The sequence below is a fragment of the Aeromonas sp. R7-1 genome, assembly GCF_040908115.1.
In the GTDB taxonomy this organism is placed as follows: Bacteria; Pseudomonadota; Gammaproteobacteria; order Enterobacterales; family Aeromonadaceae; genus Aeromonas; species Aeromonas caviae.
In genome coordinates this window covers 1-55,656 of sequence record NZ_JBFODD010000018.1, presented here as the reverse complement: position 1 = coordinate 55,656, position 55,656 = coordinate 1, and the positions used below count along the sequence as shown (strand labels likewise).

General features: G+C 60.4%; 54 protein-coding genes and 1 tRNA gene (1 of these 55 only partly in view). 31 read left to right on the top strand and 24 right to left on the bottom strand.

Annotated elements, in window-relative coordinates; genetic code table 11:
* The 12 genes from mazG to rpoS form a co-directional block, all read left to right on the top strand.
* Nucleotides 1-594: the 3' portion of a nucleoside triphosphate pyrophosphohydrolase gene (mazG, locus tag AB5Y51_RS02475; RefSeq protein WP_214005135.1), read on the top strand. It extends 204 nt beyond the left edge of the window; only the last 594 of its 798 coding nucleotides appear in the window; its start codon lies off the left edge, out of view; it ends in the stop codon at nt 592-594.
* 141 nt (nt 595-735) lie between these two features.
* Nucleotides 736-2,373, top strand: a complete 1,638-nt coding sequence (gene pyrG, locus AB5Y51_RS02470) for a glutamine hydrolyzing CTP synthase (protein ID WP_039041042.1) — start codon at nt 736-738, stop codon at nt 2,371-2,373.
* A gap of 89 nt (nt 2,374-2,462) precedes the next feature.
* Complete coding sequence (eno, locus tag AB5Y51_RS02465) at nt 2,463-3,764, top strand: phosphopyruvate hydratase (RefSeq protein ID WP_005335583.1); 1,302 nt, start codon at nt 2,463-2,465, stop codon at nt 3,762-3,764.
* Nucleotides 3,765-3,941: 177 nt separating this feature from the next.
* A complete protein-coding gene (gene ftsB, locus AB5Y51_RS02460; RefSeq protein ID WP_010675628.1) occupies nt 3,942-4,259 on the top strand; it encodes a cell division protein FtsB in 318 nt (105 codons plus the stop codon).
* The gene (gene ispD / locus AB5Y51_RS02455) at nt 4,252-4,983 is read left to right on the top strand and encodes a 2-C-methyl-D-erythritol 4-phosphate cytidylyltransferase (RefSeq protein ID WP_213320122.1); all 732 of its coding nucleotides are present in this window, start codon (nt 4,252-4,254) and stop codon (nt 4,981-4,983) included. The genes ftsB and ispD overlap by 8 nt, the downstream gene beginning before the upstream one ends.
* A gap of 58 nt (nt 4,984-5,041) precedes the next feature.
* Nucleotides 5,042-5,518 carry a 2-C-methyl-D-erythritol 2,4-cyclodiphosphate synthase gene (ispF, locus tag AB5Y51_RS02450; RefSeq protein WP_368178009.1) on the top strand — a complete coding sequence of 159 codons (477 nt, stop codon included), beginning with the start codon at nt 5,042-5,044 and terminating at the stop codon, nt 5,516-5,518.
* The gene (gene truD, locus AB5Y51_RS02445; RefSeq protein ID WP_368178008.1) at nt 5,518-6,576 is read left to right on the top strand and encodes a tRNA pseudouridine(13) synthase TruD; all 1,059 of its coding nucleotides are present in this window, start codon (nt 5,518-5,520) and stop codon (nt 6,574-6,576) included. Before ispF ends, truD begins: the two co-directional genes overlap by 1 nt.
* Nucleotides 6,557-7,318, top strand: coding sequence for a 5'/3'-nucleotidase SurE (surE, locus tag AB5Y51_RS02440; RefSeq protein WP_041211067.1), 762 nt, complete (start codon nt 6,557-6,559; stop codon nt 7,316-7,318). Before truD ends, surE begins: the two co-directional genes overlap by 20 nt.
* Nucleotides 7,319-7,322: 4 nt before the next feature.
* Entirely contained in the window at nt 7,323-7,940 is a 618-nt protein-coding gene (locus AB5Y51_RS02435; protein WP_010675623.1) for a protein-L-isoaspartate(D-aspartate) O-methyltransferase, read from the top strand.
* Nucleotides 7,937-8,518 (top strand): YqaA family protein, encoded by a 582-nt coding sequence (locus AB5Y51_RS02430; protein WP_010675622.1) that lies wholly within the window; start codon nt 7,937-7,939, stop codon nt 8,516-8,518. The genes AB5Y51_RS02435 and AB5Y51_RS02430 overlap by 4 nt, the downstream gene beginning before the upstream one ends.
* A gap of 9 nt (nt 8,519-8,527) precedes the next feature.
* Nucleotides 8,528-9,598, top strand: a complete 1,071-nt coding sequence (locus tag AB5Y51_RS02425; RefSeq protein ID WP_368178007.1) for a LysM peptidoglycan-binding domain-containing protein — start codon at nt 8,528-8,530, stop codon at nt 9,596-9,598.
* 46 nt (nt 9,599-9,644) lie between these two features.
* Nucleotides 9,645-10,628 carry an RNA polymerase sigma factor RpoS gene (rpoS, locus tag AB5Y51_RS02420; protein ID WP_010675620.1) on the top strand — a complete coding sequence of 328 codons (984 nt, stop codon included), beginning with the start codon at nt 9,645-9,647 and terminating at the stop codon, nt 10,626-10,628.
* 73 nt (nt 10,629-10,701) lie between these two features.
* Here the strand turns inward: rpoS and tsaD are convergent, their stop codons facing one another.
* Nucleotides 10,702-11,715 (bottom strand): tRNA (adenosine(37)-N6)-threonylcarbamoyltransferase complex transferase subunit TsaD, encoded by a 1,014-nt coding sequence (tsaD, locus tag AB5Y51_RS02415; protein ID WP_010675619.1) that lies wholly within the window; start codon nt 11,713-11,715, stop codon nt 10,702-10,704.
* Between the two features lie 179 nt (nt 11,716-11,894).
* On the opposite strand from tsaD, the gene rpsU reads away from it, so the two are divergent.
* The 5 genes from rpsU to AB5Y51_RS02390 all read left to right on the top strand — a co-directional run bounded on the left by rpsU (nt 11,895) and on the right by AB5Y51_RS02390 (nt 16,796).
* On the top strand, nt 11,895-12,110 hold the full coding sequence (rpsU, locus tag AB5Y51_RS02410; protein WP_005309452.1) for a 30S ribosomal protein S21: 216 nt from the start codon (nt 11,895-11,897) through the stop codon (nt 12,108-12,110).
* 15 nt (nt 12,111-12,125) lie between these two features.
* Nucleotides 12,126-12,569, top strand: coding sequence for a GatB/YqeY domain-containing protein (locus AB5Y51_RS02405; protein ID WP_221436546.1), 444 nt, complete (start codon nt 12,126-12,128; stop codon nt 12,567-12,569).
* Nucleotides 12,570-12,658: 89 nt separating this feature from the next.
* Entirely contained in the window at nt 12,659-14,446 is a 1,788-nt protein-coding gene (dnaG, locus tag AB5Y51_RS02400) for a DNA primase (protein WP_113068962.1), read from the top strand.
* Between the two features lie 183 nt (nt 14,447-14,629).
* Nucleotides 14,630-16,525 (top strand): RNA polymerase sigma factor RpoD, encoded by a 1,896-nt coding sequence (gene rpoD / locus AB5Y51_RS02395; protein WP_263639565.1) that lies wholly within the window; start codon nt 14,630-14,632, stop codon nt 16,523-16,525.
* 194 nt (nt 16,526-16,719) lie between these two features.
* A tRNA-Ile gene (locus tag AB5Y51_RS02390) sits at nt 16,720-16,796 on the top strand.
* A 47-nt stretch (nt 16,797-16,843) separates the two neighbouring features.
* Here AB5Y51_RS02390 and AB5Y51_RS02385 read toward each other — a convergent pair.
* From AB5Y51_RS02385 to purH, 6 genes are all read right to left on the bottom strand, one after another.
* Complete coding sequence (locus AB5Y51_RS02385; RefSeq protein WP_368178006.1) at nt 16,844-17,314, bottom strand: tetratricopeptide repeat protein; 471 nt, start codon at nt 17,312-17,314, stop codon at nt 16,844-16,846.
* A 147-nt stretch (nt 17,315-17,461) separates the two neighbouring features.
* Complete coding sequence (locus AB5Y51_RS02380; RefSeq protein WP_368178005.1) at nt 17,462-20,038, bottom strand: alpha amylase C-terminal domain-containing protein; 2,577 nt, start codon at nt 20,036-20,038, stop codon at nt 17,462-17,464.
* Nucleotides 20,039-20,303: 265 nt separating this feature from the next.
* The gene (locus AB5Y51_RS02375) at nt 20,304-20,858 is read right to left on the bottom strand and encodes a cytochrome b/b6 domain-containing protein (protein ID WP_368178004.1); all 555 of its coding nucleotides are present in this window, start codon (nt 20,856-20,858) and stop codon (nt 20,304-20,306) included.
* Nucleotides 20,839-21,213 carry a cytochrome b562 gene (locus AB5Y51_RS02370; RefSeq protein ID WP_368178003.1) on the bottom strand — a complete coding sequence of 125 codons (375 nt, stop codon included), beginning with the start codon at nt 21,211-21,213 and terminating at the stop codon, nt 20,839-20,841. Before AB5Y51_RS02370 ends, AB5Y51_RS02375 begins: the two co-directional genes overlap by 20 nt.
* 406 nt (nt 21,214-21,619) lie before the next feature.
* Nucleotides 21,620-22,909: a phosphoribosylamine--glycine ligase gene (purD, locus tag AB5Y51_RS02365; RefSeq protein WP_201901927.1), complete on the bottom strand. Its 1,290-nt coding sequence runs from the start codon at nt 22,907-22,909 to the stop codon at nt 21,620-21,622.
* A gap of 104 nt (nt 22,910-23,013) precedes the next feature.
* Nucleotides 23,014-24,606, bottom strand: coding sequence for a bifunctional phosphoribosylaminoimidazolecarboxamide formyltransferase/IMP cyclohydrolase (gene purH, locus AB5Y51_RS02360; protein ID WP_368178002.1), 1,593 nt, complete (start codon nt 24,604-24,606; stop codon nt 23,014-23,016).
* 432 nt (nt 24,607-25,038) lie between these two features.
* Between purH and zntR the strand changes: the two genes are divergently transcribed.
* From zntR to AB5Y51_RS02345, 3 genes are all read left to right on the top strand, one after another.
* Nucleotides 25,039-25,476: a Zn(2+)-responsive transcriptional regulator gene (gene zntR / locus AB5Y51_RS02355; protein WP_041213891.1), complete on the top strand. Its 438-nt coding sequence runs from the start codon at nt 25,039-25,041 to the stop codon at nt 25,474-25,476.
* A complete protein-coding gene (locus AB5Y51_RS02350) occupies nt 25,466-26,002 on the top strand; it encodes a dihydrofolate reductase family protein (protein WP_368178001.1) in 537 nt (178 codons plus the stop codon). The genes zntR and AB5Y51_RS02350 overlap by 11 nt, the downstream gene beginning before the upstream one ends.
* A gap of 107 nt (nt 26,003-26,109) precedes the next feature.
* Nucleotides 26,110-26,328, top strand: a complete 219-nt coding sequence (locus AB5Y51_RS02345) for an alternative ribosome-rescue factor A (RefSeq protein WP_039040829.1) — start codon at nt 26,110-26,112, stop codon at nt 26,326-26,328.
* Nucleotides 26,329-26,444: 116 nt separating this feature from the next.
* On the opposite strand, the gene hemW is transcribed toward AB5Y51_RS02345, so the two are convergent.
* Together hemW and rdgB are read right to left on the bottom strand one after the other, a co-directional pair.
* Nucleotides 26,445-27,590: a radical SAM family heme chaperone HemW gene (gene hemW, locus AB5Y51_RS02340; RefSeq protein WP_368178000.1), complete on the bottom strand. Its 1,146-nt coding sequence runs from the start codon at nt 27,588-27,590 to the stop codon at nt 26,445-26,447.
* A gap of 132 nt (nt 27,591-27,722) precedes the next feature.
* Nucleotides 27,723-28,319, bottom strand: coding sequence for an RdgB/HAM1 family non-canonical purine NTP pyrophosphatase (gene rdgB / locus AB5Y51_RS02335; protein ID WP_010675605.1), 597 nt, complete (start codon nt 28,317-28,319; stop codon nt 27,723-27,725).
* Nucleotides 28,320-28,553: 234 nt separating this feature from the next.
* Here rdgB and AB5Y51_RS02330 point away from each other — a divergent pair, with 234 nt between their 5' ends.
* From AB5Y51_RS02330 to AB5Y51_RS02320, 3 genes are all read left to right on the top strand, one after another.
* The gene (locus AB5Y51_RS02330; protein WP_042016327.1) at nt 28,554-29,717 is read left to right on the top strand and encodes a multidrug effflux MFS transporter; all 1,164 of its coding nucleotides are present in this window, start codon (nt 28,554-28,556) and stop codon (nt 29,715-29,717) included.
* A gap of 102 nt (nt 29,718-29,819) precedes the next feature.
* Entirely contained in the window at nt 29,820-30,869 is a 1,050-nt protein-coding gene (locus AB5Y51_RS02325; RefSeq protein ID WP_042864964.1) for an oxidoreductase, read from the top strand.
* Between the two features lie 306 nt (nt 30,870-31,175).
* On the top strand, nt 31,176-31,421 hold the full coding sequence (locus AB5Y51_RS02320) for a hypothetical protein (protein ID WP_010675602.1): 246 nt from the start codon (nt 31,176-31,178) through the stop codon (nt 31,419-31,421).
* Between the two features lie 80 nt (nt 31,422-31,501).
* On the opposite strand, the gene AB5Y51_RS02315 is transcribed toward AB5Y51_RS02320, so the two are convergent.
* Both AB5Y51_RS02315 and AB5Y51_RS02310 read right to left on the bottom strand, forming a co-directional pair.
* Nucleotides 31,502-31,957 (bottom strand): NfeD family protein, encoded by a 456-nt coding sequence (locus AB5Y51_RS02315; RefSeq protein ID WP_368177999.1) that lies wholly within the window; start codon nt 31,955-31,957, stop codon nt 31,502-31,504.
* Entirely contained in the window at nt 31,954-32,877 is a 924-nt protein-coding gene (locus AB5Y51_RS02310) for an SPFH domain-containing protein (protein WP_029314806.1), read from the bottom strand. Before AB5Y51_RS02310 ends, AB5Y51_RS02315 begins: the two co-directional genes overlap by 4 nt.
* A gap of 197 nt (nt 32,878-33,074) precedes the next feature.
* On the opposite strand from AB5Y51_RS02310, the gene cysG reads away from it, so the two are divergent.
* The 5 genes from cysG (at nt 33,075) to cysC (ending at nt 39,688) form a co-directional block, all read left to right on the top strand.
* The gene (cysG, locus tag AB5Y51_RS02305; protein WP_368177998.1) at nt 33,075-34,499 is read left to right on the top strand and encodes a siroheme synthase CysG; all 1,425 of its coding nucleotides are present in this window, start codon (nt 33,075-33,077) and stop codon (nt 34,497-34,499) included.
* A gap of 104 nt (nt 34,500-34,603) precedes the next feature.
* Nucleotides 34,604-35,572: a sulfate adenylyltransferase subunit CysD gene (gene cysD / locus AB5Y51_RS02300; protein ID WP_104454738.1), complete on the top strand. Its 969-nt coding sequence runs from the start codon at nt 34,604-34,606 to the stop codon at nt 35,570-35,572.
* A 24-nt stretch (nt 35,573-35,596) separates the two neighbouring features.
* Nucleotides 35,597-37,024 (top strand): sulfate adenylyltransferase subunit CysN, encoded by a 1,428-nt coding sequence (cysN, locus tag AB5Y51_RS02295; RefSeq protein WP_368177997.1) that lies wholly within the window; start codon nt 35,597-35,599, stop codon nt 37,022-37,024.
* Nucleotides 37,025-37,028: 4 nt separating this feature from the next.
* Entirely contained in the window at nt 37,029-38,753 is a 1,725-nt protein-coding gene (locus AB5Y51_RS02290) for an SLC13 family permease (protein WP_201922881.1), read from the top strand.
* Between the two features lie 344 nt (nt 38,754-39,097).
* On the top strand, nt 39,098-39,688 hold the full coding sequence (cysC, locus tag AB5Y51_RS02285; protein ID WP_368177996.1) for an adenylyl-sulfate kinase: 591 nt from the start codon (nt 39,098-39,100) through the stop codon (nt 39,686-39,688).
* A 513-nt stretch (nt 39,689-40,201) separates the two neighbouring features.
* Here cysC and AB5Y51_RS02280 read toward each other — a convergent pair.
* The 12 genes from AB5Y51_RS02280 to AB5Y51_RS02225 all read right to left on the bottom strand — a co-directional run bounded on the left by AB5Y51_RS02280 (nt 40,202) and on the right by AB5Y51_RS02225 (nt 52,387).
* Nucleotides 40,202-41,719 (bottom strand): ATP-binding protein, encoded by a 1,518-nt coding sequence (locus tag AB5Y51_RS02280; protein WP_080988552.1) that lies wholly within the window; start codon nt 41,717-41,719, stop codon nt 40,202-40,204.
* A gap of 311 nt (nt 41,720-42,030) precedes the next feature.
* Entirely contained in the window at nt 42,031-42,957 is a 927-nt protein-coding gene (locus AB5Y51_RS02275) for an alpha/beta hydrolase family protein (protein WP_368177995.1), read from the bottom strand.
* Nucleotides 42,958-43,102: 145 nt separating this feature from the next.
* The gene (locus AB5Y51_RS02270; protein ID WP_042864969.1) at nt 43,103-43,450 is read right to left on the bottom strand and encodes a hypothetical protein; all 348 of its coding nucleotides are present in this window, start codon (nt 43,448-43,450) and stop codon (nt 43,103-43,105) included.
* 1,002 nt (nt 43,451-44,452) lie between these two features.
* A complete protein-coding gene (locus AB5Y51_RS02265; protein WP_326511220.1) occupies nt 44,453-46,081 on the bottom strand; it encodes a PAS domain-containing methyl-accepting chemotaxis protein in 1,629 nt (542 codons plus the stop codon).
* 237 nt (nt 46,082-46,318) lie between these two features.
* Complete coding sequence (locus AB5Y51_RS02260) at nt 46,319-47,167, bottom strand: TIGR03899 family protein (protein ID WP_010675590.1); 849 nt, start codon at nt 47,165-47,167, stop codon at nt 46,319-46,321.
* 121 nt (nt 47,168-47,288) lie between these two features.
* The gene (locus tag AB5Y51_RS02255; RefSeq protein WP_010675589.1) at nt 47,289-47,765 is read right to left on the bottom strand and encodes a DUF3299 domain-containing protein; all 477 of its coding nucleotides are present in this window, start codon (nt 47,763-47,765) and stop codon (nt 47,289-47,291) included.
* A 31-nt stretch (nt 47,766-47,796) separates the two neighbouring features.
* Nucleotides 47,797-49,044 (bottom strand): ABC transporter permease, encoded by a 1,248-nt coding sequence (locus AB5Y51_RS02250; RefSeq protein ID WP_039040840.1) that lies wholly within the window; start codon nt 49,042-49,044, stop codon nt 47,797-47,799.
* 58 nt (nt 49,045-49,102) lie between these two features.
* Complete coding sequence (locus AB5Y51_RS02245) at nt 49,103-49,789, bottom strand: ABC transporter ATP-binding protein (RefSeq protein WP_139737276.1); 687 nt, start codon at nt 49,787-49,789, stop codon at nt 49,103-49,105.
* A gap of 4 nt (nt 49,790-49,793) precedes the next feature.
* Nucleotides 49,794-50,390, bottom strand: coding sequence for a DUF2796 domain-containing protein (locus AB5Y51_RS02240; RefSeq protein ID WP_139700236.1), 597 nt, complete (start codon nt 50,388-50,390; stop codon nt 49,794-49,796).
* Between the two features lie 36 nt (nt 50,391-50,426).
* Nucleotides 50,427-50,717: a hypothetical protein gene (locus tag AB5Y51_RS02235; protein WP_080988551.1), complete on the bottom strand. Its 291-nt coding sequence runs from the start codon at nt 50,715-50,717 to the stop codon at nt 50,427-50,429.
* A gap of 43 nt (nt 50,718-50,760) precedes the next feature.
* A complete protein-coding gene (locus AB5Y51_RS02230) occupies nt 50,761-51,303 on the bottom strand; it encodes a YtfJ family protein (RefSeq protein ID WP_010675585.1) in 543 nt (180 codons plus the stop codon).
* Between the two features lie 205 nt (nt 51,304-51,508).
* Nucleotides 51,509-52,387 (bottom strand): hypothetical protein, encoded by an 879-nt coding sequence (locus AB5Y51_RS02225; RefSeq protein WP_010675584.1) that lies wholly within the window; start codon nt 52,385-52,387, stop codon nt 51,509-51,511.
* Nucleotides 52,388-52,510: 123 nt separating this feature from the next.
* Between AB5Y51_RS02225 and AB5Y51_RS02220 the strand changes: the two genes are divergently transcribed.
* Entirely contained in the window at nt 52,511-52,861 is a 351-nt protein-coding gene (locus tag AB5Y51_RS02220) for a hypothetical protein (protein ID WP_010675583.1), read from the top strand.
* 25 nt (nt 52,862-52,886) lie between these two features.
* Here AB5Y51_RS02220 and ppa read toward each other — a convergent pair whose 3' ends face one another.
* Nucleotides 52,887-53,417: an inorganic diphosphatase gene (gene ppa, locus AB5Y51_RS02215; protein WP_005335667.1), complete on the bottom strand. Its 531-nt coding sequence runs from the start codon at nt 53,415-53,417 to the stop codon at nt 52,887-52,889.
* Nucleotides 53,418-53,650: 233 nt separating this feature from the next.
* Between ppa and mpl the strand changes: the two genes are divergently transcribed.
* Complete coding sequence (gene mpl, locus AB5Y51_RS02210; RefSeq protein WP_368177994.1) at nt 53,651-55,021, top strand: UDP-N-acetylmuramate:L-alanyl-gamma-D-glutamyl-meso-diaminopimelate ligase; 1,371 nt, start codon at nt 53,651-53,653, stop codon at nt 55,019-55,021.
* Complete coding sequence (locus AB5Y51_RS02205) at nt 55,018-55,629, top strand: flavin prenyltransferase UbiX (protein WP_103259575.1); 612 nt, start codon at nt 55,018-55,020, stop codon at nt 55,627-55,629. The genes mpl and AB5Y51_RS02205 overlap by 4 nt, the downstream gene beginning before the upstream one ends.
* The last annotated feature ends 27 nt before the right edge of the window (nt 55,630-55,656 follow it).

Genomic DNA, 55,656 nt, shown 5'->3' with positions numbered 1-55,656 from the left:
GTCGTGTTCTATGCCCAGCTCGGCAAGGAGCAGGGGTTGTTCGACTTTGCCGACATCGTCGATACCGTGAGCGAGAAGCTCATTCGCCGCCACCCCCATGTCTTCTCCGATGCCGACCTGGGTGACGAGCAGGCGGTCAAAGCGAACTGGGAGGCGGAAAAGGCGAAAGAGCGTGCGGCGCTCGACAAGGAGAGCGTGCTGGACGATATCCCCCTCTCCCTGCCTGCCCTGACCCGGGCAGCCAAGATCCAGAAGCGCTGCGCCACCGTCGGTTTCGACTGGAAGACCCTGGGGCCCGTGGTGGACAAGATCCACGAGGAGATCGAGGAGGTGATGGAAGAGGCGCTGATGGTCGACGTGGACGAGACTCGGGTGAGCGACGAGCTCGGCGATCTCTTGTTCGCCACCGTCAATCTGGTGCGTCATCTGGGCAAGGATCCCGAGCAGGTGCTGCGGGCTGCCAACACCAAGTTTGAGCGTCGTTTTCGTCAGGTTGAACACTTTATTGCCGCAGAAGGTCTGAAAATGACGGATTGCTCCCTGGAGAAGCTGGACGAGGCCTGGAACAGGGCCAAGGAAACCGAGCAAAGTTGATTTGGCGCAAGACGGGGCGGCGGGGAGCCTGATAGATTTTTGTTCATTGTTTGGGAGTGGGGGTTTTGGTATACTGTTTCCCCGTCCTGCTTCATCCCCGAAGCACCCCTTAAAATTCCCTAAACTTCTTTCAGGTTCAGCATGACGACCAAATATATTTTTGTGACTGGTGGCGTTGTTTCATCCCTCGGCAAAGGCATTGCCGCAGCTTCTCTGGCAGCCATTCTGGAAGCCCGTGGTCTGGATGTGACCATCATGAAACTGGACCCGTACATCAACGTGGATCCGGGCACCATGAGCCCGACCCAGCATGGTGAAGTGTTCGTAACCGAGGACGGGGCCGAAACCGATCTGGATTTGGGCCACTACGAGCGTTTCATCCGCACCAAGATGACCCGCCGCAACAACTTCACCACCGGCCGCATCTATGCAGACGTGCTGCGCAAAGAGCGTCGTGGTGACTATCTGGGCGCCACCATCCAGGTGATCCCGCACATCACCAACGCCATCAAGGAGCGGGTGATTGCCGGTGCCGAAGGCCATCAGGTTGCCATCGTCGAAGTGGGCGGTACCGTGGGCGACATCGAGTCCCTGCCGTTCCTTGAAGCCATTCGTCAGCTGGCGGCTATCGTGGGTCGCAACAATGCCATGTTCATGCACCTGACCCTGGTTCCTTACCTGGCCGCCGCCGGCGAGGTGAAGACCAAGCCGACCCAGCACTCCGTGAAGGAGCTGCTCTCCATCGGTATCCAGCCGGATGTGCTGATCTGCCGCTCCGACCGCGCCATTCCGGCCAACGAGCGTGCCAAGATCGCCCTGTTCTGCAACGTGCCCGAGCGCGCCGTCATCTCCATGAAAGATGTCGACTCCATCTACAAGATCCCGGCGCTGCTGAAATCCCAGGGGCTGGACGGCTACATCACCGAGCGCTTCGGCATCGAGTGCAAAGAAGCCGACCTGGCCGAGTGGGAACAGGTCATCTATGAAGAGGCCAACCCGACTGCCGAAGTCACCATCGGCATGGTGGGCAAGTATGTCTCCCTGCCGGATGCCTACAAGTCCGTCAACGAAGCGCTCAAGCACGGTGGCCTGAAGACCCGTCTCTCCGTCAACATCAAGTACATCGACTCCCAGGACATCGAGACCCGTGGCGCCGAGCTGCTGGAAGGTCTGGATGCGATCCTGGTACCGGGCGGCTTCGGCGAACGCGGCGTGGAAGGCAAGATCCTGGCCGCCAAATATGCCCGCGAGAACAAGATCCCGTACCTCGGTATCTGCCTGGGCATGCAGGTCGCCTTGATCGAATACGCCCGCAACGTGGCGGGCATGGAAGGGGCTCACTCCTCCGAGTTCAAGAAAGACAGCCCGTACCCCGTGGTCGGTCTCATCACCGAGTGGGTGGATGACGAAGGCAACGTCGAGACCCGGACCGAGAAGTCCGATCTGGGCGGTACCATGCGTCTGGGCTCCCAGCTCTGCCACCTGGTGGAAGATTCCAAGGTCCGTCAGATGTACGGCAGCCCGACCATTTACGAGCGCCACCGTCACCGTTATGAAGTGAATAACAAGCTGCTGCCGCAGATTGAAGCGGCAGGTCTGAAGGTGACCGGTCTCTCCGCCGACAAGAAGCTGGTGGAAATCATCGAGATCCCGGATCACCCCTGGTTCGTGGCCGCGCAGTTCCACCCGGAGTTCACCTCGACTCCCCGTGATGGCCACGCCCTGTTCGCCGGTTTTGTGAAGGCGGCGGGCGAGTATCAGAAGCGTAATTTGAAGTAATTGAAAATAAATGCGGTTGGGGCTCTGTGCCACAGCCGCTTTTTTTGGCATATTTTTGTTGTTTTTTTACGAAACCTGAGGAAATACACATGTCCAAGATCGTTAAAGTGATCGGTCGTGAAATCATCGACTCCCGTGGTAACCCGACCGTTGAGGCCGAAGTTCACCTGGAAGGTGGTTTTGTTGGTATGGCAGCCGCTCCGTCTGGCGCGTCCACCGGTTCCCGCGAAGCGCTGGAACTGCGTGACGGCGACAAGAGCCGTTTCCTGGGTAAAGGCGTGCTGAAAGCCATCGAAGCCGTCAACGGCCCGATCGCTCAGGCTCTGCTGGGTAAAGATGCCAAGGACCAGGCCACTGTCGACCAGATCATGATCGACCTCGACGGTACCGAGAACAAATCCAAGTTCGGCGCCAACGCCATCCTGGCTGTTTCCCTGGCCAACGCCAAAGCTGCCGCTGCTGCCAAAGGCATGCCGCTGTACGCCCACATCGCCGAGCTGAATGGCACCCCGGGTGTCTACTCCATGCCGCTGCCCATGATGAACATCATCAACGGTGGTGAGCACGCCGACAACAACGTCGACATCCAGGAGTTCATGATCCAGCCGGTTGGCGCCAAGACCCTGAAAGAAGCTGTTCGCATGGGCGCAGAAGTGTTCCACAACCTGGCCAAAGTGCTGAAGTCCAAAGGCTACAACACTGCCGTCGGTGACGAAGGTGGTTTCGCTCCGAACCTGAAATCCAACGCCGAAGCGCTGGAAGTGATCGCTGAAGCCGTTGCCGCTGCCGGTTACAAACTGGGCACCGACATCACCCTGGCCATGGACTGCGCTGCGTCCGAGTTCTACGACGCAGAGAAGAAAGAGTACAACCTGAAGGGCGAAGGTCGTGTCTTCACCTCCAACGGTTTCTCCGACTTCCTGGCTGACCTGACCACCAAGTTCCCGATCGTCTCCATCGAAGATGGCCTGGACGAATCCGACTGGGAAGGCTTCGCCTACCAGACCGCCGAACTGGGCAAGAAAATCCAGATCGTGGGTGACGACCTGTTCGTAACCAACACCAAGATCCTGAAGCGCGGTATCGACAACGGCATCGCCAACTCCATCCTGATCAAGTTCAACCAGATCGGTTCCCTGACCGAAACTCTGGCTGCCATCAAGATGGCCAAAGACGCTGGCTACACTGCCGTCATCTCCCACCGCTCCGGTGAGACCGAAGACGCGACCATCGCCGACCTGGCTGTGGGTACCGCTGCTGGCCAGATCAAGACCGGTTCCATGAGCCGTTCTGACCGTGTTGCCAAGTACAACCAGCTGATCCGTATCGAAGAAGCCCTGGGCGCCAAGGCTCCGTTCCGTGGTCTGAAAGAAGTGAAGAACCAGGCTTAATTTTCGCCTGCGTTCATGCTTCACAAAGCCCCGCCATCTGGCGGGGCTTTTTCGTTCTGCGCTTATGGGCGTGTGTGACCTGCATTTTTTATTCCGACCAACCCATCCGGCACACAGGCTTTCTTTTGTCTTGCCTGCGAATATGGGAAACTAGGCCGCTTGAAGGAGACTCAGTGCATGCGGCTACTCACTCTTATCCTGCTCCTCCTGTTGGGAGGGCTGCAATATGACCTCTGGCTGGGGAAAAACGGCCTCTCCGACTATCGGGAACTCTCCACCGCCATCGAGCGGCAGCAACAGGACAACCTGGTACTCAAGGACCGCAACAGCCTGATTTACCGGGAAATCGACGATCTGACCTCTGGCCTTGAGGCCATCGAGGAGTTGTCGCGCAACGATCTTGGCTACATCAAGCAGGGCGAGACCTTCTACCGAATCATTCCCAAAGAAAAGGATCAGGTGACGGAGCCTGATGGTGCCCCCTACGATGACTGATAGCCTGAGCGGCCTGACCGCCATCGTCCCGGCTGCCGGTATTGGCAGTCGCATGGGGGCCAATTGCCCCAAGCAGTACCTTTCCCTGGCAGGGAAATGCATTCTGGAGCACACCCTGGAGCGTCTGCTCTCCCATCCCGCCATCGCCCGTGTGATCGTGGCGCTGGCGCCCCACGACCGCTGGTTTGAGACCTTGACCGTGGCAGCCGATCCGCGGGTGCTGCGAGTGGAAGGGGGAAGCGAGCGCGCCTTCTCCGTGCTCAATGCGTTGCACATGGCAGAAGGGGAGTGGGCACTGGTGCATGACGCCGCCCGGCCCTGTCTGACCCACGAGGATCTCGATGCGCTCATTGCTGCCGCCATGGCCTCTGGCGGTGCCATCCTCGGCAGCCGGGTGCGCGATACCATGAAGCGCACCGATGCGGCCGGCAATATCCTCGCCACCGTGGATCGCGAGCAGCTCTGGCATGCCCTGACGCCCCAGATGTTTTTGGTCCGCCCCCTCAAGCGGGCGCTGGAGGAGGGGCTGGCGCTCGGCGCCGCCATCACGGATGAAGCCTCCGCCATGGAACGCGCCGGTTTCCCCGTGCGCATGGTGGAAGGGCGGGCCGACAACATCAAGGTGACCCGGCCGGAAGATCTCTCCCTGGCCGGGCTCTATTTACAGCAACAACGTGCGTGCCGGTCGGCACGACCCGATTCATCCCCAGAGGAGCAGGCATGATCCGCACCGGACATGGTTTTGATGAGACAGATTTCCGTGTATTGAGGAGGGCGCAGGCATGATGCGGGTCGGACATGGTTTTGATGTTCACAAGTTTGGCGGGGTTGGTCCCTGCATGCTGGGCGGGGTGGCAGTGCCCTATGAACAGGGCCTGCTGGCCCACTCCGATGGTGACGTGGTGCTGCATGCGGTGAGCGATGCCCTGCTGGGGGCCATCGGCGCCGGCGACATCGGCCGCCACTTCCCCGATACCGCCGCCGAATTCAAAGGCATCGACAGCCGCATCCTGCTGCGGGATGTCTTTGCCCGCGTGCAGCTCGCAGGTTATGCCATCGGCAACCTGGATGTGACCATCATCGCCCAGGCCCCCAAGATGGCCCCCCATATCGACGCCATGTGCGCCGTGCTGGCCGCGGATCTGCAATGTGATTTGAACCGGGTGAACGTCAAGGCGACCACCACCGAACAACTCGGATTCACGGGGCGCAAGGAAGGGATCGCCACCGAAGCCGTCGTCTTGCTGGTGAAACAATGATGCTTGAACAACTTGCCTATCTGCACGGGACGCCCACTGCTCGCGGCATCCTCAAGGCCGAGGCCGCCGACTTCGTGGTCAATGAAGATCTCGGGTTTGCACCTTGCGGCGAGGGGGAACACATCTTCGTCCGGGTACGCAAAACCGGCGAGAATACCGCCTGGGTGGCTGGCCTGCTGGCCGATGCGGCCGGGGTTGCCCGCAATGCGGTGACCTGGGCTGGTCTGAAAGATCGCCATGCGGTGACCGAACAGTGGTTCGGCATCCATCTGCCGGGCAAGGGCGAGCCGGATCTCTCGGTCATCGAGAACGACAACATCCGGATCCTTGAGGCGAAGCGCCACAACAAGAAGCTGCGGGTCGGCTATCTCAAGGGCAACCACTTCACCCTGCGTCTCACCGGGCTGGAGCAGGCCGACGGGCTGGAATCCCGTCTGCAGGCGATTGCAACCCAGGGGGTGCCCAACTACTACGGCGAGCAGCGTTTCGGCCGCGGTGGCAACAACCTGGAGGCCGCCAAGGCGATGTTCGCCGGCAAACGGATCAAGGATCGCAACAAGCGCTCCCTCTATCTGTCCGCCGCCCGCAGCATGCTGTTCAATGCCATCGTCAGCGCCCGCATCGAGCAGGGACTGGCCCATCAGCTGCTGGCAGGCGACTGCGTGATGCTCAAGGGCAGCCACTCCATCTTCAGCGAAGAGAGCGTGACCCCCGAGCTGGAAGCACGCCTTGCCTCCGGGGACGTGCAGCTGACCGCTCCCCAGTGGGGCCGTGGCCGTCTGGCGAGCCAGGGCGCGGCTGCCGAGTTCGAGCAAGGAGTGCTGGCTCCTTATGGTGACTGGTGCGAAGGACTGGAGAAAGCCGGGCTGGATCAGGACAGGCGCCCGCTGCTGCTCAAGCCGGAGCAGATGAGCTGGCAACGGGAGGACGAGGTGCTGACCCTGTCGTTCTTCCTGCCGGCCGGCGCCTTTGCCACCAGCGTGGTACGCGAATTAATGCTGGCCGAAGAGGCCGATCACGGTTTCAGGAACTCAACCGATGCGAATTCTGGTCAGTAATGACGATGGGGTACACGCCGAGGGCATTCGCGCCCTCAGCGAGGCGTTGCGTGCCTGTGGCGAGGTCGTGGTGGTGGCACCGGATCGCAACCGCAGCGGTGCCAGCCACTCCCTGACGCTGGAAGTGCCGCTGCGGGTCACCCGCCTCGATGCGTCCAGTTTTCACGGCATCAAGAGTTATGCGGTCAAGGGGACGCCGACCGACTGCGTTCATCTGGCGGTTAACGAACTGCTGCGCCCTGAGCCCGACATGGTGGTGGCCGGTATCAATCACGGGGCCAACCTAGGGGATGACGTCATCTACTCGGGGACGGTGGCGGCCGCGACGGAAGGGCGTCATCTTGGTTTCCCCTCCATCGCCGTTTCGCTGGTGGGCAAGACCCATTTCGCCAGTGCGGCCCACTACGCCGCCCAGCTGGTGCGGGGGCTGATGGTGCATCCGTTGCCTGCGGATCAGATCCTCAACGTGAATGTGCCGGATCTGCCGCTCGAGCAGATAAAGGGGATCAGGGTGACGCGCCTTGGCAATCGCCACCGGGCGGAGTCGGTGATCCGCACCGAGGATCCCCGTGGTCAGCCGGTCTACTGGATTGGTCCCCCCGGCAACCAGCAGGATGCGGGAGAGGGAACGGACTTTGCCGCCATCGAGCAGGGTTATGTCTCCATCACTCCCCTGACCATCGACATGACGGCCTACGGCAGTCTGTCGACCCTGGGCGCGTGGCTGGATCTGCAGGGATGACGTTGTGATAGTACAGCGCCTGTTGAATCAACTGATTGCCCAGGATGTCCGCGATTTCCGCGTATTGGCGGCGATCGCGAAGGTGCCGCGCCAGCTGTTTGTGGACGAGGCCATGGCCCACAAGGCCTGGGACAATACGGCCCTGCCCATCGGCCATGGGCAGACCATCTCTCAGCCTTACATCGTGGCGCGCATGACCGAGCTGCTGATCCAGAACGATCCGGCCCATGTGCTGGAGATCGGGACGGGATCGGGCTACCAGACGGCGGTACTGGCCCACCTGGTGGAGCATGTCTACACCATGGAGCGGATCAAGTCGCTGCAGTTTCAGGCCAGGCGCAGATTGCGCCAGCTCGATCTGCACAATGTGTCGGCCAAGCACGGCAATGGGTGGCTAGGTTGGCCCAACAAGGGCCCTTTCGACGCCATTCTGGTGACGGCGGCGGCCAGTGAGGTCCCCAAGGCCCTGACCGATCAGCTGGCTGACGGTGGTCGTCTGGTGTTGCCGGTGGGTGATGGCCAGCAGACCCTGCAGCTGATCGAGCGATCGGGCTCCCAGCTCACCAGCCGGATTCTGGAGCCGGTACGTTTCGTTCCCCTGATTGACGGAGATGTCGAGTGAAGTTGTTTTCCCGCCTTTATGTTCTGGTGATGCAGTGGGCACGCCACAAGTATGCCCCCTGGTATCTGGCCATCACCGCCTTTATTGAATCCATCTTCTGGCCCATCCCGGTGGATGTGATGCTGGCGCCCATGGCGCTCGGCAAACCTCATCGCGCCTGGCACTATGCCGCGCTGGCTACCCTCTTTTCGGTGCTGGGCGCCCTGTTTGGTTATCTGCTCGGCTATGCCCTGTGGGAGCCAGTGGTGCAGCCGCTGGTGACCTCGGTTGGCTATGAGGACAAGATTGCCCTGGCCGAGCAGTGGTTCGCGCAGTGGGGCATCTGGGTTATTTTTATTGCCAGCTTCACGCCGATCCCCTACAAGGTGTTTACCGTCACGGCTGGCTTGCTCCACATGGCACTGTTGCCTTTCATCCTGACCTCGCTGATCGGTCGTGGCATGCGCTTCTTCCTGGTTGCAGGTCTGATGCGCTGGGGCGGCGAGAAGATGGAGCGCAAGCTGATGCACTATGTGGATGTGCTGGGCTGGCTCTGTATTGGTTTGGCCGTTGCGGCCTATTTCTGGTTTAGTCGTTAAGGATCCACTATGTGTTCGCGTGTTTGGCAAGGTAGCGGTGTCGTCGTGTTGTCATGGCTGCTGCTTGCCTGTTCCTCCAGCAAGACTGCGGCTCCGGTGCACAGCCTGGGCAATGATCAGGTCGCTTCGACCATCCCCGTGCGTCAAGGTATGACCAAGCCCGGCATTGCAGGCAACGGGTACACCGTGGTCAAAGGAGACACTCTCTACTCCATTGCATTTCGTTCTGGCATGGATGTGGCTTCGCTTATCAGCATCAATGGCATCACTCCCCCCTATAACATTTATCCCGGCCAGCAGCTCAGGCTCGATGGTGCTTCCACCCCCATGGCGGTGGCAACCGTCGGCAGCCCTGTCAGTCGTGGCAGCGTGACGGGGTCTGGCAGTTACGAGGTGCGCCGTGGCGATACCTTGAGCAGCATCGGTCGCCAGTTCGGTCTCTCCAACCAGGCCTTGGCCCAGCGCAACAACCTCCAGGCTCCTTATGCATTGCACGTGGGCCAGGTGCTCAATGTGGGGGGCGCGGGTTCCTCAGGTGGTCAGATGGTGGCAGCAACCACACCGGTTGTGACCAGCACGGGGCCCAAACCCCTGGCCACGGCTCCGGCAGGTACGACCACACCATTTATTGCTCAGAAAACGATTGCTCCTGCCTCGTCAACAGCATACGCTCAGGCGAAAGAACAAAAAACCGTCAGTTCCTCGTCAACACTCTCCTGGCATTGGCCGACCAAAGGGCGGATCGTTGAAGGCTTCTCCGTTGCGGAACAAGGCAACAAGGGCATCGACATTTCCGGCCAGAAGGGCCAACCCATTTACGCTGCGAGCAGCGGCAAAGTGGTCTATGCGGGCAGTGCACTGCGAGGGTATGGCAAGCTGATAATTCTCAAGCACAACGATGATTACCTCTCCGCCTACGCTCACAACGATGAGTTGAGGGTCAAGGAGGGAGACACCGTGAAGGGCGGAGCGGTTATCGCCAATATGGGTAGCACGGATGCGCCGGATGTGCGCTTGCACTTTGAAATCCGGTACAAAGGCAAGTCGATCAACCCGATGGGCTATTTGCCAAAGCGTTAACTCAGAGAGCTGAGTCTTACTCTGGTGTAGGTCAGGGAGAGATATCATGAGCCAAGAACAACTGGTAATGCAGGATGCAGAGTTAGAGTTCGACGAGGAGCTGGAGGTTCAGGAGGAAGAAGAGGTTCAGGAAGTGGCGGCCGAAGCCGAAGAGACCATTTCCGATGAACTGATGGCGCCAGAGCTGAACAAGGTAATGGACGCCACCCAGCTCTATCTGGGGGAGATAGGCTTCTCCCCCTTGCTCACGGCCGAAGAGGAAGTCTACTACGCCCGCCGTGCCCTGCGTGGCGACAAAGCGGCGCGCAAGCGCATGATTGAATCCAACCTGCGCCTGGTGGTCAAGATTGCCCGGCGCTACAACAACCGCGGCCTGGTGCTGCTGGATCTCATCGAAGAGGGCAACCTCGGCCTTATCCGCGCCGTCGAGAAGTTCGACCCCGAGCGAGGCTTCCGTTTCTCTACCTATGCCACCTGGTGGATCCGCCAGACCATAGAACGGGCCATCATGAACCAGACCCGTACCATTCGTCTGCCCATCCATGTGGTCAAGGAGCTGAACGTCTATCTGCGCACTGCGCGCGAGCTTTCTCATCGTCTCGACCATGAGCCGACCGCCGAGGATATCGCCTCTGCACTGGATCGCTCTGTGGACGATGTGAATCGCATGCTCAAGCTCAACGAGAAGATCACCTCGGTGGATACTCCCATTGGTGGCGATCGCGACAAGGCGCTGCTGGATGTACTTTCCGACGAGCGCGGCATGGGGCCCGAGCTGGAGTCCCAGGAAGATGACATGCGCAGCAGCATAGTGCACTGGCTGGAGGAGCTGAATCCCAAGCAGCGCGAAGTGCTGGCCCGCCGTTTCGGTCTGCTCGGCTATGAACCGGCCACCTTGGAAGACGTGGGCGCCGAGATTGGTCTGACCCGCGAGCGGGTGCGTCAGATCCAGGTAGAAGGGTTGCGCCGCTTGCGGGAGATCCTGCTGGGGCAGGGACTCTCCATCGAAGCGTTGTTCCGCACCAACTAAACGGGTATGAATACCGTCATCAAGATGAAAAAGGGGCCGCAGGCCCCTTTCTTTTTGTCGTGGATCGTCAGGATCACACCGGATCCAGGGTATCCAGCGGCCAGCGCGGCACGGCCTTGACGACCAGGGGTTCGAAGACTCCCGCCTTAAGGCGTTGCATGCCTGCATAGGCGATCATGGCGCCGTTGTCGGTGCAGTATTCGGTGCGCGGGTAGAAGACTTCACCTTTGAGGCTCTCCATCAGCTCGGCCAGCTGGGCGCGCAGATGACGGTTGGCGCTGACGCCGCCTGCCACGACCAGACGATTGAGACCGGTCTCCTTCAGGGCACGACGGCACTTGATGGCCAGGGTGTCGACCACCGCATCCTCAAACGCCCGGGCGATGTCGGCACGGGTCTGCTCGTCGTCGCCATTGGCGGCTATGGTATTGGCGGCAAAGGTCTTGAGGCCGGAGAAGCTCATGTCGAGCCCGGGACGGTCGGTCATGGGACGGGGGAAGGTGAAGCGCCCAGTGGTGCCCTTTTCTGCCAGCCGGGAGAGCAGCGGGCCACCGGGGTAGTCCAGACCCATCAGCTTGGCGGTCTTGTCGAACGCCTCACCGGCGGCATCGTCGATCGATTCGCCCAGCAGCTGATAGCTGCCGATACCATCGACCCGAACCAGCATGGAGTGGCCGCCGGAAACCAAGAGCGCTACGAAGGGAAACTCGGGTGCTCGCTCTTCCAGCATGGGGGCCAGCAGGTGGCCTTCCATGTGGTGTACGGCGATGGCCGGCTTGTCCCAGGCCATGGCCAACGAGCGGCCTATGGTCGCCCCGACCAGGATGGCACCAACCAGACCTGGCCCCGCGGTATAGGCGATGCCGTCGATGTCATCCTTGCCAAGTCCAGCCTCTTTCAAGGCGGCCTGGATCAATGGGATCGTCTTGCGTACATGGTCCCGGCTGGCGAGCTCGGGAACGACGCCGCCGTAGTCCGCATGCAGCTTGACCTGGCTGTACAACTGGTGGGAAAGGATCCCTTTTTGATCATCGAAGATCGCGATCCCGGTTTCGTCACAGGATGTCTCTATGCCCAATACACGCATTGCTAAAAAATTTCACTGCTAAAATGAGACGGCTATGGTAACCTTCGCGGGTTTTTTAAACCAGAGCGATCTCTGCGGGTTTACTTTCATTCCCTGTCCAGAGTATAATTTCGCACCATTTTAAGACATGCTGATCGATTGAAGGTCAGCTAACAATTTATCACTGAGGTGAAAGGCACATGCCAGTAATCAAAGTCCGTGAAAATGAGCCGTTTGACGTTGCTCTGCGTCGCTTCAAGCGTTCTTGCGAAAAGGCCGGTATCCTGTCCGAAGTTCGTAGCCGTGAGTTCTACGAGAAGCCGACTACCATTCGCAAGCGCGCCAAAGCGTCCGCTGTCAAGCGTCACGCCAAGAAGCTGTCCCGCGAAAACGCACGTCGTATCCGCCTGTACTAATCAAGGGATCATGCCGTGTCTCTGAAGGATCAACTCAAGGATCAGCAAAAGCTCGCCATGCTTGCCAAAGACAAGCCTCGGTTGGGTGCTATCCGCTTGTTGATGGCAGAAATCAAGCAGCGTGAAGTCGATACCCGTGTCGAGCTCAACGATGAAGAGATCCTCGCTGTCGTGACCAAAATGGTCAAACAGCGTCGCGATTCCATCAGCCAGTTTGAAGCTGCCGGTCGCCTGGATCTTGCCGACAAAGAGTCCGCCGAGATCGTTGTGCTGCAGGAGTTCCTGCCACAACAGCTGACCGCAGACGAAATTGCCGCCCTGATCGAGCAAGCCATCACTGAAAGTGGTGCTGCCGTCATGGCTGACATGGGTAAAGTCATGGCTGTCTTGAAGCCAAAAATTCAGGGGCGTGCCGATGTCGGCGCCGTCAGTGCTCAGGTGAAAACCCGCTTGGCGTAACAGGCAACTCTCTTGTTTGGTCGAAGAAGCCGTGCTTCCCGTTGGAATGCGCGGCTTTTTTATTTCCTATGCAATGAAACAGGACGGTTATGGCTGGCAGGATCCCGCAATCCTTTATCGATGATCTGCTCGTACGCACGGACATAGTCGAGTTGATCGACTCCCGTGTGCGGTTGAAGAAAGCCGGTAAGAACTATCAGGCTTGCTGCCCTTTTCATAACGAAAAAAGCCCCTCCTTTACCGTCAGTCAGGAGAAGCAGTTCTATCACTGTTTCGGTTGTGGTGCCCACGGTAATGCCATCGGCTTTGTCATGGAGTACGACGGCCTGGAATTCCCCGATGCCATCGAAGAGCTGGCAAGCCTGCACGGTATGCAGGTCCCCCGTGAGCAAACGGCGGGTGGATCAAGCCATAGCCAACCAGCTGTCAGCAAGGATCTGTTCGAGCTGATGAACCAGATTGCGCGCTTCTACGAGAGCAATCTCAAGAACGCGCCTCAGGCGGTGGAGTATCTGAAAGGCCGGGGCCTGACTGGCGAGGTGGTCAAGCGCTTCAACATCGGTTATGCCCCTGGGGACTGGGATCAGGTGCGTCGCCGCTTTGGCGCCAGTAGGGATCACGAACAACTGCTGATTTCGGGCGGTATGCTGATCCCCCGTGACAGCGGCCCGGGCAGCTACGATCGTTTCCGCGATCGCATCATGTTTCCGATCCGGGACAAACGCGGCCGGGTCATCGGCTTCGGTGGCCGAGTGCTGGGGGATGGCACGCCCAAGTACTTGAACTCCCCCGAAACCCCCATCTTCCACAAGGGGCGAGAGCTGTTCGGCCTTTATGAGGTCAAGCAGGCACACAAGGATCCGCGCCGGATCCTTGTGGTGGAAGGCTACATGGATGTGGTGGCGCTCGGCCAGTACGACATCGACTATGCGGTGGCGGCACTGGGGACTGCGACCACCAGCGATCACATCCACACCCTGTTCCGTACCACGGCAGAGGTGGTCTGTTGCTACGACGGCGACAACGCCGGTCGGGAAGCGGCCTGGCGGGCGCTGGATAACGCGCTCTCCCACCTGCAAGACGGCCGTGAACTCAAGTTCGTCTTTTTGCCGGATGGCGAGGATCCCGACTCGCTGGTACGCCAGATCGGCAAGGAGGGGTTCGAAGCGCTGCTCGACAAGGCCCAGTCGTTTGCGGATTTCATGTTCGAACGCCTCGGGCGCGATGCGGCTCTTTCCGGTGAGGCAGGCAAGTTTGAAGTGGCCAACAAGGCCGCCGAGCTGATTCGTCGGGTACCGGAAGGTTTCACTCGTGAGGGGTTGATTACCCGACTCTCCAGCATGATGCGTTGGGGAGAAAACAAGCAGCGGATTACCGAGCTGTTTGCCCGCAACAGCCAGCCCAAGGTGGAAGTCAACAAACCCAAGGCGACCAAGCTGACGCCGATCCGCAGGGCTCTGGCCCTGATGGTGCAGTATCCGGCGATCACCGCCGAGCTGCCGGCCATGCCCGAGTTGGCCGGGCTGCGCCTGCAGGGGATCCCTTTCCTGCTGCAACTGCACCAGCAGATCCTGATCCAGCCGGGAGTGACAACGGGTATCCTGCTGGAGCATTGGCGTGGCACAAAAGAGGGAGAAATACTTGCCCAACTGGCGATGCATGACCTGTTTGAAGAGGTAAAGCTCGACCAGGAGCCCGATATTCTGGGAGAATTGCAGGATACCTTTGTCGGTTTCATCAACCTTTTCCTGAAGCAACGGATCGAAGAATTGCAGGCCAAGGTGGCGCAGGAAGGGCTAAGCTCTGAGGAAACTCAGGAGCTGATGATGCTGATCAGAGAGGTGCAGATTGAGAAAAGAAATGAGAGTGGGGCTTGATATTTGAGTGAGCAGTCCCAATATGAATAGCGTTGCCCGAATAGACGGGATTGAAAACAAACACTTTATAACCACCTGGCCCCGACAACACTGCGGGCAGGGGTTTCTCATGACCGACGCCGCAACCAGACATAGCATGTCTGGCGGTTTTCTATTAGAATTGGCTATTTGCGCAGCAGCGCACTGTACGCGCAACCTAGCAACACCAACCGGATGAGTTCTATGGAGCAAACCCCGCAGTCTCAGCTTAAACTCCTCGTTGCCAAAGGTAAAGAACAGGGCTACCTGACCTATGCCGAGGTGAACGATCACCTCCCGCAAGACATTGTCGATTCAGACCAGATCGAAGACATCATCCAGATGATCAACGATATGGGCATTCAAGTGGTTGAAAACGCTCCGGATGCCGATGACCTTATCATGGCTGAAGGTGGTACCGCCGATGAGGACGCTGCCGAAGCAGCGGCCCAGGCTCTGGCATCTGTTGAATCTGAGATTGGTCGCACGACCGATCCCGTCCGCATGTACATGCGGGAAATGGGTACCGTCGAACTGCTGACCCGCGAAGGCGAGATCGACATCGCCAAGCGGATTGAAGACGGTATCAACCAGGTACAAAGCTCCGTCGCCGAGTACCCTGAAGCCATCACTTACCTGCTCGAACAGTACGACAAGTACGAAGCCGAGCAGCTTCGCCTGTCCGACATCATCTCCGGCTTCATCGATCCGAACGAAGTGGATGACGTGGCACCGACCGCCACTCATATCGGCTCCGAGCTCAGCGAGGACGACCTCGCCGACGAAGACGAAGATGAGGACGAAGACGAAGACGAAGACGGTGACAACTCCGACGATGATGGCGACGGTGGCCCGGATCCGGAAGTCGCTCGCGAGAAATTCGGCGAACTGCGTGCCCAGTACGAGGTGACTCGTCTCTCCATTCAGCAGAATGGCCGTGCCCACGACGACACCCAGAATGCCATCGCCCAGCTGGCCGATGTCTTCCGTCAATTCCGCCTGATGCCCAAGCAGTTCGATCGCCTGGTCAACAACATGCGGGAGATGATGGAGCGTGTCCGCGTGCAGGAACGCATCATCATGAAGCTCTGCGTTGAGCAGGCCAAGATGCCGAAGAAGACCTTCGTCGCGGCCTTCACCAACAATGAGTGCGAAACTGCCTGGTTCGAATACCAGAAGCAGGCCGGCAAGGCGTGGTCTCCCCGCCTGCTCGAGATGGACGAAGAAGTACTGCGTTCCATCGGCAAGCTGCAGCAGATCGAAGAAGAGACCGGTCTGTCCATCGCCCAGATCAAGGACATCAACCGCCGCATGAGCATTGGTGAGGCCAAAGCCCGCCGTGCGAAGAAAGAGATGGTTGAGGCCAACTTGCGTCTGGTTATCTCCATCGCCAAGAAGTACACCAACCGCGGTCTGCAGTTCCTGGATCTGATCCAGGAGGGCAACATCGGTCTGATGAAGGCGGTCGACAAGTTCGAATATCGTCGCGGCTACAAGTTCTCGACCTATGCCACCTGGTGGATCCGTCAGGCCATTACCCGCTCCATCGCGGATCAGGCCCGTACCATCCGTATCCCTGTGCACATGATCGAGACCATCAACAAGCTCAACCGTATCTCCCGCCAGATGCTGCAGGAGATGGGTCGTGAACCGAACCCGGAAGAGCTGGCCATGCGCATGGGCATGCCGGAAGACAAGATCCGCAAGGTACTGAAAATCGCCAAGGAGCCCATCTCCATGGAGACGCCCATCGGTGATGATGAAGACTCCCACTTGGGCGATTTCATCGAAGATACCACCCTGGCTCTGCCAGCGGATGCGGCCACCAGCGAGAGCCTGCGCAACGCCACCCGCGAAGTGCTGGCCGGGCTGACCGCACGGGAAGCCAAGGTACTGCGCATGCGCTTCGGTATCGACATGAACACCGACCACACCCTCGAGGAAGTGGGCAAGCAGTTCGACGTCACCCGTGAGCGTATCCGTCAGATCGAAGCCAAGGCCCTGCGCAAATTGCGCCATCCGAGCCGCTCGGAAGTGCTGCGCAGCTTCCTGGACGAGTAGTCCCGGGTTCTGTCAGCCTGACATAGCAACAAAAAGCCCCGCCATGCGGGGCTTTGTTTTATCCGTGCAGGCATGGGCGTGAAGAGGGGTCATGGAACCGCTTGAATATGGATGAAATCTCGCCAAGTGGTTGATCTGACTATGGACGGGGTATCCGCCATCCCCTATAATCCACGCCGCTAACCAGCATCAATGGCCCCTTAGCTCAGTTGGTCAGAGCAGTCGACTCATAATCGATTGGTCGTGGGTTCAAGTCCCCCAGGGGCCACCATTTTCAGACAAAGCCGCTCTTTTGAGCGGCTTTGTCGTTTCTGGCGTTCACCAGCGTTTGTCCAGATCCTCGGCATAGAGTGCCATGGCGCGCCGGTAGGGGAACAGGGCGGGATCCGTGGTGGTGGTCGCGAGGATCCCCAGCAGCGTCTCCATTCCCTCCTTGCTGCGCCCCAGGTTGTAGCAGGTCATGGCACGAAACACCTTGAACTCCACGGCATCGGGGAAGCGGGACAGGGCCTCGTCAAAGGTGGCCAGCGCCTCGGCATGACGGCCCGTGGTGCGATAGGAGCTGCCAAGTCCAAGCAGGGCTCCGCGCAGCGACGACTCGCCAAGCCCCAGAGACACGGCCTTCTGATAGAGGGGAATGGCCTGGGCCTCTCGCCCCAGCATGTCGTGCAGTCCGGCCACTTCGTAATGCAGCTCGGCGTGGGCCGGGTGCGCGATGAGTTGCAGCAGACCGTGCTGACGGGCTTCCTCGATCCGTCCCTCGGCCTTGAGGTTGTTCAACGGTTTCATATGCGCTCCTGCATGGGGATGAAGGATCAGTATGCCTGCCGACAGGCTGGCGGAGAACGGGTCATGGGGCCATGAAAAAGGCCTCCCGCCGATGGCGGGAGGCCTGGTTCGGCGCCGGGGCGAAATGGCCCTGGCGTGTGTCCAGCCTTACTGGGCGCTCAGGCTGTAGGCCAGGGTCTGGTCGTTGAAGCGCACCACATAGGCACCGACCACTGCCGTGGTGATGTCTGCCCCGGCCAGCTCGGCCACGCCATCCTTGTTGGTGTCGCCGTAGTTCTGGGTCCAGTCCCCCTTGACGTCGAACTTGAAGCGCTGGCCGCCGTTGCCATCACCGCTGCCGGTGAAGGTGACGCTGGTCTGCCAGAGGTGATCCCCGACCAGGGACATGGGGGTGGTGCCCCAGTTGTTGGTGGTGCCGCGAATGTTGAGGCTGGCGACATTCTTGGCATAGGTGACGCTCACCGGAGTCAGGCTGTATTGCAGGGTCTGATCGTTGAAACGTACCCGGTACTGGCCGATGACCGAGGTGAGGATGTCACTGCCGGTCAGTTCGGCCACGCCGTCCTTGTTGGTGTCGCCGTAGTTCTGGGTCCAGTCCCCCTTGACGTCGAACTTGAAGCGCTGGTTGGTCTGACCGTCGAAGGTGACCAGGGCTTCCCACTGATTGTCGGCGACCAGCGTCATGGCAAGGGAGCCCCAGGCATTGGGGGTGCCGCGGAAGTTCAGGGTGGGCAGTACGCTGGCGTAGGTGCCGTTGTCGTCGGTGACGGTCACGGTGGCGCTGGCACTGGCGGTCAACCCTTCCGCATCGGTCACGGTGACCGTCACGGTATGGGTACCCGGGGTATCGAACCGGACTGTCTCCTTGGCGGCGGTGCCCCCGCTGGACCAGCTGTAGCTCACCACGCCGCCGTCATCGCTGGAGGCGGAGGCGTCGAACACCACGCTCTCACCCGCCTTGATACTGAGGGTCTTGGGGGAGAGGGTAGCGACCGGTGCCTGGTTGCTGGTGAGGGGAGTGACCGTGTAGCGCAGATCGCTCTCGCTCAGGGTGATGCGGTAGGTGCCCGCCCCGCTGACCAGGATATCCTTGCTGCTGCCCTTGTCGGCGATGCCATCCCCTTCGTTGTCGCCGTAGTTCTCGGCCCAGTTGCCGAAGACGTCGAACTTGAAGCGCTGGGCACCGGTGGCGTCACCGTTGCCGGTCAGGGTGAGGGTGGCGGACCAGACACGGTTGGCATCGACGGTCATGGGGGTGTTGCCCCAGGCGTTGTGGGTGCCGCGCAGGTTCATGCTGCTGAACTTGTTGCCCGGCAGGACGGAACTGCCGCAGGGGCTGGCCTTGGTGCAACCGGCGATGATGGCGGCCGCCTTCATGCCGGGGACGTTCAGGCTGGCCTTGCCGCTGCCATCGACGGTGACATAGCCGCCGCTGCAGTAGTCATTGCCCCCCAGGAGGTTGCAGTACTCGCCGGCCGGCAGGCCGGTCTGCACCGAGGCCACCAGGCTGCCGCTCTCGTTGTTGATGGCGACGAAGCCCTTGTCACCGCGGCTGAAGGCGATCTGGTTGTTGCCGTTGTCCCACCAGTTGCTGACGGGCTGGCCTTCGGTCCGGTTGTGGAACAGGGCCATGTTCATGATGGTCGGTCGGCGCTGTTCGCAGTTCCACTGGCTGTCCGTGCAGGGCGTGCTGCCCGGCGCCCCCTTGTCGGTTTCATAGGTGCCCATGTTTTCAAAGCGATAGCCCGACATCACCTGCTTCCAGCCATAGGGCCAGGCCATCATGAAGGTGTTGGCCAGATCGTAGCGGGCACCGCTCATGAAGGTGAGCATGCCGCCACCGCCGTGGCCGCGTTCGCGGTCGTGGTTGACCACGAAGACGAAGGCCTTGTTGGAGGGGAGCAGGCCCCAGCTCTCGCCCAGGGTCTTGAGGTTCTTGATCTGGCCGTTGAAGTTGGCAGCGAGATCCGTGCCGTATTTGAAGTCGGTGACGGTGTCGATGTAGGTGTAGCGGCCCGGCTGAATGTCGGGGGACTCCCCGCCTGCGCCGATCACCTCCAGGTAGGCCCTGGGGCTGCCTGCCTTGTCGAGGATGGCCTTCACATCGGCCGGCGCCATGTGCTTGGCCGCATCGATGCGAAAGCCCGCCACGCCCCAGCCGAGCAGGGTCTTCATGTAGGTGGCGATCTGATCCTGGACGTAGGATGAGCCGGTATTGAGGTCCGGCATGCCGTAGAGGGCGCCGTTCCAGACGTTGTTGCTGTCACCGTAGTTGGTGATGTCGCCGCTGTGATGGAAGTCGTTGTAGCCGAACTGGGGATATTGGTATTGCCCCGAGTTGTAGCTGCCGCCGCCGGTGGCGGTGCCCGAACCCGATGCCAGCTGGTTGAAGACGGCGTCGGCATAGACCTTGACCCCGGCCGCGTTGCAGCGGGCGATCATGCTCCTGAGCTCTGCCTCGCTACCGCCGAAGCTGTTGAAATTCTTGAAGCTGACCGGTTGATAGACAGTCCACCAGACCTGGCTGCCCTGTTTGTGCTCGGCGGGTGGGGTGATCTGGACGCCACCGAACCCCTTGGGCCCAAGCACGGTCTCGCACTCGTTGGCGATGTCGTTGAACTTCCATTGGAACAGGTGAACCATGACTCCTTCGGCGCTGGCAGTGTGGCTGAAAGAGCCGAGTGCCGCCGCCAGCAGGGCGGTTCGAAACAGTGTGTTGTGCATGACGATTTTCCCTTCGATCTTGTTATTGACGTATCACTGTCGTGTAGTCGAACGGACAACAAACAACCTCGTTCAGCTCCGTAGCATTCATGAAATCGACGTGGTTGAAAATCGAACAAGCTGAATTAATTAAGAAATGTGAATGAAAATGCTTTCATGCCATTCGGTGGCAGCAGGAGGATGCAGAGGGGGGCAGATCGGTGCGAGATCCGTCAAGCGGGTAGCGAAGGGGATGAACAGGGGCCCCGCAGGGCCCCGTGAACGTTCAGACGTTGGGTTCCTGCTGCCCGGCACTGGCCCGGACACGACGCCCTGGCAGCATGCGGGTGACCAGGTTGCTGCGCTGGCGCCAGGAGGTGTAGGCGATGGCGCACAGGTGCAGGGCGATCATGCCCTGGAGTGCCCAGGTGCACCACTCGTGCCAGTCGTCCGCCCCCAGATCGAAGCCGGTCTCGGTGTTCTGGAACCAGCCGGTCCCTGCGGTGGCGAGTACCAGCAGCCAGAGTGCCCAGACCGCCAGCTTGCCGCTGCCGTGATGGCCAGGGGTGGGCGGGGTCCGTTCGCGCAGGGCGTCGGCCTGATGGCGAAAATCCTCCCGGCTCGGGATGAGGGCGCGCAGGCGGGCGTGGCTGCGAGCGAAGGTGAGTCCCCACAGCAGGCGTATGCCGATGAGCACCATGACGGCGTATCCCATCCGCTCGTGCCACTCCTCGCCCGCCTCGTTGAGCCAGAGGTTGCCGATACAGATGGCCGCCACACCCCAGTGGGTTAGGCGCACCAGAGCATCCCAGTGGAAGGGATCAGCCTTTCTGCTTGGCATATTTGTGGTACTCCTTCTTCAGGTCGTTGACCTTGGCCAGGTGCTCGCGCGCCTTGGATTCGTCACCGGCCTGGAGGGCTGCCAGGCTGGCATCCAGCTCGGTCTGCACTTCGGTCATGCCTTCCAGGAACTTCTCCTTCTTGGCGGCGGGCATGTTCTTGCCCTTGGCGACGTCCAGCTGGGCCTTCATCTCCTTGATGTATTTCTCCATGGTGGCCGCGTCGTCGGCCTTGACGGCCTGCTTGTAGTTGAAGCCGATCTTCTTCATCGGCTGCTCCAGATCGCCGGCCATGGCAGGCAGGGCCATCAGGCCGAACATCAGGGGCAGCAGCAGGGGACGCACAGTTTTCAGCATGGGATTTCCTTATGAGACGACGAGATTGCAGGTTGTTATAGCACTCATTTGAGTGCGGTTTCACGCATCATGATGCCATGAAAGGGCGATCATTGTATGAAGAAAGTGCGACCAATTGTGACGAATTGTGCAGGGGATTGCTGTGGGAATGTAGCCGAAAGAGAACGGCCACCGGATCTCGCCTCCTGCAGGGGATACAAGGGCGCGCATCTGGCCCGGGAAGGGGTCCGCAGGCAGTGAATCATGCTGCCATTTTTTATCACACATCGTTTTATTAAAGTCAGGTGAGTTTTTCAGGTGTTTTTGTTTTTGAAAGCCACCACCCATGGACGATTCCACTGCCAGCACAGACGCCGTGCAACAAAAAAAGGGCCCGCAGGCCCTTTGAGTGATCGGGATCCGGCCCTTATTCGGCCTGCTCGCGCTCGATGGCACGCCAGCCGATGTCCTTGCGATAGAAGATGCCGTCCCACTGGATGCGACCAGCCAGGGCATAGGCCCGCTGCTGGGCTTCCTGCACCGTGTGGCCGAGGGCGGTGGCGCACAGCACGCGGCCACCCTGGGTCAGGCTGGTGTGTCCTTCCAGGCGGGTGCCTGCATGAAACACCTTCTCCCCTGCCACTTCGTCCACCGGCAGACCGCTGATGGGGTGATTGCTGCCGTAGTCGCCGGGATAGCCACCCGCTGCCAGCACCACGCCGATGGCGGCACGGGGGTCATAGACGGCTTCCTTCTGATCCAGCTGGCCGGCGCAGGCGGCGAGGCAGAGATCCACCAGGTCGGACTGCATCCGCAGCATGATGGGCTGGGTTTCGGGGTCGCCGAAGCGGCAGTTGAACTCGATCACCTTGGGGTTGCCCTCGGTATCGATCATCAGGCCGGCGTAGAGGAAGCCGGTGTAGACGTTGCCCTCGGCCGCCATGCCGCGCACGGTTGGCATGATCACCCGTTCCATCACGCGCTGGTGCACTTCGTCGGTCACCACGGGGGCCGGGGAGTAAGCCCCCATGCCGCCGGTGTTGGGGCCGGTGTCGCCGTCGAAGGCGCGCTTGTGATCCTGGCTGGTGGCCATGGGCAGCACGTGCTCGCCGTCCACCATGACGATGAAGCTCGCCTCTTCCCCGTCCAGGAACTCTTCGATCACCACCCGGGCGCCAGCATCGCCGAAGGCATTGCCGGAGAGCATGTCACGCACCGCCGCTTCCGCCTCGTCGAGGGTCATGGCGACGATCACCCCTTTGCCGGCGGCCAGACCGTCGGCCTTGATGACGATGGGGGCGCCCTTCTCGCGCAGATAGGCCAGCGCCGGCTCCACCTCGGTGAAGTTCTGGTAATCGGCGGTGGGGATGGCGTGGCGGGCCAGGAAGTCCTTGGTGAAGGCCTTGGAGCCTTCGAGCTGGGCGGCGGCGGCGGTCGGGCCGAAGATGGTCTGATCGGCGGCGCGGAAGGCATCGACCACCCCTTTCACCAGGGGGGCTTCCGGTCCGACGATGGTGAGACCGATCTGGTTCGCCTTGGCGAAGGCCAGCAGGCCCTCGATGTCGGTGGCCTGGATGGCGACGTTCTCGATGCCCGGCTCAAGCTGGGTGCCCGCATTGCCCGGTGCCACGAAGACCTGGGTCACCAGGGGGGAGTGTTTGGCCTTCCAGGCCAGGGCGTGTTCACGGCCGCCGTTGCCAATGATCAGTACTTTCATCGTCTCGCTCGCTTCTGTCTGAGTTCACTGGCGCTGCGGTGGCACTGCCAGTGGAAAGGATCCGGTGCTAAAGAGGCAGGGCCGCCATTGGCGGCCCTGGGCTGTCAGTGACGGAAATGACGCATGTTGGTGAACACCATGCACATGCCGTGTTCGTTGGCGGCGTCGATCACCTCCTGGTCGCGCATCGAGCCACCTGGCTGGATGACGCAGGAGATGCCCGCGGCAGCGGCGGCATCGATGCCGTCGCGGAACGGGAAGAAGGCGTCGGAGGCCATGACGGAGCCCGCCACGGTCAGCCCTTCATCCTCGGCCTTGATGCCGGCGATCTTGGCAGAGTAGACGCGGCTCATCTGGCCGGCGCCGACGCCGATGGTCTGGCCGTTCTTGGCGTAGACGATGGCGTTGGATTTGACGAACTTGGCGACCTTCCAGCAGAACAGCAGATCCTGCAGCTCGGCCTCGGTGGGCTGACGTTTGCTGACCACCTTCAAATCCCCGAGCGTCACCATGCCCAGATCGCGCTCCTGCACCAGCAGGCCGCCGTTAACGCGCTTGAAGTCAAAGCCTTGCGCCGGGGCAGTCCACTGGCCGCACTCCAGCAGGCGCACGTTCTGCTTGGCGGCGACCGCCTCGCGGGCTGCCTGGCTGATGCTGGGGGCGATGATCACTTCCACGAACTGGCGGGCGACGATGGCCGCAGCGGTCTCGCCGTCCAGTTCGCGGTTGAAGGCGATGATGCCGCCAAAGGCCGAGGTGGGGTCGGTCTGGTAGGCGCGATCGTAGGCAGCCAGCAGGTCGTCACCGATGGCGACGCCGCAGGGGTTGGCATGCTTGACGATGACGCAGGCCGGTTCGCTGAACTCCTTCACGCACTCCAGCGCTGCGTCGGTGTCGGCAATGTTGTTGTAGGAGAGGGCCTTGCCCTGCAGCTGGATGGCGCTTGCCACCGAGCCCGGCGCGGCCTGCTCTTCGGTGTAGAAGGCGGCAGCCTGGTGGCTGTTCTCGCCGTAGCGCATGTCCTGCTTCTTGATGAACTGGCTGTTGAAGGTGCGGGGGAAGCGGGACTCTTCGTCGCCTTCCTTGTTTTCGCCGTAGGAGGGCACCAGGGTGCCGAAGTAGTTGGCGATCATGCCGTCGTAGGCGGCGGTGTGCTCGAAGGCGGCGATGGCCAGATCGAAGCGGGTGGAGAGGGTCAGGCTGTTGCCGTTGCCATCCATCTCGGCGATGACGCGGTCATAGTCGGAGGCCTTGACGACGATGGTGACGTCCTTGTGGTTCTTGGCAGCGGAGCGGACCATGGTCGGGCCGCCGATGTCGATGTTCTCGACGGCGTCTTCCAGGGTGCAGCCGGGCTTGGCCACGGTGGCGGCGAAGGGATAGAGGTTGACGACGACCATGTCGATGGGGGAGATAGCGTGCTCGGCCATGATGGCGTCATCCCGGTCGCGACGGCCGAGAATACCGCCGTGTACCTTGGGATGCAGGGTCTTGACCCGGCCGTCCATCATCTCGGGGAATCCGGTGTAGTCGGACACCTCGGTCACCGGCAGGCCCGCATCGGCCAGCAGCTTGGCGGTTCCACCGGTGGAGAGCAGGGCCACACCACGCGCGTCGAGTGCCTTGGCAAATTCCAGGATGCCAGTCTTGTCAGACACACTCAGCAGTGCACGGCGAATGGGTCGAGCTTGTTCCATCACACTATCGTCCTCAGCATAACGGGGACCGTTCCATGGGAGGCGAGGCTCAACACACAGAGAGTCCCCAAATAAATGGAAGTGGGGGATTTCGCAAACCACTCTCGCCCGGGGCGGCCGTTGGCAAAAGCGTTTTAGGAAATGCCCGCTTGACGCGACGCTCTCTTGTGGGCGCGTATTCTACACAAAAAATGTGACCTGTGGTGGATTTTTTAAAGAGACAAACCCTTGTGGGATGCGGCGTTAAACGTTTTCTGGTGAATTTTTGTGAAACGTTTGTCTTTTCAGTGTTTTGGGGATAAATGGCCGGCAAGTGAGGGGTTAGCTGCTGCTTTCCTGCCTTTGACTGGCAATCGCCGGGCAAAGAGGTGATAGTGGAGGCCGGTTTATATTGAGTACCATGTCGGGAATGTCATGCGGGGGGAGAGGACCATGTATCGGATCGGTGAACTGGCCAAGGCGTGTGGGGTGAAGGCCGACACCCTGCGCTTTTACGAGAAGAACGGCCTCATCTCGCCGGGCATTCGCAACGAATCCGGTTATCGCCTCTACGGGGAGCAGGACAGGCGGCGGCTGGAGTTCATCATCCGCGCCAAGTCGGTGGGCTTTTCCCTCGCGGACATCGGCGAGCTGCTCACCCTCGACACCAACAAGGCCAAGGTCACCTGCCAGGAGGTGAAGGCGGTGGCTGACACCAAGCTCGAACAGGTGGAGCAGAAGCTCCTGGAGCTGACCCGTTTTCGCGAGAACCTGAAGGCCCTCTCCGACATCTGCTGCGGCGGCCCGCGCTCGGCGGAGCATTGCGCCATCCTCGAGACCCTGGAGTCCGGCGCCCCTTCCCGCCACGAGCACCACGACCATGAGCACTGAGCTGCGCCGGCCCCGGGTCTCCGCCTTTCTCGCCCTCTCCCTCGACGGTTTCATCGCCGGGGAGGGGGGCGATCTGGCATGGCTGGCCCCCTATGGTGGCGACGGGCCGGAGGAGACAGGCTACAGCGCCCTGATGGCGAGCGCGGACACCCTGCTGATGGGGCGCAACACCTACGATATCGTGAGCGCCTTTCCCGAGTGGCCCTACGGGGACAAGCCGCTGGTGGTACTGACCCACAGGCCCGCCGACCCCCGTCCTCGGGTCTCCTTTCGGCAGGGGGCGCTGGCGCAGGTGCTGGAAGAGTTGTGGCAGGGGGGAAGCCGTCACCTCTATCTGGATGGCGGGGAGCTGGTGAGGCAGGGTCTGCAGGGGGCCCTGGTGGACGAGCTGACCCTGTTCTGGGTACCGGTCACCCTGGGGGGCGGGATCCCGCTCTTTGCAGGATCCCTGCCCGGCACGCTGAGAACGGTGTCAAGCGCCGTGCTGCCAAGCGGCCTGGTGCGGGTTATCTATCACCCCGCCTGACAGCTTGCACGGGGGAGGCAAGAGGTGCACAATCGGCGCGTTTTTCGCCACCTGCCCTTCCAGACAGGGACGACAGGCAAACACGACAACCCCATCAAGGAGCCCATATGGCCAAGAAGAAGGTGACCTGTGTCACCGCCGAACCCGCCTGCGAACATCAGCGCGGCATCATTCAGGACAACCACCTCAAGGCACTGGTGACCTCCCCCCTGTTCCAGGCCCGGGTCGAGCCGAGCAAGAAGGGCAAGGGCAGCTATCAGCGCAAGGCCAAGCACGGCAAGCGGTGGGAGCCCGGCCAACAGCGGATGGTTAGCGTCTGCTGTTGAGCGGGTTTCTGCCGCAAGGCATCAGTTAACACAATCAGGGCGCCAATGGCGCCCTGATTGTTGTTCTATTCGCTGGTGCTGACTTGCGGTCTTGACGCAAGAGAGTGAACCCGTGCTCACTCGTCCATAAAGAGTTCGAGCAGCACGTTGAGGTAGCGATGCCCGAGGGACGTGAGCTGCCAGCTGTCGCCAAGATCCTCGACAAGCTCCTTGGTCCGGGCGATGGCGAGCATGGTCTCTACCCGCTCCAGCGGTAGCCCCGTGAAGGCCTCGAACTCCGCCTTGGGGGCCGGTTCAAACAACCTGAACCGGTTCATGAAGTACTCGAGCGGCAGATCGTCCGCACTCACCTGCCATTGGTTGTCCAGATAGGGGCGGCTCGGATCCAGATAACCTTTCGGATGCTTCACCTTGGCGGTGCGCAGGATCTGCTGGTTGGCAAGATCCGTCACCTTGCCGTGGGCGCCGCAGCCGATCCCCAGATAGTCGCCAAAGCGCCAGTAGTTGAGGTTATGGCGGCACTGATACCCCTCTTTGGCATAGGCCGAGATCTCGTACTGCTGATAGCCCTGGGCGGTCAGCATGGCGTGGCCCTGCTCGTAGATGTCCCACAGGGTGTCATCTTCCGGCAACGTGGGGGGCTTGGAGGCGAATGCCGTGTTCGGCTCTATGGTGAGCTGATACCAGGAGAGGTGCGGCGGCGCGCAGTCGATGGCCTGCTGCAGGTCGTAGAGCGCATCGTCCAGGCTCTGATCCGGCAGGCCGTGCATCAGATCCAGGTTGAAGGTGGGAAGCGCGATGGCGTGGGCCAGTTCGGCGGCCTTGCGCGCCTCCTCGGGGCCGTGGATGCGGCCGAGCCGGGTCAATTTCTCCTGCTGGAAGCTCTGCACCCCGATGGAGATGCGGTTGATACCGGCCCGCTGGAAGCCGGCGAACTTGTCCGCCTCCACCGTGCCCGGGTTGGCCTCCATGGTGATCTCGCAGTCCGGGGTCAGTGCGATCCGTGCGCGCACCCCGTCCAGCAGCGCCTGCATGGCGTCGACGGAGAGCAGGCTCGGCGTGCCGCCACCGATAAAGATGGAGGAGAGGGGGCGCCCCTGGGCCCAGTGCAGATCCTGCTCCAGATCCTCCAGCAGGGCCGCCACGTACTCGAGGTGGGGCAGCACCCCCTTCTGGGCGTGGGAGTTGAAGTCGCAGTAGGGGCACTTCTGGACGCACCAGGGCACGTGGATATAGAGGGAGAGGGGCGGCAGTTGCAGCATGGGATTTCCAGTATTCAACAATCAAAAGGGGTCGGGTGGCCCTGGTTGCCGGTGACAACGGGCGGGGCGCCGCGAACGAAACGGGGGCCGACGGCCCCCATTGTAGATGACAACGCGGCGGGAGACAGCGCTTTAGTTGACCGCCGCCAGGGCCGCTTTGAGCTTGGCCAGGGCCTGGCCACGGTGGCTGAGCTGGTTCTTGAGCTCCGCCGGCATCTGGGCCGAGGTGCAGTCGTGGTCGGGGACGAAGAACACGGGGTCGTAGCCGAAGCCGTGCTGACCGCGGGGTTCGTCGATGATCATCCCTTCCCAGCTCGCCTGGCAGATGATGGGGGTGGGATCGTCGGCGTGGCGCATGTAGACCAGCACGCACCAGAAGCGGGCGCTTTTCAGGTAATCCGGCGCGCCCTTGAGCTCGGCCAGCAGCTTGTCGATGTTCTCCTTGTCGCTGGCACCGGCACCGGCAAAACGGGCGGAGTAGACGCCGGGGCGGCCGTGCAGCAGATCCACTTCCAGGCCGGAGTCGTCGGCCACGGCGGGCAGGCCGGTGACGCGGGCGGCGTGGCGGGCCTTGATGATGGCATTCTCGACGAAGGTGGTGCCGGTCTCGTCGGCATCGGAGACTGCAAACTCGCTCTGCGGGATCACCTGGATCTTCATATCGGCCAGCATGGCGGCCAATTCCTTCACCTTTTTCTGGTTCCCTGTTGCCAGGACAAGCTTGTTCATCACACACCTCCGCAAAAATAATCTGCGCATTCTATGCGGGGGAGGGGTTTAGTAAAAGCGCCAATTGCCCGGGATCCGGTGCCAACGGGGGATCCTGGTTCCACCCCCTGAGAGGTAGAAGAGATACATGTTTCCAGCAGGGAATAACCGAAGTGATTAAATACCATTTCAATTCATTACTCTGAGTCAGTAGACTCGCGGCCCAATCGATATTCCTAGGGCTTGAGGTGACTGATGCCATTGATTCTTTTGCTTGTACTCCTGGTGTTGTTCAGCCCGCTGGCCATCGACATCTATCTGCCTGCCATCCCCCAGATGGCCGAGCAGCTGGGGGCCGAAGTGACCCTGATGCAGGGCACCATTACCTGGTTCCTGTTCAGCATGGGGCTGGGGCAACTGCTGGTGGGGCCGCTCGCCGATCGCTACGGACGCAAACCCATTGCCCTGGGGGGCGTGCTGCTCTACGGCCTGAGCGCCCTGGCAGCCGGCTTTGCCGCCAGCCTCGGCGAGCTGATGCTGGCGCGGGTGCTGCAAGGCTTCGGGGCCTGCGCCACCTCGGTGGCCGCCTTCTCGGTGGTCCGTGACAGCTATGGCCCCAAGAAGAGCGGTCAGATGATCTCCTATCTGAACGGTGCCATCTGCTTCATCCCCGCACTGGCGCCCCTGCTGGGTGGCTGGCTCACCGCCAAGGCGGGCTGGTCGGCGAACTTCTGGTTCATGGCGGGTTACGCCGTCGTGGTCGGCAGCTGGCTGCTGTGGCGGATGCCGGAAACCCGCCCTGAGGAGACCAGCAGTGCTGGCCCGCTCATCAGCTGGTCCCGCTACAGCCCGGTGCTGCGCTCCCCGAGCTTCCTGTTCAACGCGGCGCTGTGCATGCTGGCGATGGCGGTGATCCTCGCCTACGTGACGGCGGCGCCGGTACAACTGATGGTAACCCTGGGGCTGGACATGAGTGGCTTCAGCTACTGGTTTACCGCCAATGCGGCCCTCAACATCCTGGCCTGCTTCCTGGCCCCGCGCTTCATCGCCCGGGTAGGGCCAAGACGGACCCTGCGCATCGGCCTGCTGGTGCTGCTGCTCTCCGCCATCACCCTGACCCTGGCCATGCACATCCCGCACCCGCTGGCCATGATGGGTCCGGTGTTCCTCTCCAGCATCGGCTTTGCGATGATCCTGGGCGCCGCCGCCGGTATGGCGCTGGCCCCCTTCGGCCACTGCGCCGGGACTGCGGCCGCCCTGCTCGGCCTGTTCCAGATGAGCGGCTCCGGCGCCCTGGTGGGGATCACCGGTTGGCTGATGCCGGATCCCCTGAGCCAGCTGGCCCTGCACATGTGGCTGCTGCTGCCCCCGCTGGTGATGCTGATGACCCGCCAGGGCCGGCGCTTGTGTTTGCAATAAATCCTGTGCTCTGATGAGCACACTCAGGGGGCCTTGAGCCCCCTTCTCTTTTTCAGGCGACCCGCCTGCCTCGCATGATCACAGACCCGTGGAGAAAACCGGATGAGCCACACAATCAACGCCGCCCTGGTGGGATACGGCTTCGCAGGACAGACCTTTCACGCCCCCTTCCTGGCCACGACCCCGGGCCTGACCCTGCGCTGGGTGGTGAGCCGGGATGCCGCCAAGGTACAGGCCGCGTTGCCCGGCACCCGGGTCGGCACCCTGGAGCAGGTGCTGGCCGATGACAGCCTCGATCTGGTGGTGATCGCCACCCCCAACGACACTCATGCCCCCATCGCTCGCGAGGCCCTGCTGGCGGGCAAGCACGTGGTGATCGACAAGCCGTTTGCCCTGGATCTGGCCGAAGCGAAGGCGCTGGTCGAGTTGGCGGAGAAGCAGCAGCGGCTGCTCAGCATCTTCCACAACCGACGCTGGGACGGGGATTTCCTCACGGTGCGCCGTCTGCTGGCGGAGGGGGTGCTGGGGCAAGTTGCCCAGTTCGAATCCCACTTCGACCGTTATCGCCCCGAGGTGCGCCAGCGCTGGCGCGAGGCGGGCGGCCCGGGCTCCGGTCTCTGGTTCGATCTCGGCCCTCATATCCTGGATCAGTCGCTCCAGCTGTTCGGCCAGCCGGACTGGTTGCAGGCGGATCTGGGCAAGCAGCGCCCCGGGGCCCTGGCGGACGACTACTTCCATGTGGTGCTGGGTTATGGCGAGATGCGGGTCATTCTGCACGGCAGTTGTCTGGTGTCGGCCGTGATGCCCCGCTTCGTGGTGCACGGCAGTCAGGGCTCCTTCATCAAGTTCGGCATGGACGTGCAGGAGGAGCAGCTCAAGGAGGGCAAGCGGCCTCCGGCGGCGGACTGGGGCGTGGATCCCGCCCCCGGCCAGCTCAGCCAGATCCGGGACGGTCAGCTCCTGCAGCAGACCGTGGCCGGCGAAGCGGGGGACTACGGCGCCTACTATCGCGGTGTCTGCGCCGCCATCCGAGGAGAAGGGGAGAACCCGGTGCCGGCCGACGAGGCCCTGGCGGTGATGGCCTTGCTGGACCTGGCCCGGGAGAGCGACCAGCAGGGGCAGCGCCTGCCTTGTCAGAAGCTGTCTGACTGACGGCGTAATCCGGCAGCGCCGAGAGCCTGACAGAAAGACAATGGCTGACTGGCAATCGTCAGGTAATTGGCGATTTGTTGTGCGAATTTGGTGGTGAATGGGTGTTTTATATTAATATTTGTCGTTGCAGCAGTGTTTCTTATCATGCCAACGAGAAAATATCATTGTGATACGCGTTTTCATCGGCCGCATATGGGGATATATTTCGCGCGCCTTCGGGCTCCAGCGGCCGGTGTGCCGACAGGAGCCGGGGCGTACAGTGATGGTCCCTGCACCATCTCTCCATCTTTTTTTGAGGGTATGCACATGAACAAAGTACTGGTAGCCGGTATCCTGGGTCTGATGTTGACCGCCTGTGGTCAGAAAGAAGAAGCTGCCGCTCCGGCTGCGACCCCGGCCGCAGACGTTGCTGCCACTGTCGAGAAAGCCGCTAGCGAAGCGTCTGCTACCGTCGAGAAGGCTGCTTCCGAAGCTTCCGCTACTGTCGAGAAGGCTGCCGCTGACGTGGCCACCAAGGCTGAAGCTGCCGTGAGCGATGCCAAGGCCAACTAAGCCAGCACCTCATTGAAAAACGGGCCCGGCGCACTCGCGCCGGGCCCGTTTTTTTACGGCCATGGAAGGGCGTTGCCCGGTCAGCCGAGGGGTTCCACCAGCAGGATGTGGGAGTCGGCCCCCACCACCTTGACCCGGCTGCCGGCCGGCAGCGGCGCGTTGCAGCGCACCGTCCAGACGGTGTCGTCCAGATGCACCCGGCTCATCCCCTGGCTGACCTCGTCCAGCAGGGTCAGCTCGCGGCCCATGTAGCTTTGTATCCGCTCGTTGATGGGAGCGGCGGCATCCAGCCCGGAGCGATCCCGGCGATGCTGCCAGCGCCACCAGGCCCAGGTGGTGAGCAGGGATTGCAGGGCGAAGAGCAGCAACTGCGCCTGCCAGCCGAAGGGCCAGACCAGCAGCAAGAGTCCCACCTCCAGGGCGGCGATGCCGGTCCAGAGCAGAAAGCCCACCGACCCCATCACCTCGATGGCCAGCAGCACGAAGCCGAGTCCCAGCCAGTGCCAGTGGGTCAGCCCCTCGAACAGGGCTGTCATGATTTGCCCGCCTTGCCGTCTTTGTTGAACAGCTCGGCCATGCCCGCCACCGAGCCTATCAGGCTGCCCGCTTCCAGGGGCATCATGATGATCTTGCTGTTGGGGCCTTCACCGATGCGGGCCAGGGCCTCGGTGTATTTCTGGGCCACGAAGTAGTTGATGGCCTGCATGTCGCCCTCGGCGATCGCCTGGGAGACCATGTGGGTCGCTTTGGCTTCCGCCTCGGCGGCCCGCTCCCGCGCTTCAGCGGCGAGGAAGGCGGCCTGACGCTCACCCTCGGCTTTCAGGATCTGGGACTGCTTCTCCCCCTCGGCCTTCAAGATCTTGGACTGGCGCACCCCTTCGGCCTCCAGCACCTCGGCCCGCTTCTGGCGCTCGGCCTTCATCTGGGCGTTCATGGCTTCTACCAGGGCGAGGGGCGGGCGCACATCCTTGATCTCGATCCGGGTCACCTTGATGCCCCAGGGGGCGGTGGCGGCATCCATGGTGCGCAGCAGCTTCTCGTTGATGGTGTCGCGCTGGGAGAGCATCTCGTCCAGCTCCATGGCGCCGAGCACGGTCCGCATGTTGGTCATGGTGAGATTGCGGATGGCACTGGTGAGATCATTGACCTCGTAGCCCGCCTTGCGGGCATCCACCACCTGCACGAAGCTGATGGCGTCGATGGTGACGTTGGCGTTGTCCCGGGAGATCACCTCCTGGGCCGGGATGTCCAGCACCTGCTCCATCATGATGATCTTGTGGCCGATGCGGTCGATGTAGGGGATCAGCAGGTTGAGGCCTGGGGAGAGGGTGCGGGTGTAGCGGCCGAAGCGCTCCACGGTCCAGTTGTAACCCTGGGGCACTATCTTGATGCCGGCACTCAGGGTGGCGAGTACCAGGAATATGAAGATCCCCAATACAATCAATGACTCATTCATGATTAAGCTCCTTATGAAACACTTTCACTAGCCTAGGGTCTGGTGCCATCCACCACAAGCAGATTCGCTTCTCTATTGCCGCCACACGGCTTTACTAATTACCAAAACGCATTAAAGAGCATTTTTTATTATTTTGAGGGATAAGCGCTCCTGCCTATAGTCGCCCCAGATGTCGCGATGCCGAGGAGCGGGCCCTGATGGATTATTTACCTATGTTTGCCAGGTTGGAAGGCCGCCCGGTACTGCTGGTGGGCGGGGGCGAGGTTGCCCTGCGCAAGGCGCGCCTGCTGCTGGCGGCAGGTGCCCGGATCACCCTGGTCTCTCCCGCGCTCGAGCCCGAGTTCCAGGAATTTGCCGGTCGCTTCACCCATGTGGCGACGCGTTTCGACCCGGCCCACCTGGCAGGGCAGATCCTGGTGGTGGCCGCGACCGACGATCTCGAGGTCAACGCCCTGGTCTACCAGAGCGCCACCGAGCGCGGTCTGTTCGTCAACCTGGTGGATGACCCCGAGCGCTCCAGCTTTATCTTCCCCTCCATCATCGATCGCAGCCCCATCGTGGTGGCCGTCTCCAGCGGCGGCAAGGCCCCCGTGCTGGTGCGTCTGTTGCGCGAGCGGCTCGAGAGCCTGCTGCCCCGCCATCTTGGTGGTCTGGCGGAGCTCTCCGGCCGGGTGCGCCGCCGTGCCAAGCAGGTGCTGGCCTCCCTCTCCGATCGCCGCCGCTTCTGGGAGCGCGCCTTTGCCTCCAACACCCTGGCCGGTCTGATTGAGAAAGCCGATTGGCAAGGGGCCGAGCAGTGGCTGAACGAGGGACTGGACAAGGCCCGTACCGAAGTGGGGGAAGTGGTGCTGGTGGGGGCGGGCCCGGGAGATCCTGGCCTCTTGACCCTCAAGGCGCTGCAACAGATCCAGCAGGCCGAAGTGGTGCTCTATGACCAGCTGGTCTCCCCCGAGATCCTGGACCTGGTGCGCCGCGACGCCACCCTGGTGTCGGTCGGCAAGAAGGCGGGTGCCCACAGCGTGCCCCAGGAAGAGACCAATCGCCTCTTGGTGGAATACGCCAAAGCGGGCAACCGGGTGGTGCGCCTCAAGGGGGGCGATCCCTTCATGTTCGGTCGTGGTGGCGAGGAGCTGGAAGTGCTGGCCGAGGAGGGCATTCCCTTCTCCGTGGTGCCCGGCATCACCGCCGCCGCCGGTGCCACCGCCTATGCGGGCATTCCGCTCACCCACCGCGACCATGCCCAGAGCGCCGTCTTCATCACCGGCCACTGCCAGAAGGAGGGCAAGGAGCCCGACTGGCAGCAGCTTGCGGCCACCAACCAGACCCTGGTCATCTACATGGGGCTGATGCGCTCCGAGCATATCCAGCAGCAACTGGTGAGCCATGGCCGACGCGCCGCCACCCCTATCGCCATCATCGAGCGGGGCACCACGGCCCGTCAGCGGGTGCTGACCGGCACCCTGGCGGATCTGGCCGAACTGGCCCAGCAGGCGGTGAGCCCCTCCCTCATCGTCATCGGTGAAGTGGTGGCCCTGCGCCAGCAACTCGCCTGGTTTGGCGAACAGGGGCAAGGGCAGGAGGCAGCAAGCGGTCACGAACTCAAGCTGGTGAGCCTGGCCTGAGAGGCGAGACCCGAATCGATTTGACGGTGCGGCCAAGGCGGCACCGAACTGAACCAACACCGCGCCCCGAGCAGGTGCGATAGCAATGAACCGAGGACCCAGACATGGACCGTGAAAGACTGACCCAACTGCAGCCATCCGATGCACAAAGCATCCGTGCAGGTGTCACCCGCGAGCGACTGACTCACCTGCAGCAACTGGAAGCCGAGAGCATCCATATCATCCGCGAGGTGGCCGCCGAATTTGAAAACCCGGTGATGATGTACTCCATCGGCAAGGACTCCTCCGTCATGCTGCACCTGGCCCGCAAGGCCTTCTACCCGGGCAAGATCCCCTTCCCCCTGCTCCACGTGGACACCAACTGGAAGTTCAAGGAGATGATCAAGTTCCGGGACGAGACCGCCAAGAAGTACGGGCTGGATCTCATCGTCCACAAGAACCCGGACGGTCTGGCCATGGACATCAACCCCTTCGTGCACGGCAGCAGCAAGCACACCGACATCATGAAGACCGAGGGGCTCAAGCAGGCGCTCAACAAATACGGCTTCGATGCCGCCTTCGGTGGTGCCCGTCGCGACGAGGAGAAATCCCGCGCCAAGGAGCGTGTCTACTCCTTCCGCGACAAGTCCCACCGCTGGGATCCGAAGAACCAGCGCCCGGAGCTGTGGCGCGTCTACAACAGCCAGGTCAACAAGGGGGAGAGCATCCGTGTCTTCCCGCTCTCCAACTGGACCGAGCTGGACATCTGGCAATACATCTATCTCGAGAACATCGACATAGTCCCGCTCTACTTCGCGGCCATGCGCCCCGTGGTGGATCGCGGCGGCATCAAGATCATGGTGGATGACGATCGCATGCCCATCGGCCCGGAAGACGAAGTGAAGCAGGAGCTGGTGCGCTTCCGTACCCTCGGCTGCTACCCGCTGACCGGGGCCATCGAATCCAATGCCACCACCCTGCCGGAGATCATCGAAGAGATGCTGATCACCACCTCGAGCGAGCGGCAAGGGCGGCTCATCGACCACGATCAGGCCGGCTCCATGGAGCAGAAGAAGCGTCAGGGCTATTTCTAAAAAAATGTTCTAAGGAATCGCAACATGAACAACCACATTCAGACCGCCATCAGCGAACAGGGCATTGAAGCCTACCTGCACGCCCAGCAGCACAAGAGCCTGCTGCGTTTTCTCACCTGCGGCAGCGTGGACGACGGCAAGAGCACCCTCATCGGCCGCCTGCTGCACGACTCCCAGCAAATCTATGAAGATCAACTGAAGGCACTGGAGTCCGACAGCCAGAAGCTCGGCACCACCGGCGAGAAGCTGGACCTGGCCCTGCTGGTGGACGGCCTGCAGGCGGAGCGCGAGCAGGGCATCACCATCGACGTGGCCTACCGCTATTTCTCCACCGCCAAGCGCAAATTCATCATCTCGGACACCCCGGGCCATGAGCAGTACACCCGCAACATGGCCACCGGCGCCTCCACCTGCGATCTGGCCATCATCCTGATCGACGCCCGCAAGGGGGTGCTGGATCAGACCCGCCGCCACAGCTTTATCGCGAGCCTGCTCGGCATCAAGCAGTTCGTGGTGGCAGTGAACAAGATGGACCTGGTGGAGTTCAGCCAGGAGGTGTTCGATCGCATCAGCTTGGAGTACCGCGAATTTGCCAAGAAGCTCAACGTCGACACCATCCATATCGTGCCGGTCTCGGCCCTGGACGGTGACAACGTGGTGAACCCGAGCGACAAGCTGGCCTGGTATCAGGGCGAGACCCTGCTCTCCTTGCTGGAGTCAGCCGAAGTGGAGCGCGAGCTGGAGCGTCACCCGGTGCGCCTGCCGGTGCAGTACGTGAACCGCCCCAACCTCGATTTTCGCGGCTTCGCGGGGACGCTTGCCTCCGGCATCCTGCGGGTGGGCGACAAGCTTGCCGTGCTGCCGTCCGGCAAAGAGAGCACGGTGACCCGCATCGTCACCTTCGACGGGGATCTGGAGTACGCCCTGCCGGGTCAGGCCATCACGGTCACCTTCGCGGACGAGATCGACATCAGCCGGGGCGACCTGCTGGTGGACGCGGCGAACAAGCCCCAGGTGACCCAGAACGTGCTGGCTCACATCGTCTGGATGGGGGAAGAGTCCCTGCAACCGGGCCGGGTCTATGACGTCAAGCTGGCGACCAAGAAGAGCCGTGGCCAGGTGGAGGCCATCCGCCACCGCATCGAGATCAACAAGCTCGACGAGCTGCCCGCCTCCGAGCTCAAGCTCAACGAGATCGGCCTGTGCGAATTCAGTCTGACCGACCCGGTGGCGTTCGACCCCTACAAGGAGATCCGCGACACCGGCAGCTTCATCCTCATCGACCGGCTGACCAACGTCACCGTCGGTGCCGGCATGATAGTGGAAGGGCTGGCGGCCAAGGTGATGGCAGGGCAATACAGCGAGTTCGAAGTGGAGCTCAACGCCCTGGTGCGCAAGCACTTCCCCCACTGGCAGGCGCTGACCATCAGCAACGATTCCGGCAAGGAGTAAGCCCATGACCTGGCAACAATCCCTGGTGCTGGGTCTGCTGGCTGCCCTCGTCGCCCTGCTGATCCAGGGCAAACTCCGGCCGGCGCTGCTCTTCTCGGGCGCCGTGCTCATCACCTACCTGAGTGGCCTGGCGGACATCAACGCCGTGGTGGCGGGCTACACCAACAGCGCCCTGCTGACTCTGGTGTTGCTGCTGCTGGTGTCGCTCGCGGTGGAGAAGACCCGGGTCATGAGCTGGTTTGCCAACCTGGTGGGCACCGGCTCCTTCAACAAGGTGCTGGTGAAGGTGTGGTTTTCCACCGCCTTCCTGTCGGCGTTCGTCAACAACACCGCCGTGGTGGCGTCCATGCTGGGGGCGGTCAAGCGCAACCCCAACCATGCGCCCTCCCGGCTGCTGTTGCCCATGTGCTTCGCGGCGACCTTTGGCGGCGTGCTGACCCTGATCGGCACCTCCACCAACCTCATCGTCAACAGCTTCCTCATCAAGATGGGGGCCAAGCCGCTCGGCATGTTCGACTTCTTCATGGTGGGGGCGGGGACCCTGCTGACCGGCCTCATCGCCGTGCTGCTGTTTGCCCGCCACCTGCCGGAGCAGGACACCGAGATGAGCCGGGAATCCGGCTATTTTCTCGAGGCCAAGGTGGGCCCCGGCTCGCCGATGGCCGGGCGCAGCGTCAAGGAGAACGGCCTGCGCAGCCTGAAAAGCCTCTATCTCGCCGAGATCATCCGGGGCAACCAGGTGATCTGCCCGGTTCAGCCGGAACACGAGCTGCACGAGGGGGACATGCTGCTGTTTTGTGGCGACGTGGAGAGCGTCGGCGTGTTGCAGGAGCTCAAGGGGCTGGATCTCTACGGCCAGCATCGCCTCAACGGCCAGCACCTGGTGGAGGTGATCGTCAGCCACAGCTCGCGCCTGGTGGGGCAGACCATCAAGGATGCGGAGTTTCGTACCCACTTCGATGCGGTGGTGCTGGCGGTGCGCCGGGGCGAGACCCAGCTCACCGGCGGCCTCGGCCAGATTGAACTGCACGCAGGGGACACCTTGCTGCTGGCCCCCGGCCCCAAGTTTGCGGGCAACAAGTCCCTCTCCCGGGAGTTCGTGGTGGTGAGCGGGCTGGAGGCCTCCACCCGGCTTGATGCCACGCGCAGCGCCGCCGTGGTGGCGGGGTTCCTCGGGGTGCTGACCCTGTCGGTGTTCGATCTGGTGCCGCTCTTCAAGGGGCTGCTGGTGATGCTGGTGGTGCTGCTCTTCTCCCGCATCCTGACCCTGGACGAGATCCGCCGCCGCTTTCCGCTGGATATCTGGCTGGTGGTGGGCGGGGCGCTCGCCATCGCCGATCAGCTGGAGAAGAGCGGCCTGGCCAAGCTCATCGCCGACTGGCTGATGGGGGAGTTCAACGGGGCCAGTCCCTTTATCGCCTTCGTGGGTATCTATCTGTTTACCCTGGTACTGACGGAGCTGATGAGCAACAACGCGGCGGCGGCCCTGGCCTTCCCCATGGGATTCCAGCTGGCGCTCAGCATGGATGTCTCCACCATGCCGTTCATTCTGGCGGTGCTGTTCGGGGCGAGCTCCAGCTTTATCCTGCCCTACGGCTATCAGACCAACCTGATGGTCTATGCGGCGGGCAACTACAAGATGCCGGATTATCTCAAGCTGGCCCTGCCGGTCTCCCTGGCCTACAGCATCGGGGTGATCGTCATGGTGCCCTTGCTGTTTCCGTTTTAAGGTCTGATACCGGGGGATGTGTTAAGGGCTGCTTATGTTAGCGCAGCTTTTATCAAGGCTGCTTATGATACAGGGGAGTGCCAGGGCACTGGCATCCAGGCGTGAGCGCCAATCAGGGGGGGTTGCATGCGCAATATCAGGGCATCAGCACCTTGCCGCCTCATCGCGAGGCGGCTCCCCGCGGTAGCGGACAGTGTCAGTATTGCGGCATGAGCGCCAATCAAGGAGTGTTGGATGAGCAATGCCATGGCATCAGCACGTTGTCGGCTGATAGTCCGAGGTGGCTCCCTGTGGTGCCGGACAGTTTAAGTTTTGAGGCGTGAGCGCCAATCAAGGAGTGTTGGATGAGCAATATCGTGTGGCATCAGCATGCCGTCGACAAACAGAGCCGGGCCGAGCAGAAGGGACAAAAGCCCCTGGTGATCTGGTTCACCGGGCTCTCCGGGGCGGGCAAGTCCACCCTGGCGGGGGCGCTGGAGCAGGCGCTGGCCGCCTCGGGCAAGCACACCTATCTGCTGGATGGGGACAATGTGCGCCACGGCCTCTGTGGCGATCTCGGCTTCGATGACGCCGCCCGCCAGGAGAATATCCGCCGTGTCGGCGAGGTGGCAAAACTCATGGTGGATGCGGGCCTGATCGTCCTCACCGCCTTTATCTCGCCGTTCCGTGCCGAGCGACAACTGGTGCGCAATCTTGTGGGTGAAGGGGAATTTGTCGAGGTGTTTGTGGATGCGCCGCTCGCCGTCTGCGAAGAGCGCGACCCCAAGGGACTTTACAAGAAGGCGCGGGCGGGGGAAATTCGCAACTTTACCGGTATCGACTCTGCCTATGAGGCGCCCGAGCAGCCGGAAATTCATCTGCTGAACGCCGGCAAGCCGGTGGAAGCGCTGGTGGAGGAGTTGCTGACCGCCCTGAGGCAGGGGGACTACCTGTAGCTGCTCAGTTGCGCCGTCTTACATGAGTTGTGGCGTCTGAAGGCGGAGTTATCCCGGCAACCGGGTAGTCACTCTGGCTGCAAGCCGTAAGCAGCAAATAGAGCGCAGATGGGGGTCGCAAGGGTAAAGCGACCCTCTTTTTTTCTGAGCGTGTCATGGAATCGGCAGCACATCTGACAAGCGGCCTGTGGCCGATAAGTGGGCCGCAACAAGCATTTGTGTGCTGGCGGCAGCCACTATAAGCAAAAGTTGGGTCTTTATCGTAAAACCCATAACTCCAGCTTATAGTGGCACCGGTGAGCCAAGAGCCATCTCAAGGTAGCCAATATCAACCCCGCAAGGGGATTTCCCAATCCCTGCTAATGCCGTGGCGTGGGTATTTGCGATTGTCCTAATACGCTGCGCTATTCGAACCTACATACAGTGGCAGCGTGGTTTAATCGACAGATATCGATGTTATCTTTATTTGCAACTATTTTATTGCTAGCGTTCCTCCATTCAATTCTAAGTATTTTACTTAGGCATCTCTATTTTGAATCTACCGATAGCTTGCTTTGTTATTTTAAGTTTTTTAGCAAGTATTGTAGCCGAGGGGTTTGTTCGAGTTTGAACCAATATTCCATGCCTTCTAAGACCAGTGACCTCACGATCATATGTATCTCTATCATTTGTGTTCATCGCTTTATAAATGTCTTGCGGGCTGATTTCATCTTTTTTTATTCCCAAAATGACAATGCGCTTCTGGTTTGCAGTTAGTTCGAACTTGTTGAATATATTTAGATAGCTTTCTTCTTTTGCAGAATATATTGATTTGTTTTTAAATGTTATGGAGAAGTAATTTTCCGCATTGTTTAGAATTGGAGACTCCATCTCCTGAGATTCTAGTAATGAGAAAATTCGGCGCATGCCTTCACCGAGCTCTCGGACAAAGCTATTTTCACGAAGAATTTTAGATATTAGAGAGTTTCTTGATTCGTGGGCACCTTTTAGTGCACGAAGATCATCAATACTTATTGTCGAGAGTAGTCTCCCGGGGCTAGAAACTTCTAAACGGTTATTAAATATAAATATGTCTATACCGTTTTGAATTGAGTAATCTCTATGAGTAATTGCATTTATTAATGCTTCTCTTATTGCTTCTTCAGGATAAATGTATTTTTGTTCAAACTTTGCTTCCATTCCAAATTCTGTCTTGTATGCGAGAAATGGTCTTAATTTATTCCAAGAGTTTGTGATTAAACTAAATATATTTCCTGTTATGATCTCATCATTGACAACATTGTAATCTTTTCCTGTTTTGAGATTGTCCCCTTCTACTTGTACTATTCTCACTTGACATCTTGGGGCCCACTTGGAAATGTCTTTAGCAAAAAGAAGAATGGCAGCATTTTTTAGCCTAAGGTCATTTAAACCAAACTCAGCCAAGCCTGTCTGTTGCAGATAATATTCTACACTCAAGCCAACTAAATATGAAGATGAAATACTTTGAATTAGAGTTTGATCAAGGTCTGAAACAGTAGCCCCGTCAACAAAAGCACGATCAAAACTTCTTGATAATATTTCCTGTCTTTCGAACTGTATTCGTTTGAAAGATACCGGCACAGTTTGCTTATCTTTACGAACAACACAGCGACCATCAGATAGTTGATATATTTCATCCGTCCCTTTAGAAACTGAAAATAATAAAACAGTGCATTCGTTTAAATCACGAATTATTGTCTCAATCTCAATGGGAAGAATACTGTCAGTATGTATGTAATCTTTGTATGCTGATAACATACTCTGAATTTCAGATTCCGTAAATGGAAGGCCAGTTACAGTTCCGTCGTCCTCGACACCAATAATTATACTTCCTCCATCTGCATTGGAGAATGCAACTAAGGCTTCTGCTATATATCTATTGAGATCCTTAATTGAACCTGGCTTTTTATTATCTAAAGGTCCTTGGTAGGCAGATTTAAATTCTCTGAAATGCGACTCTCCAAGCGAAAGGAGATTCTTGGTTCTTTCTTTTAGTGCTAATATATTCATAGTTTAGATGGCTCCATTAATTAAATTAAGTTTAATTTGGTTTTGTATATTTCAATATTGTAATCTCAACAATAATAAAGCTAGGTGGCTGCTGTTTATGATAATATGTCGCATATAGATTATCTGTTGAGTTATAGGGCTGTCACCAATCTGAATTTAGCATAGCGTACAGTTATAATTATGATGAATAAATGACTAGTAAGTACCAATTTAAATTACACATTCTTGTTTTAACAGCCCCAAAGGACAGTTTTTATAAATATGGTCTACATGAATAATGATAAGCGTTGCAGAATTTTAGTCAGAGTTGCTTAACTTAAATTTGTCTTTAACCATGAATTCATATCGCTCACAACCTCATTGCGCAGGTTTTCCCCGTTACTGTTCTTGAATCCATGGTCAAGCGTTTCATAACGCCGATACTCAATATTACTTTTCCCGAGTTCATTAAGATGCTGCATCAACTCATCTGTTTTTTGCGGTGATACCGACTTGTCTCTCCCTCCCTGAATGATCAGCAAAGGAGACTTTACCTTTTTAAGGATATCAAGCTGATCGATGGAGAGCATCTGCTGCCACCAATGATAACCATGCCCGCTCACATCAAGCTCGAAGGGTTTGCTGTGAAGAACATGCTCGGCAAACCCTTTAAAGTCATCGACCTCTTTTCTCGCCGCTGCGGGGTTTTTATGCTTTACCGCGATGCTGTGTGAGACGTCATCGATAAACCAGCGGCCACCGCCATTAAAGGCGATGGTGGCATCGATAGAGTCAATATCTGCGCTCACCAGGTTGGCGATCACAGCCCCTTCACTGCCGCCCAAGAGGATGAGCTTTTTGTATTGCCCGTCTTTTCGAACGATATCGAGCACAGCCTTGATATCCGAGACCCGCTGCGCAGGATTGTCCTTTTCAAGGTACTGAGCAGGGCAGTCCTTGCGTGCCGGGTCGGTACTGTATTTTAACTTGCGATTGATGCCGTACTTTTCGATTAGCAACACATCAGCTTCTGGCCAGATATTTTTATACTCGGTGAGTATGGAGTCTATGTTAAGCACGCTATTGCAATCAGAGCCTTGCAGGATCAACAGCAGTGTATCTGTGTCATGGGCATGTTGGACAAGATAATAGGAAATAAACGAACCATCATCCCTGCTAACTGTGTGAGTCATGATCGCTGTTGCGCTTACCGAGCAGGAAAAAATGAGCAAGAGTAAAGATATTGCGCGGACTTGCATATTATTCCCTGATAGTCATGATAGAGGCAGTACGTTAATCAGTGCTGAAACCTTCATTCCTCTTGAATGGAAAAAGGGCTGAGGAAGCGTAGTGAAAACCGCCCCAGCCCGGCTTTTATTGGTTCTCGCACCCTGTTATCAGTGATTAACCACCAAATTCACGGCTAATAATTTGTGTGGGGACAACATTCTCTGGCAAGTCACTCGACATTTTTTGAGCAAGTTCACCAGCCAAACCAAACGCGTTGTCAATGGGGTCGACCTTCATTCCGCTTTCGACAGCCAACTCCAAAAACTTCTTGCCAATCTCATTGCACGTATCAACCCAGTTTTTGGGCAGCTCCCCCATGGTGAGCTTGGGTTGACAGACAAGTTGAAATGTATTTTTTCCTTCTTGTATTTGAAATGCCACATCAACAAATTCACTTTTATATGGGTTGGCTAGCGCACTTGAACTAAGTAAAAACACAGCACCAATAGAGGATTTTTTCATGACACGTCCTTGTGAATAGTAATGCCCACCAAGGGGCTGATAACATACAACCGCTAAACTCTGCGGCAACAAAAATAACCATTTAGGTCAATGGGACTGAAAACACCGAGCGATGACAGTTTCTCTTGGCACATCGATTATGCATCCGTTTCTCGACCAGGTTCCCTCTGGATTTTGGTCTCATTGCCAATCAATATACTCTTGAGGTGGTCGTTCAATATCGATCATGTGTGCAGCAGAAAATAGAATTTCAACGCCAAAACCGAGAGGGACATCAACCTCATCAGGAACAATACAACGTGGCTGCAAGTCCAGTCTGACTTTGGTTGCATCACCTATTTTTAGTTACCGTTCGACCCCATCCCTCTTTATCCCACTCTGGTTCACGTGACCATGCTCGTTTGTTGGGCGCCGCTGCGCTCTGCACCAACCGGCAAAAAACACGCTACCGCCCCTGAATTTCAGCCTCCAGCCTGCTGCGCTTTCCCTGTGGCTCCGGTCTGGTTCATGGCTGACTCCGACAAGAGGTGATCCTGATTGCCATGTTACCGAACGGAGCTGGTTAGGGAAGAGGGAGCGGGCGATTTCTCGGGCAAGATCAATAAATTGGGGGGCCAGCGGGGCCTGCGGCAGGTTGGATAAGAGGGATCTCAAGGCGCAACGCTTTCCCGCTTCCCGCTTCCCGCTCAACGCTCAACGCTCAACGCTCAACGCTCAACGCTCAAGGCCTAACGCCCAATATTCACGGTGTATGGATGGGGGAGTGAGCAAGGTCATTGCCCTGCCGAGGGCCATGCGGTGCAGCCGAGAGGGTCGGCCTGGCACGGGCGAGCAGGTGGTTGGGAGGGGGCGAAAGACCCGCGAGTTCAGTCGAGGACTCGAATTTGAAACCCGTTCAGACGCCCATGCTCCACTCAAAAGAGGGGCCCGCTGCCGGTGACGGCAGGGGCCCGTTTTTATTGTTAGCGCACGGTCTTTGGGTCAGGTTTCCTCCGTGAAGGCTCAGCGGGCCAGCAGGGGTTGGCCGCTGGTCAGGGTGGTGCTGGTTGGCCGGGTGGCGGGATGCTGCTGGAACTGGCGTACCAGCCGCTCCAGATCCCCGAGCTGCTTCACGAGGGCAATGATGCCCTGCACGGCGTGGCGGCTGCCCTGGCTGGAGTCGTCGGCCAGACGCTTGATGTCCAGCACGCTGTGGTGGATGTCCTGGGTGACCAGGGACTGCTCCTGCACCGCCTGGGCTATCTGGTTGCTGCCTGCGGTCACCTGCAACAGGCGTTCGCTGATCTGTTGCAGGATATCGCCAGTGGCGGCGGCCTTGAGGCGGCAACTGGCGGAGAGCTGTTCCCCTTGCGCCATGGCCTGCTGGGCATCGTCGGCGCTGGCCTGCAAGAGGCTTATCATCTGCTGGATCTCGCCGGTGGAGGATTGGGTCTTGATGGCCAGGGTGCGGATTTCGTCCGCCACCACCGAGAAGCCGCGACCGGACTCGCCCGCCCGGGCCGCCTCGATGGCCGCATTGAGGGCCAGCAGGTTGGTCTGGTTGGCGATGTTGTTGATGACGTCCAGGATGCCGTCGATGGCGCGGCACTGGCTGGCCAGCGCCTCTATCACGGCGCGGGAGGTGAGCAGCTCGCCGTGAACCCCTTCCACCGCCGCCACGGTATCGAGCACGCTGCGATTGCCCTCCCGAAACAGCACGGCGGTGTTGTCCAGGCTGTCCGAGGAGGCGCTCGAGCTGTGGGAGACCTCGCGAATGGACGCCGTCATCTCGGTGATGGCGGTCGCGACCTGGTTGGTCTGGGCCTGCTGTTGCTGCAGGTTGCCGGTGATGGACTCGGCATTGTTCAGATCCGTCTGCGCCGCCTGCACGATCTGCTGGCAGGTCTGCTGGGTGCGGGCCAGCACCGCATTGAACTCGGCCTGGTTCATCTTCATGGCGAGCTCGACGGCAGCCAGACGATCGACCCGGCCGGTATACAGCAGTTGCATCAAGGGGTTGTCGAAACGGTGGCGGGCCAGGGTCTCCAGCCGGGCGAGGCGCCGGGAGAGGGTCTGGCAGATGACGAGCGCAACCACCAGGGGCAGGGCACCGATGAGCAGAGGCCAGCCCGGGCCGTGCTGATAGCCGAGGGTGACCAGGCTGGCCAGCAGCGCCATCAGGCAGAGGTGGATCCCCAGGGTGTGGCAGCAGGGGGGCAGGCGCAGGGCCCGGGGGGTCTTGCCGCGGCGCATCTCGTCATAGACCCGCTCCGCACGCTGCTTGACCACGTCGTCCGGCGCCGTGCGCACCGACTGGTACTCCACCACCTTGCCGCTTGCGTCCTGAATGGGGGTGACGAAGGCGTTGACCCAGTAGTGATCCCCGTTCTTGCAGCGGTTCTTGACCGGGCCCATCCAGCTTTTGCCTTCCCGCAGATGGCGCCACATGTCGGCAAACGCCTGGGGCGGCATGTCGGGGTGGCGGACCAGGTTGTGCGGCGCCCCTTGCAGCTCCTCCAGGGTGAAGCCGGCTATCTGGCAGAACTCGTCGTTGGCATAGGTGATGCGGCTCTCCAGATCCGTGGTGGAAATCAGGTTCTGGTGCGACGGGTAGAGGCGCTCACGCTGGGTAACGGGTTGATTGACTCTCATGGTACTTCCTGCCTGACAGAGGAAAGAGAGTCAGGTTGCAATTCGTACACCAGAGTGCCCAAAAACGCTTAAATTGCGCTCTATATGTCTCTTTTGCGCTCAAAACCCGTAGTGGGGGGAACATGGCCCGGGCTCGCGTCCGCCCCTGCCGTCAGGATTCGCTTTTTGGGAGCCGTTTTGGCAATGGCGGGGCGGGTTTCGCAATTTGGCAAGGCGGGGCCGGGGCCTCCGCCAGCCTCAGGCGGGCAGATCCGGCTCGCTGACCGGGGCCGGCATCTGGGTCTCTATCTGCAGGTGGGTGGAGAGCAGGGTCTTCAGATCCTGCAGGTACTCCTCCAGGGGGGGCTCGTCCAGCAGCAGGGCAAGCTCGTTGCCTACAGGGGTGAGCCGGTAATAGAGCAGGGTGAGGTTGCTCTGGCGTTGGCGCAGACGCCAGCGCTGGTTGCCAAAGGCCAGCTCGACCCCGTCGGCGGGCAGGGGACCGGATTCGAGCTCGCCACGGTGCAGCAGCCCGAGATCGCACAACAGCAGCAGGGCGCTGTAGGGCACCCGGTATTTGCCGAGCCCCATTCGGGTGACCTTGGCGCGACTGAGCAGGCTGGCCCCCTTGTGCATGCCCAGCAGCAGACGCTGCTCGTCGCTGCCCTCGTAGTGGCAGGAGAGGGCGCAGATGCGCTGGAACAGCTGGGCTTCGCGCTGGGTCATCTCCTTGAGGGTGTTGAGGGCCCGGATGGAGAAGCGGCCCGGGGTCGCCACTTCCAGGGCGAAGATGCGGCCCCACAACTGCTGCATGGGGGTCATGCTGATGTCTTCGGCCAGTTGCAGGAAGCGGGTGAGCCAGTCGCTGTCTATCTCGCCGCCGGCGGCAGTCTCTTCGCAGTGGCGCGCGGCCATCACCATGATGGATTCCAGATTGCGCTGGCGGGTGGCCTGCTCCGCCAACTGGCGGAAGGTGGCGCGCTGCTCGAAGGTGCTGTCGCTGTTGCGGGTGAGCATGCCATCGATGCCGCGGCTGCGGGCCAGGCGCAGGGTCTGCTCCTGGCTGCTCAGGATGGAACTCTCTTTCTTGGGGGGCAGGTCAGCCATGCTGGCTCCGTGATGGCAAGGTCTGGTAGTGAATGTTACTCCAACCAGATCCATGAACAATCCCTTTGCCGGGGTCGTCACGGGATAAAAAAATGGCCTCCCGGGGGAGGCCATCAGGGGCTCACTCTTCGTAGACGCTGACCTCGACCGCGTCCATGGAGTAGGAAGCGGTGGCCATCTCGTGGCTGGAGCTGACGGTGTGCATCTTGCCCTTGACCCAGATGGCGTCCCAGAGGTCATCCACCGGCGCTCCCTTGGGGTAGCTCACGTAGATCACCTGGTTGGTGGGCGGGGGCGGCACGTGAATGCAGGCACCGAAGTAGGGGACCAGCAGGAAGGCGGTGATGGTCTTGGCATCCCCTTCCAGGGGCACCACGAACCCGGGGATCCGCACCTCCTGATTGTCCAGCTTCTTGTTGACTCCTCCCACCGGCTGCGGCACCGAGGAGAAGTCGCCATCATGGCTGACCTGGGGCGGTGGCAGCAGTTTTTCCCCCTCCGGGATGAGGATATCCCAGTCGATGGTCTTGTAATCTGCGGCCATGGCAGGCAGCACCAGCAGGCTGGCCAGCAGCGCCACTATTTTCCACTTCATCATCTGTTCTTCTCTCTTGGTCGGATGCGTCGGGTCAGACGCGAATGCTCATGCCGTCGCTCAGGCTGTAGCGGTAAGCGCGGGCGGCAGGCAGCAGCCCGATCACCATGCCCGCCAGCCAGACCAGGCCCAGCAGTTGCCACTCATAGGCGCTCGGCAGACCCAGGCTCATTTGCAGGCCATAGTGGCTGAGCAGCCAGGGGCTAGCAAGCCCCTGACCGAGATAGAGCGCGGCCACCCCGAGGGCGATGCCCGCCGTGGTGAGCGCCATCGCCTCCAGCGCCAGCAGCAGGAAGAGATGGGCAGGGCCCGCCCCCAGGGAGCGCAGAATGGCGAGCTCGCGGCGCCGCTCGTTGAGGCCGGCGAGCAGGGTGGTCAGCATGCCGATGAGGCCCGCCACCACCACGAAGCCCGCGATCACCGACAGGGCGGTCTCCGCCACGCTCATCAGCCCCCAGAGCTCCTGCAGAGCGGCTCCCGGCAGGATGGCCATCAGGGGCTCTCTGGGATAGGTGTTGACGCTGCGCTGCAACTGGAACGCCAGGATCCGGTTGCTCAGCCCCACCATGAAGGCGGTGATGGTCTTGGGGGTGAGATCCAGCGCCATCGCCTGTTCCGGGGTCACGTTCTTGCTGTGACGACCGGTGTCCCAGCCCAGGTGGATCGCCTCTATGCCCGCCAGCGGCACATGAATGGTGCGATCGATGGGGGTGCCGGTGGGGGCCAGGATCCCCACCACCTTGAACGGCATGTTGTCGTGCTGGCTGAACGAGGTGTTGCCGGCGCCATGGGCGATGACGATGGATTGATCCAGGTGATAGCCGAGCTTTTCGGCCACCTGGGCACCCAGCACCGCTTCAAACGGTGTTTCGAAGGGGCGGCCTTCGCGCAGGACGAGCGCCTGCTGCTGGCCGTACTTCAGGTGGGTGAAGTAGTCCCCATTGGTGCCGAGCACGCGAAACCCCTTGTGGGAGTCGCCAAGGGAGAGGGGGATGGTCCAGGCGATACCGGGCCTGGCCTTGATGGCCTGGTAGGAGTCCCAGCCCACGTTGTTGGTGGGGTTGCCGATGCGAAACACCGAATAGAGCAGCAGGTTCACCTGGCCGGAGCGGGCACCGACGATGAGATCGGTACCCGAGACGGTGTTGGCGAAGCTATCCCGTGCCTGACTGCGCACCCGCTCCACCCCGAGCAGCAGGGTGACGCTGATGGCGACGGCCAGCAGGGTGAGCCCGGCAGTGAGACGACGGGCCCAGAGACTTTGCAGGGCGAGTTTCAGCATGAGAGCCTCCGCAGTGAAGGGGAGATGGCTGGACGGGCTGCGAGATGATGGCGTGTGGTCATGCCGCCCTCCGGTTGAGCTGTTGCAGGTTCTCCACCCGGGGGAAGAGGGGCTCCAGATAGGGATCGTGACTGACGAAGACCAGGGTAGACCCCTGCTTGTCGCACTCCTCGAACAGCAGCCGGATGAAGGCGGCCCGGTTGTCGGTGTCCAGGGCCGAGGTGGGCTCGTCGGCGATCACCAGAGGAGGGGAGCCTATCAGGGCGCGGGCGGCGGCGACTCGCTGCTGCTGGCCGATGCTGAGGGCGTGGACGGGGCGATGGAGCGCCTCATCCGGCAGTTGCAGTTCTGCCAGCAGGCGGCGCGCCTCCTGCTCGGGGCTCCCTGCCAGGCGGGCCCGCTTGGCGGGTGAAAAGGTGAGGGCAGCGGTGACGTTGTCCTGCACCGAGAGAAACGGCAGCAGATTGAACTGCTGGAAGATGTACCCCAGATTGGCCGCCCGGAACTGGTCACGGGCGCGGCCGGAAAGCCGGGCCAGGGGCTGGCCCAGCACCTCCAGGGTGCCGTGGTTGGCGGTCTGGATACCGGCCAGCAACCCGAGCAGGGTGGACTTGCCACAACCCGATGGGCCCTTGATGAAGACGCGCTCACCCTCGTGGATGCGAAGGGCGGGCAGATCGAGGACGGCTTCGTGACCCGGCCAGGCAAAGGCCAGATCACGGATCTCAACCACGGCATGTTTCATGGTGTTACCAGCCCAGTTTGTTGGCGGACGGAGTCAGTTCGGCGGCGGTCTGGCCGGTGGGCAGTATGCCCTGCACGCTCAGCTTCTCCAGGCTCGGGTAGAGGCTGAACAGGGTGGCCTCGAGACCGGTGAGCTTGGCCGGGGTAGCGCAGGTGTAGGTGTACATGGCCCCCATGTCCGCATGGCCCGCGTCGTCGTGATGGTGTTCATCGTGAGCGCCATCAGCCTTGTCGTGCTCGTGCTCGTGCTCGTGCTCGTGCTCATGGTCATGGTCATGATCTTCCTTGGCGGCCTGCAGCTCCTGCTGGGTCAGCTTGCAGCCGGCGGCCGGGTCGAAACGGAAGAGGGCGTCGGGCTGCTGGAGGCGGGCCACCGCCTTGGCATACTGCGCTTTCTCCTCATCGGTGTTGGCGGCATGCTCGAAGCCCACCAGATCGGCGGCAGGGGCCTGCAACTCGATCATCAGCTGGTTGCCGTCGAGTACCAGGTTGAGGTGGCCGTGACCGTGCTCATGGGCACCGTGGCTGTGGCTTTCGTGTTCGTCGTGATGGGCCTGGGCGCCGAAGGCGGCAGCGGCCAGCAACAGGGTGACTGCTTTCATCGTTAATCCTTTTGAATAAATAGAGAAAAGATTGGTTCAAAAAAAGAAACAATGAAGGGGCGGCGGGGCGCGGATACGGCGATGTCCCGTGGTGCCGGTGGCCGCCCTCGGTTGGGGAGTGCCGATATACCGGTCGATGCCAGAGGAGAGGGGAGGGAGTACGGGGGTCGGCGTCAGTGCCAGCTTGCCATCCAGATGCAGGACGCAGAGGGTGCAGGCATGACCGTGATCGGGCAGGGCAGCTTCAAGAGGGTGCTGTGCCAGCACCGGTTGCATCCACAACCAGCCCAGCAGCAACACCCAGATTGTCAGTGTGGAACGACCCATAGACCCTTGTGGAAAGGGCGCCATCAGCGCCCTTCTCTCTGATTCAGAGATGGGACTGGATGAGCCCCATCACCTTGGTTATCTCGGCGGCATCGAGCTGGCCATCTTTGGCAAACAGCACCTTGCCCTCTTTATCCAGCAGTATGATGGCCGAACTTTCCGGGGTGAGCGCCCAGGCGTTGCGGGCCATCCCCTTGGCATCCAGCACCATGGCGGACCAGGGGAACTCTTTCTTGCTGTCCTCGGCACTGCTCTTCACGAAACCGGACGTGCCCCAGATGGCGTCATTGCTGTTGATGATGGTAACGGTCTGGTACTTGTCGTGGGGCAGCTTGGCCGCCTTGATCGCCTCGATCATGGGGGCATTGAGCTCCTTGGCGCTGGAGCGACCCGCGATGTGCTGGATCAGGAAGACCTTGCCGGTCAGGACCTTGCTCTGCCAGGGCTGATAGCTGATCTCCTTCTCCTTGAGCACCAGCTCCCCCTTGTCGCTGATGTTGACCAGCGGCACCTGGGTTGATTCCTTGATGTTGTGGGCCATGACCAGGGTTGGCAGCAGCGCCAGAGTAAGCACGAGATGTTTCATCCGGATGACACTCCTTTGTGATGTTATAACGATTTTTGGGTCGAGGGAATGGGACCCTGAATATCCTAAACTGATCGGATCTGTTTAAAAAGTGTTAAATAATGCAGGGTGCGACGGTGATCTTGTCAACATGGTCGCCATCCCCCCAATGACGGCGGCAAGGATGGCATGTCATCCATCAAAAGCAAGTGATGGTCAGAAGAGGCTAGTAGAGCGGTTCGCTGATCAAGGGAATCTGGGCCATGGTCATCTGCTGGGCCAGCAGGGGAGAACCGGTGAGCAGCACGTGGCGCTGATTGCCGATCACCAGGGTGTCCCCCTCAAGGCCGCTGTCGGCCGTGATGGCGAGCCAGGCCGGCGAGACGCTGCCGATGCTGATGTTCGGATAGATGATGCTGAGGCTGTACTGGGGTGCCAGCTCCGCCAGCAGACTGGCCATGAGCAGCGCCTTCTCGTCGCTGTCGGCCTTGTTGTCCTGCAGGGCCTGCAAGGGCGGAGCGAAGTGGTCCATTTGCTCGGGCGGGGTGGGGATGCCGCTCAGCCACTCCTGCAGCAGGGTGACGCTGGTGGCGAGATCCTTGGCCGAAAACTGCTGTGCCAGGGGTTTGAGGTCTCCCTTGAACTGATAGAACAGCTGGGAGTAGTTGGGGCGCACGCAGGGCAGCTTCTGATTGGCCGGGTGAACGCAGGGCTGGACCCGCATCTCGTAGAAGGCGTCCTCCTGATATTGCCGGTAGGCCTGCCAGAACTGGGCGGATTCGAGGCTGCTGTCGTGCAGGGTAAAGGCCTGTTCCAGGTTGCGGAACTTGGTGGCCGTCTCCGGGCTGTGCTGGTTGATCTGGTTGATGCTGTTGTAGAGGCGCGGACTGATGTAGGAGTAGAGTGTTTCCAGCGGGAAGTTGAGGGCGGTGTCGAGCTGTGTCATCTCGTGACGGCTGGCTGAAAAGGTGCGCTCATCTGCCGTCAATTGCAGGTGCTTTTGCTGACCATCCGCAGATTGCCACTGCCAGCTCAGGTTGATCTCGTTGGCCTGCGCCATGGTGCCGAAGAGCAGACTGCACAGAAAGCCTTGTGCCAGTTTCATGGTGCGCCTCCGCCTGGGTTGATAATAAACAACTAGGTGAGTGACCGGCATTTGGATTGGTATGGTGACAGATATATTGGTAATTATCTGATCTGACTTTAAATTTAATTCAGGAAATAAGTCATGGGGGAAATCATCATGAAGCTTGTTTCACGGTTTCTGCTGATATTGGTGGCCACGCCGGCGCTGGCGGGGCAGGTCATCGTCAATCAGGGATTGTCCAGCGCGGATACCTTCGCCCTGCGGGATCAGCTGGCCCGGGAGCATGAATGGCAGGAGTGGCTGCGCTTCCAGCAGGCCATCAAGTGGCTGGAGGTGCTGCCGGTCAACTGCGATCTGGTGGGAGGTGCCGGTCAGGAATATCGCTGCGGCGATGACTATTACCGCCCCTATCGGCAAAACGGGCGCGACCTCTATATCCAGGGGGATCCCCCCGGAGCGTCCCCGCAACGACCAATAAAAAAGGCGCCATAAGGCGCCTTTTTTGCGAGGAATACGCTTATTTTGCAGCGTAACGCTCGGCAGAGGTCTTGATTTCGGCTTCGGCAGCGGCCTTGTCGCCCCAACCTTCCACCTTGACCCACTTGCCCGCTTCCAGCTCTTTGTAGCGCTCGAAGAAGTGCTGGATCTGGGCTTTCAGCAGCTCGGGCAGATCGTTCACATCCTGGATGTGATCGTACTGCTTGGTCAGCTTGGAGTGGGGAACGGCCACGATCTTGGCGTCTTCGCCTGATTCGTCGGTCATCTTCAGCACACCGACCGGGCGGCAGCGGATGACGGAGCCGGCCAGCAGCGGGTAGGGAGTCGGAACCAGCACGTCGACCGGATCCCCGTCCAGGGACAGGGTGGCGTTCACGTAACCGTAGTTGCACGGGTAGAACATCGGGGTGGACATGAAACGGTCAACGAAGATGGCGCCGCTGTCCTTGTCGACTTCGTATTTGATCGGGTCGGCGTTCTGCGGGATTTCGATGATGACGTAGATGTCGTCAGGCAGGCTCTTGCCGGCCGGTACCAGGTTCAGGCTCATGACGTTTCCTTTGAGTGTTGGAGTCAAGTTTGCAGGCCGACATTATAGCGATGTCCCGTCAAATGACCATATTTCAAGGGCCGGGTGGCGTGGCGGAGGGTGGCTTTTCCCCGCGCTTGCCCGATTTCTGTCGTCTGCGGGCGCGGATGCCTTCGCTCCCCATGGGCGCGGCTTGTGCCACCGGGTCAACAGACCCTAGAATGCGCACTCCCTTTACTGGAAAAGGCAGCGGTATGCACATTCACATTCTCGGGATCTGCGGCACCTTCATGGGTGGTCTGGCGGTGTTGGCAAAACAGCTTGGCTATCGGGTGACCGGCTCCGACGCCAACGTCTATCCCCCCATGAGCACCCAGCTCGAGCAACAGGGCATCGAACTGACCGAAGGCTACGACCCCTCCCAGCTCGATCCTGCGCCGGATCTGGTGGTGATCGGCAATGCCATGAGCCGTGGCAACCCCTGTGTGGAATATGTGCTGGACCGCAATCTGCCCTATATCTCCGGCCCCCAGTGGCTGCTGGAGCACGTGCTGAAAGATCGCTGGGTGCTGGCCGTCGCGGGCACCCATGGCAAGACCACCACCGCCAGCATGCTGGCCTGGGTGCTGGAGTATGCCAAGCTGGAACCCGGTTTCCTCATCGGCGGCGTGCCGGGCAACTTCCCGGTTTCCGCCCGTCTTGGCTCGGCTCCCTTCTTTGTGATTGAAGCGGACGAATATGACTGCGCCTTCTTCGACAAGCGATCCAAGTTTGTCCACTACCACCCGCGCACCCTGGTGATGAACAACCTGGAGTTCGACCACGCGGACATCTTCCCGGATCTCGCCGCCATCCAGCGCCAGTTCCACCACCTGATGCGCACCGTGCCGAGCAACGGCCGGGTGCTCTTCCCCAAAGGCGATGACAACCTTACCGCCGTGCGCAAGATGGGCTGCTGGAGCGAGGTGGAGCTGGTGGGCCAGGACGACGCCAAGTGGAAGGCGGTGAAGCTGGCCGATGACGGCTCCGCCTTCGAGGTGTGGCTGGATGGCGTGAAACAGGGGGAGGTGCACTGGGAGTGCATCGGAGAGCACAACGTTAACAACGGTCTGATGGCCATCGCCGCCGCCCGTCATGCCGGTGTCATGGTGGAGCACGGGATCAACGCCCTCTGCCAGTTCAAGTCCCCCAAGCGGCGCATGGAGCTGAAAGGGGAAGTGGCCGGCATCAGCGTCTATGACGACTTCGCCCACCACCCTACCGCCATCGAGACCACCCTGGGTGGACTGCGCGCCAAGGTGGGCAAGGCCCGCATCCTGGCGGTGCTGGAGCCCCGCTCCAACACCATGAAGCTCGGGGTTCACAAGGAGGAGCTGGCCGGTTGCTTCGACGGTGCCGACGAGGTGTTCTTCTTCCAGCCCCCCAACATCGGCTGGGATCTGGGGGAGGTGACGGCCCACATGACCCGGCCTGCCCGGGTATTCGAGGCCCTTGATGCCCTGATTGGCGCCCTGGTGGCCGAGAGCCGCCCAGGGGATCATATTCTGATCATGAGCAACGGCGGGTTCGGCGGCATTCACGACAAGCTGATCGCCCGCCTCAAGGAGCTGCAGAGCGCATCATGAACAAGGCCATCACCCTGGCGCTGACCGGCGCCTCCGGCGCTCCCTATGCCCTGCGCCTGCTGGAATGCCTGGTGCAGGCAGACTATCGGGTCTTCCTGCTCGCCTCCTCGGCGGCCAGGGTTGTGCTCAAGACCGAGCAGCAGCAGGATTGGCCGGGCTCCCCCAGGGAGCTGTCGGCGTACCTCTGTCGCCAATATGGTGCCAAAGAGGGTCAGATCGTCGCCTGCGGCAAGGAGGAGTGGTTCTCGCCGGTGGCTTCCGGCTCGGCGGCCCCCAAACAGATGGTGGTCTGCCCCTGCTCCATGGGCACCGTCTCGGCCATTGCCAACGGCACCTCGGACAACCTGCTGGAGCGGGCGGCGGACGTGGTGATCAAGGAGCGAGGCCAGCTCATCCTGGTGCCCCGGGAGAGCCCCTTCTCGGCGATCCATCTGGAGAACATGCTCAAGCTTGCCCGTCTTGGCGTGACCATCATGCCGGCGGCGCCAGGGTTCTACCATGAACCGAAAAGCATCGAGGATCTGGTGGACTTCATGGTCGCCCGCATCCTCGATCATCTGGGTGTCGAGCATGAGTTGACCAGTCGCTGGGGTTATGCCAGCCACTGATACGGCGGGGAGCGGACAAAAAGCGGC

Excerpts from the sequence above, each read along its gene's own strand:
- AB5Y51_RS02375 (WP_368178004.1), bottom strand. The coding sequence starts at position 20,858 with ATGCCAAGCAGAAAGGCTGATCCCTTCCACTGGGATGCTCTGGTGCGC.
- rpsU (WP_005309452.1), top strand. The coding sequence starts at position 11,895 with ATGCCAGTAATCAAAGTCCGTGAAAATGAGCCGTTTGACGTTGCTCTG.
- cysD (WP_104454738.1), top strand. The coding sequence starts at position 34,604 with ATGGACCGTGAAAGACTGACCCAACTGCAGCCATCCGATGCACAAAGC.
- mpl (WP_368177994.1), top strand. The coding sequence starts at position 53,651 with ATGCACATTCACATTCTCGGGATCTGCGGCACCTTCATGGGTGGTCTG.
- zntR (WP_041213891.1), top strand. The coding sequence starts at position 25,039 with ATGTATCGGATCGGTGAACTGGCCAAGGCGTGTGGGGTGAAGGCCGAC.
- AB5Y51_RS02265 (WP_326511220.1), bottom strand. The coding sequence starts at position 46,081 with ATGAGAGTCAATCAACCCGTTACCCAGCGTGAGCGCCTCTACCCGTCG.
- AB5Y51_RS02205 (WP_103259575.1), top strand. The coding sequence starts at position 55,018 with ATGAACAAGGCCATCACCCTGGCGCTGACCGGCGCCTCCGGCGCTCCC.
- AB5Y51_RS02370 (WP_368178003.1), bottom strand. The coding sequence starts at position 21,213 with ATGCTGAAAACTGTGCGTCCCCTGCTGCTGCCCCTGATGTTCGGCCTG.
- ispF (WP_368178009.1), top strand. The coding sequence starts at position 5,042 with ATGATGCGGGTCGGACATGGTTTTGATGTTCACAAGTTTGGCGGGGTT.
- truD (WP_368178008.1), top strand. The coding sequence starts at position 5,518 with ATGCTTGAACAACTTGCCTATCTGCACGGGACGCCCACTGCTCGCGGC.
- purD (WP_201901927.1), bottom strand. The coding sequence starts at position 22,909 with ATGAAAGTACTGATCATTGGCAACGGCGGCCGTGAACACGCCCTGGCC.
- AB5Y51_RS02270 (WP_042864969.1), bottom strand. The coding sequence starts at position 43,450 with ATGAAAAAATCCTCTATTGGTGCTGTGTTTTTACTTAGTTCAAGTGCG.
- ppa (WP_005335667.1), bottom strand. The coding sequence starts at position 53,417 with ATGAGCCTGAACCTGGTACCGGCCGGCAAGAGCCTGCCTGACGACATC.
- AB5Y51_RS02320 (WP_010675602.1), top strand. The coding sequence starts at position 31,176 with ATGAACAAAGTACTGGTAGCCGGTATCCTGGGTCTGATGTTGACCGCC.
- dnaG (WP_113068962.1), top strand. The coding sequence starts at position 12,659 with ATGGCTGGCAGGATCCCGCAATCCTTTATCGATGATCTGCTCGTACGC.
- surE (WP_041211067.1), top strand. The coding sequence starts at position 6,557 with ATGCGAATTCTGGTCAGTAATGACGATGGGGTACACGCCGAGGGCATT.
- AB5Y51_RS02345 (WP_039040829.1), top strand. The coding sequence starts at position 26,110 with ATGGCCAAGAAGAAGGTGACCTGTGTCACCGCCGAACCCGCCTGCGAA.
- AB5Y51_RS02245 (WP_139737276.1), bottom strand. The coding sequence starts at position 49,789 with ATGAAACATGCCGTGGTTGAGATCCGTGATCTGGCCTTTGCCTGGCCG.
- AB5Y51_RS02250 (WP_039040840.1), bottom strand. The coding sequence starts at position 49,044 with ATGCTGAAACTCGCCCTGCAAAGTCTCTGGGCCCGTCGTCTCACTGCC.
- AB5Y51_RS02235 (WP_080988551.1), bottom strand. The coding sequence starts at position 50,717 with ATGGGTCGTTCCACACTGACAATCTGGGTGTTGCTGCTGGGCTGGTTG.
- cysG (WP_368177998.1), top strand. The coding sequence starts at position 33,075 with ATGGATTATTTACCTATGTTTGCCAGGTTGGAAGGCCGCCCGGTACTG.
- AB5Y51_RS02240 (WP_139700236.1), bottom strand. The coding sequence starts at position 50,390 with ATGAAAGCAGTCACCCTGTTGCTGGCCGCTGCCGCCTTCGGCGCCCAG.
- ftsB (WP_010675628.1), top strand. The coding sequence starts at position 3,942 with ATGCGGCTACTCACTCTTATCCTGCTCCTCCTGTTGGGAGGGCTGCAA.
- purH (WP_368178002.1), bottom strand. The coding sequence starts at position 24,606 with ATGGAACAAGCTCGACCCATTCGCCGTGCACTGCTGAGTGTGTCTGAC.
- AB5Y51_RS02315 (WP_368177999.1), bottom strand. The coding sequence starts at position 31,957 with ATGACAGCCCTGTTCGAGGGGCTGACCCACTGGCACTGGCTGGGACTC.
- eno (WP_005335583.1), top strand. The coding sequence starts at position 2,463 with ATGTCCAAGATCGTTAAAGTGATCGGTCGTGAAATCATCGACTCCCGT.
- cysN (WP_368177997.1), top strand. The coding sequence starts at position 35,597 with ATGAACAACCACATTCAGACCGCCATCAGCGAACAGGGCATTGAAGCC.
- AB5Y51_RS02275 (WP_368177995.1), bottom strand. The coding sequence starts at position 42,957 with ATGCAAGTCCGCGCAATATCTTTACTCTTGCTCATTTTTTCCTGCTCG.
- AB5Y51_RS02255 (WP_010675589.1), bottom strand. The coding sequence starts at position 47,765 with ATGATGAAGTGGAAAATAGTGGCGCTGCTGGCCAGCCTGCTGGTGCTG.
- rpoS (WP_010675620.1), top strand. The coding sequence starts at position 9,645 with ATGAGCCAAGAACAACTGGTAATGCAGGATGCAGAGTTAGAGTTCGAC.
- AB5Y51_RS02330 (WP_042016327.1), top strand. The coding sequence starts at position 28,554 with ATGCCATTGATTCTTTTGCTTGTACTCCTGGTGTTGTTCAGCCCGCTG.
- AB5Y51_RS02310 (WP_029314806.1), bottom strand. The coding sequence starts at position 32,877 with ATGAATGAGTCATTGATTGTATTGGGGATCTTCATATTCCTGGTACTC.
- AB5Y51_RS02350 (WP_368178001.1), top strand. The coding sequence starts at position 25,466 with ATGAGCACTGAGCTGCGCCGGCCCCGGGTCTCCGCCTTTCTCGCCCTC.
- AB5Y51_RS02385 (WP_368178006.1), bottom strand. The coding sequence starts at position 17,314 with ATGAAACCGTTGAACAACCTCAAGGCCGAGGGACGGATCGAGGAAGCC.
- AB5Y51_RS02425 (WP_368178007.1), top strand. The coding sequence starts at position 8,528 with ATGTGTTCGCGTGTTTGGCAAGGTAGCGGTGTCGTCGTGTTGTCATGG.
- hemW (WP_368178000.1), bottom strand. The coding sequence starts at position 27,590 with ATGCTGCAACTGCCGCCCCTCTCCCTCTATATCCACGTGCCCTGGTGC.
- pyrG (WP_039041042.1), top strand. The coding sequence starts at position 736 with ATGACGACCAAATATATTTTTGTGACTGGTGGCGTTGTTTCATCCCTC.
- AB5Y51_RS02220 (WP_010675583.1), top strand. The coding sequence starts at position 52,511 with ATGGGGGAAATCATCATGAAGCTTGTTTCACGGTTTCTGCTGATATTG.
- AB5Y51_RS02230 (WP_010675585.1), bottom strand. The coding sequence starts at position 51,303 with ATGAAACATCTCGTGCTTACTCTGGCGCTGCTGCCAACCCTGGTCATG.
- AB5Y51_RS02280 (WP_080988552.1), bottom strand. The coding sequence starts at position 41,719 with ATGAATATATTAGCACTAAAAGAAAGAACCAAGAATCTCCTTTCGCTT.
- ispD (WP_213320122.1), top strand. The coding sequence starts at position 4,252 with ATGACTGATAGCCTGAGCGGCCTGACCGCCATCGTCCCGGCTGCCGGT.
- rdgB (WP_010675605.1), bottom strand. The coding sequence starts at position 28,319 with ATGAACAAGCTTGTCCTGGCAACAGGGAACCAGAAAAAGGTGAAGGAA.
- AB5Y51_RS02380 (WP_368178005.1), bottom strand. The coding sequence starts at position 20,038 with ATGCACAACACACTGTTTCGAACCGCCCTGCTGGCGGCGGCACTCGGC.
- AB5Y51_RS02225 (WP_010675584.1), bottom strand. The coding sequence starts at position 52,387 with ATGAAACTGGCACAAGGCTTTCTGTGCAGTCTGCTCTTCGGCACCATG.
- AB5Y51_RS02260 (WP_010675590.1), bottom strand. The coding sequence starts at position 47,167 with ATGGCTGACCTGCCCCCCAAGAAAGAGAGTTCCATCCTGAGCAGCCAG.
- cysC (WP_368177996.1), top strand. The coding sequence starts at position 39,098 with ATGAGCAATATCGTGTGGCATCAGCATGCCGTCGACAAACAGAGCCGG.
- tsaD (WP_010675619.1), bottom strand. The coding sequence starts at position 11,715 with ATGCGTGTATTGGGCATAGAGACATCCTGTGACGAAACCGGGATCGCG.
- AB5Y51_RS02325 (WP_042864964.1), top strand. The coding sequence starts at position 29,820 with ATGAGCCACACAATCAACGCCGCCCTGGTGGGATACGGCTTCGCAGGA.
- AB5Y51_RS02290 (WP_201922881.1), top strand. The coding sequence starts at position 37,029 with ATGACCTGGCAACAATCCCTGGTGCTGGGTCTGCTGGCTGCCCTCGTC.